Origin of the sequence: Novipirellula galeiformis (assembly GCF_007860095.1) — a bacterium.
Lineage (GTDB): Bacteria > Planctomycetota > Planctomycetia > Pirellulales > Pirellulaceae > Novipirellula > Novipirellula galeiformis.
In genome coordinates, this window is the sequence record NZ_SJPT01000005.1 from 403,701 (window position 1) to 461,371 (window position 57,671).

Annotated in this window: 49 protein-coding genes (2 of these 49 cut by a window edge); 18 read left to right on the forward strand and 31 right to left on the reverse strand. The window is 55.2% G+C overall.

The features are described from left to right. The 3 genes from Pla52o_RS15395 to Pla52o_RS15405 all read left to right on the forward strand — a co-directional run. Window positions 1–193 carry the end of a sialidase family protein gene (locus Pla52o_RS15395; RefSeq protein WP_231612382.1) on the forward strand. The gene continues 1,064 nt to the left of window position 1, outside the view, so 193 of the gene's 1,257 nt are visible here — the last part of the coding sequence; its start codon lies beyond the left edge, outside the window; its stop codon occupies window positions 191–193. A gap of 230 nt (window positions 194–423) precedes the next feature. Then, window positions 424–1,983 (forward strand): sulfatase family protein, encoded by a 1,560-nt coding sequence (locus Pla52o_RS15400; protein WP_146595484.1) that lies wholly within the window; start codon window positions 424–426, stop codon window positions 1,981–1,983. Window positions 1,984–2,093: 110 nt separating this feature from the next. Continuing rightward, window positions 2,094–3,323, forward strand: coding sequence for an AGE family epimerase/isomerase (locus Pla52o_RS15405; RefSeq protein WP_146595485.1), 1,230 nt, complete (start codon window positions 2,094–2,096; stop codon window positions 3,321–3,323). 87 nt (window positions 3,324–3,410) lie between these two features. On the opposite strand, the gene Pla52o_RS15410 is transcribed toward Pla52o_RS15405, so the two are convergent. From Pla52o_RS15410 to Pla52o_RS15520, 23 genes are all read right to left on the reverse strand, one after another. Continuing rightward, window positions 3,411–4,325, reverse strand: a complete 915-nt coding sequence (locus tag Pla52o_RS15410) for an energy-coupling factor ABC transporter permease (RefSeq protein WP_146595486.1) — start codon at window positions 4,323–4,325, stop codon at window positions 3,411–3,413. Between the two features lie 36 nt (window positions 4,326–4,361). Continuing rightward, on the reverse strand, window positions 4,362–5,060 hold the full coding sequence (gene hypB / locus Pla52o_RS15415; RefSeq protein ID WP_146595487.1) for a hydrogenase nickel incorporation protein HypB: 699 nt from the start codon (window positions 5,058–5,060) through the stop codon (window positions 4,362–4,364). A 59-nt stretch (window positions 5,061–5,119) separates the two neighbouring features. Further along, a complete protein-coding gene (locus Pla52o_RS15420; RefSeq protein WP_231612383.1) occupies window positions 5,120–5,458 on the reverse strand; it encodes a hydrogenase maturation nickel metallochaperone HypA/HybF in 339 nt (112 codons plus the stop codon). Beyond that, window positions 5,455–6,036 (reverse strand): hydrogenase maturation protease, encoded by a 582-nt coding sequence (locus Pla52o_RS15425; protein ID WP_146595489.1) that lies wholly within the window; start codon window positions 6,034–6,036, stop codon window positions 5,455–5,457. Before Pla52o_RS15425 ends, Pla52o_RS15420 begins: the two co-directional genes overlap by 4 nt. A gap of 56 nt (window positions 6,037–6,092) precedes the next feature. Continuing rightward, on the reverse strand, window positions 6,093–6,404 hold the full coding sequence (locus Pla52o_RS15430; RefSeq protein ID WP_146595490.1) for a hypothetical protein: 312 nt from the start codon (window positions 6,402–6,404) through the stop codon (window positions 6,093–6,095). A gap of 97 nt (window positions 6,405–6,501) precedes the next feature. Further along, complete coding sequence (locus tag Pla52o_RS15435; RefSeq protein ID WP_146595491.1) at window positions 6,502–7,524, reverse strand: hypothetical protein; 1,023 nt, start codon at window positions 7,522–7,524, stop codon at window positions 6,502–6,504. Continuing rightward, the gene (locus tag Pla52o_RS15440; RefSeq protein ID WP_146595492.1) at window positions 7,521–8,168 is read right to left on the reverse strand and encodes a DUF6084 family protein; all 648 of its coding nucleotides are present in this window, start codon (window positions 8,166–8,168) and stop codon (window positions 7,521–7,523) included. The genes Pla52o_RS15435 and Pla52o_RS15440 overlap by 4 nt, the downstream gene beginning before the upstream one ends. Continuing rightward, on the reverse strand, window positions 8,161–8,823 hold the full coding sequence (locus Pla52o_RS15445; protein ID WP_146595493.1) for a DUF5947 family protein: 663 nt from the start codon (window positions 8,821–8,823) through the stop codon (window positions 8,161–8,163). Before Pla52o_RS15445 ends, Pla52o_RS15440 begins: the two co-directional genes overlap by 8 nt. Window positions 8,824–8,831: 8 nt before the next feature. Then, window positions 8,832–9,398 carry a NifU family protein gene (locus Pla52o_RS15450; RefSeq protein WP_146595494.1) on the reverse strand — a complete coding sequence of 189 codons (567 nt, stop codon included), beginning with the start codon at window positions 9,396–9,398 and terminating at the stop codon, window positions 8,832–8,834. Between the two features lie 187 nt (window positions 9,399–9,585). After that, complete coding sequence (locus tag Pla52o_RS15455; RefSeq protein ID WP_146595495.1) at window positions 9,586–11,385, reverse strand: nickel-dependent hydrogenase large subunit; 1,800 nt, start codon at window positions 11,383–11,385, stop codon at window positions 9,586–9,588. Between the two features lie 91 nt (window positions 11,386–11,476). Then, window positions 11,477–12,520 carry an NADH-quinone oxidoreductase subunit B family protein gene (locus Pla52o_RS15460; RefSeq protein WP_146595496.1) on the reverse strand — a complete coding sequence of 348 codons (1,044 nt, stop codon included), beginning with the start codon at window positions 12,518–12,520 and terminating at the stop codon, window positions 11,477–11,479. A gap of 34 nt (window positions 12,521–12,554) precedes the next feature. Then, complete coding sequence (locus Pla52o_RS15465) at window positions 12,555–13,421, reverse strand: formate/nitrite transporter family protein (RefSeq protein WP_146595497.1); 867 nt, start codon at window positions 13,419–13,421, stop codon at window positions 12,555–12,557. Between the two features lie 57 nt (window positions 13,422–13,478). Then, complete coding sequence (hypE, locus tag Pla52o_RS15470) at window positions 13,479–14,570, reverse strand: hydrogenase expression/formation protein HypE (protein WP_146595498.1); 1,092 nt, start codon at window positions 14,568–14,570, stop codon at window positions 13,479–13,481. 6 nt (window positions 14,571–14,576) lie between these two features. Continuing rightward, window positions 14,577–15,716: a hydrogenase formation protein HypD gene (hypD, locus tag Pla52o_RS15475; RefSeq protein ID WP_146595499.1), complete on the reverse strand. Its 1,140-nt coding sequence runs from the start codon at window positions 15,714–15,716 to the stop codon at window positions 14,577–14,579. Further along, window positions 15,713–15,988 carry a HypC/HybG/HupF family hydrogenase formation chaperone gene (locus Pla52o_RS15480; protein ID WP_146595500.1) on the reverse strand — a complete coding sequence of 92 codons (276 nt, stop codon included), beginning with the start codon at window positions 15,986–15,988 and terminating at the stop codon, window positions 15,713–15,715. The genes hypD and Pla52o_RS15480 overlap by 4 nt, the downstream gene beginning before the upstream one ends. Before the next feature lie 147 nt (window positions 15,989–16,135). Next, window positions 16,136–18,502, reverse strand: a complete 2,367-nt coding sequence (gene hypF / locus Pla52o_RS15485) for a carbamoyltransferase HypF (protein WP_146595501.1) — start codon at window positions 18,500–18,502, stop codon at window positions 16,136–16,138. A 324-nt stretch (window positions 18,503–18,826) separates the two neighbouring features. Then, window positions 18,827–19,339 carry a ferritin gene (locus Pla52o_RS15490; RefSeq protein ID WP_146595502.1) on the reverse strand — a complete coding sequence of 171 codons (513 nt, stop codon included), beginning with the start codon at window positions 19,337–19,339 and terminating at the stop codon, window positions 18,827–18,829. An 89-nt stretch (window positions 19,340–19,428) separates the two neighbouring features. Further along, the gene (locus Pla52o_RS15495) at window positions 19,429–19,638 is read right to left on the reverse strand and encodes a dodecin (RefSeq protein WP_146595503.1); all 210 of its coding nucleotides are present in this window, start codon (window positions 19,636–19,638) and stop codon (window positions 19,429–19,431) included. Between the two features lie 176 nt (window positions 19,639–19,814). Further along, window positions 19,815–20,165 carry a hypothetical protein gene (locus Pla52o_RS15500; RefSeq protein ID WP_146595504.1) on the reverse strand — a complete coding sequence of 117 codons (351 nt, stop codon included), beginning with the start codon at window positions 20,163–20,165 and terminating at the stop codon, window positions 19,815–19,817. 19 nt (window positions 20,166–20,184) lie between these two features. Continuing rightward, window positions 20,185–21,402 carry an AI-2E family transporter gene (locus Pla52o_RS15505; protein WP_146595505.1) on the reverse strand — a complete coding sequence of 406 codons (1,218 nt, stop codon included), beginning with the start codon at window positions 21,400–21,402 and terminating at the stop codon, window positions 20,185–20,187. Window positions 21,403–21,750: 348 nt separating this feature from the next. Beyond that, the gene (locus tag Pla52o_RS15510; RefSeq protein ID WP_146595506.1) at window positions 21,751–21,951 is read right to left on the reverse strand and encodes a CsbD family protein; all 201 of its coding nucleotides are present in this window, start codon (window positions 21,949–21,951) and stop codon (window positions 21,751–21,753) included. A 132-nt stretch (window positions 21,952–22,083) separates the two neighbouring features. Further along, window positions 22,084–22,266, reverse strand: a complete 183-nt coding sequence (locus tag Pla52o_RS15515; RefSeq protein ID WP_146595507.1) for a hypothetical protein — start codon at window positions 22,264–22,266, stop codon at window positions 22,084–22,086. 466 nt (window positions 22,267–22,732) lie between these two features. Further along, window positions 22,733–23,203 (reverse strand): PA2169 family four-helix-bundle protein, encoded by a 471-nt coding sequence (locus tag Pla52o_RS15520; RefSeq protein ID WP_146595508.1) that lies wholly within the window; start codon window positions 23,201–23,203, stop codon window positions 22,733–22,735. A 623-nt stretch (window positions 23,204–23,826) separates the two neighbouring features. Between Pla52o_RS15520 and Pla52o_RS15525 the strand changes: the two genes are divergently transcribed. The 9 genes from Pla52o_RS15525 (at window position 23,827) to Pla52o_RS15605 (ending at window position 40,821) form a co-directional block, all read left to right on the forward strand. Beyond that, the gene (locus Pla52o_RS15525) at window positions 23,827–24,612 is read left to right on the forward strand and encodes an N-formylglutamate amidohydrolase (protein WP_231612385.1); all 786 of its coding nucleotides are present in this window, start codon (window positions 23,827–23,829) and stop codon (window positions 24,610–24,612) included. Continuing rightward, window positions 24,609–26,603: a flavohemoglobin expression-modulating QEGLA motif protein gene (locus Pla52o_RS15530; protein ID WP_146595509.1), complete on the forward strand. Its 1,995-nt coding sequence runs from the start codon at window positions 24,609–24,611 to the stop codon at window positions 26,601–26,603. Before Pla52o_RS15525 ends, Pla52o_RS15530 begins: the two co-directional genes overlap by 4 nt. Continuing rightward, on the forward strand, window positions 26,600–27,646 hold the full coding sequence (locus Pla52o_RS15535; RefSeq protein ID WP_146595510.1) for a glutathione synthetase: 1,047 nt from the start codon (window positions 26,600–26,602) through the stop codon (window positions 27,644–27,646). The genes Pla52o_RS15530 and Pla52o_RS15535 overlap by 4 nt, the downstream gene beginning before the upstream one ends. Before the next feature lie 364 nt (window positions 27,647–28,010). Then, window positions 28,011–28,226 (forward strand): MerR family transcriptional regulator, encoded by a 216-nt coding sequence (locus tag Pla52o_RS15540; RefSeq protein WP_231612386.1) that lies wholly within the window; start codon window positions 28,011–28,013, stop codon window positions 28,224–28,226. Window positions 28,227–28,365: 139 nt separating this feature from the next. Then, window positions 28,366–36,951 (forward strand): PAS domain S-box protein, encoded by an 8,586-nt coding sequence (locus tag Pla52o_RS26945; protein ID WP_197169270.1) that lies wholly within the window; start codon window positions 28,366–28,368, stop codon window positions 36,949–36,951. Between the two features lie 75 nt (window positions 36,952–37,026). Further along, window positions 37,027–37,713: an MgtC/SapB family protein gene (locus Pla52o_RS15590; protein ID WP_231612387.1), complete on the forward strand. Its 687-nt coding sequence runs from the start codon at window positions 37,027–37,029 to the stop codon at window positions 37,711–37,713. Between the two features lie 361 nt (window positions 37,714–38,074). Continuing rightward, window positions 38,075–38,665: a PRC-barrel domain-containing protein gene (locus Pla52o_RS15595; protein WP_146595511.1), complete on the forward strand. Its 591-nt coding sequence runs from the start codon at window positions 38,075–38,077 to the stop codon at window positions 38,663–38,665. 291 nt (window positions 38,666–38,956) lie between these two features. After that, window positions 38,957–40,354 carry a cytochrome B6 gene (locus Pla52o_RS15600; protein ID WP_146595512.1) on the forward strand — a complete coding sequence of 466 codons (1,398 nt, stop codon included), beginning with the start codon at window positions 38,957–38,959 and terminating at the stop codon, window positions 40,352–40,354. Window positions 40,355–40,467: 113 nt separating this feature from the next. Beyond that, window positions 40,468–40,821 carry a hypothetical protein gene (locus Pla52o_RS15605; protein ID WP_146595513.1) on the forward strand — a complete coding sequence of 118 codons (354 nt, stop codon included), beginning with the start codon at window positions 40,468–40,470 and terminating at the stop codon, window positions 40,819–40,821. Between the two features lie 26 nt (window positions 40,822–40,847). Here Pla52o_RS15605 and Pla52o_RS15610 read toward each other — a convergent pair whose 3' ends face one another. The 7 genes from Pla52o_RS15610 to Pla52o_RS15640 form a co-directional block, all read right to left on the reverse strand. After that, window positions 40,848–42,059, reverse strand: coding sequence for a diadenylate cyclase (locus tag Pla52o_RS15610; protein ID WP_146595514.1), 1,212 nt, complete (start codon window positions 42,057–42,059; stop codon window positions 40,848–40,850). A gap of 155 nt (window positions 42,060–42,214) precedes the next feature. Next, entirely contained in the window at window positions 42,215–42,382 is a 168-nt protein-coding gene (locus Pla52o_RS15615) for a DUF1328 domain-containing protein (protein WP_146595751.1), read from the reverse strand. A 142-nt stretch (window positions 42,383–42,524) separates the two neighbouring features. Then, on the reverse strand, window positions 42,525–46,340 hold the full coding sequence (locus Pla52o_RS15620; protein ID WP_146595515.1) for a PAS domain S-box protein: 3,816 nt from the start codon (window positions 46,338–46,340) through the stop codon (window positions 42,525–42,527). Between the two features lie 9 nt (window positions 46,341–46,349). Next, complete coding sequence (locus tag Pla52o_RS15625; RefSeq protein ID WP_146595516.1) at window positions 46,350–46,889, reverse strand: methanogen output domain 1-containing protein; 540 nt, start codon at window positions 46,887–46,889, stop codon at window positions 46,350–46,352. Between the two features lie 385 nt (window positions 46,890–47,274). After that, window positions 47,275–47,667 (reverse strand): Hpt domain-containing protein, encoded by a 393-nt coding sequence (locus tag Pla52o_RS15630; protein ID WP_146595517.1) that lies wholly within the window; start codon window positions 47,665–47,667, stop codon window positions 47,275–47,277. Between the two features lie 7 nt (window positions 47,668–47,674). Next, the gene (locus Pla52o_RS15635) at window positions 47,675–47,881 is read right to left on the reverse strand and encodes a hypothetical protein (protein WP_146595518.1); all 207 of its coding nucleotides are present in this window, start codon (window positions 47,879–47,881) and stop codon (window positions 47,675–47,677) included. A gap of 417 nt (window positions 47,882–48,298) precedes the next feature. Continuing rightward, window positions 48,299–49,201, reverse strand: a complete 903-nt coding sequence (locus tag Pla52o_RS15640) for a diacylglycerol/lipid kinase family protein (protein ID WP_146595519.1) — start codon at window positions 49,199–49,201, stop codon at window positions 48,299–48,301. Window positions 49,202–49,404: 203 nt separating this feature from the next. Between Pla52o_RS15640 and tal the strand changes: the two genes are divergently transcribed. Continuing rightward, complete coding sequence (gene tal / locus Pla52o_RS15645; RefSeq protein WP_146595520.1) at window positions 49,405–50,391, forward strand: transaldolase; 987 nt, start codon at window positions 49,405–49,407, stop codon at window positions 50,389–50,391. Between the two features lie 267 nt (window positions 50,392–50,658). Here the strand turns inward: tal and Pla52o_RS15650 are convergent, their stop codons facing one another. After that, a complete protein-coding gene (locus tag Pla52o_RS15650; protein ID WP_146595521.1) occupies window positions 50,659–50,940 on the reverse strand; it encodes a hypothetical protein in 282 nt (93 codons plus the stop codon). Window positions 50,941–51,008: 68 nt separating this feature from the next. On the opposite strand from Pla52o_RS15650, the gene Pla52o_RS15655 reads away from it, so the two are divergent. From Pla52o_RS15655 to Pla52o_RS15675, 5 genes are all read left to right on the forward strand, one after another. Then, on the forward strand, window positions 51,009–51,491 hold the full coding sequence (locus tag Pla52o_RS15655) for a hypothetical protein (protein WP_146595522.1): 483 nt from the start codon (window positions 51,009–51,011) through the stop codon (window positions 51,489–51,491). Between the two features lie 236 nt (window positions 51,492–51,727). After that, on the forward strand, window positions 51,728–54,115 hold the full coding sequence (locus tag Pla52o_RS15660; protein ID WP_146595523.1) for a heavy metal translocating P-type ATPase: 2,388 nt from the start codon (window positions 51,728–51,730) through the stop codon (window positions 54,113–54,115). 197 nt (window positions 54,116–54,312) lie between these two features. Beyond that, window positions 54,313–55,815: a TolC family protein gene (locus Pla52o_RS15665; protein WP_231612388.1), complete on the forward strand. Its 1,503-nt coding sequence runs from the start codon at window positions 54,313–54,315 to the stop codon at window positions 55,813–55,815. 96 nt (window positions 55,816–55,911) lie between these two features. Continuing rightward, a complete protein-coding gene (locus Pla52o_RS15670; RefSeq protein WP_146595524.1) occupies window positions 55,912–57,426 on the forward strand; it encodes a copper oxidase in 1,515 nt (504 codons plus the stop codon). Between the two features lie 126 nt (window positions 57,427–57,552). Beyond that, on the forward strand, window positions 57,553–57,671 hold the beginning of the coding sequence (locus tag Pla52o_RS15675) for a metal-sensitive transcriptional regulator (protein WP_146595525.1). It continues 169 nt past the right edge of the window; the window shows 119 of its 288 coding nt (coding positions 1–119); its start codon is at window positions 57,553–57,555; its stop codon lies beyond the right edge, outside the window.

Here is a 57,671-nt window from a genome sequence, read left to right on the forward strand (position 1 = left end):
AGACGAAGGCCAAACGTGGCCCAAATCTCGCGTCATCTATCCCGCTGGATTTGCCTACTCCTGCCTGACCAAGCTCGCTGACGGGCGAATCGGAGTCCTGTTTGAACGCGATGGATACAAAGCCATTACCTTCACCGCCCTTTCGCTCGACTCACTTTTGCAGGAAGACAACGGAGCCGACGGTGACCTTTGACAAAACACTTGATCCCGCCCAGCCCCAGCTAAGGAACACGAACTCGATGAAGTGCAACCGTCTCGACGTTGCTATTCACTAAGCCGGTAGGCAGGAGTCTTTTCCGTAGATTAGCCGTTTTGGCGTTAGCCACGGTTCAAGCGGTTCAGCCGGGGCTAACGCCCAAGCGGCTAATGGGACTTCACCCAATCATTCCTGCCTCCCTGCTTACAAACAACGGAAGCCACACAATGAGAGCGATGCTATTTCTGATTTCCGTTTTACTATTGGGGGTTCTCGCATCAGCGGCCCAGCCGGAGGGTTCGCGCCCGAACATTTTGTTCGTGTTCTCGGATGACCATGCGTTAGAGGCCATCTCGGCTTATCGTGGTCGGTTCAAAGACATCGCGCCGACACCCCATCTCGACCGTATCGCTCGAGAGGGTGCGATTTTCAACAACTCCTTTTGTGCCAATTCGATCTGCGGTCCCTCTCGCGCCTGCATCCTGACCGGCAAGCATTCGCACATCAACGGATTCCGTACGAATCGTGACCACTTCAACGGAAACCAATGGTCGTTCCAAAAAGACCTTCGCCAAGCCGGCTACACAACGGCATTGATCGGAAAGTGGCATTTGCATGGTCAACCGCAAGGCTTCGATCACTGGGAAATTTTCCCTGGCCAAGGAAACTACTACAACCCCGACTTCATCACGATGGACGCAATGCGACATCGCGAGCAAGGGTATTGCACCGATCTGGTCACGGACAAAGCCGTCGCTTGGCTCGACGGGCGAGACAAAACCAAGCCTTTTTTGTTGATGTGTCAGCACAAAGCTCCGCATCGCACCTTCGCCCCCGCACTGCGACATTTGGGCGCCTTTGACGGCGTCGAGTTTCCGGAACCCAGCAACTTATTCGACGACTACGCCACGCGGTCCAAAACGCTGGTGACGAACCAGATGTCGATCGAAAACCATTTCCGCTGGACCTATGACCTCAAAGTGCGTCCCGAAGAACACGAGGGCATTGACTTGCCTGGTCCGGACAGCGGTTTCGCGATTGAATACAACCGCATGACGCCGGCGCAAAAGAAAGCGTGGGACGCGCACTATGGACCGCTAAACCAACAATTCATTGCCGACTACCAAGCCGGAAACAAGGACGACCCCAAAACGCTCACCCGTTGGAAGTACGCGCGTTACCTTCAAAACTATCTCGCCACGATAAAATCCGTCGACGAGTCGGTGGGCCGGTTACTTGACTACTTGGACAAGCATGATCTGGCCAACAACACCCTGGTGATCTATTCCTCCGATCAAGGTTTCTACCTGGGCGAACACGGTTGGTACGACAAACGATGGATGTTCGAAGAGTCATTCAAAATGCCGTTCCTGATCCGCTGGCCCGGCGTCGTCACCCCGAACACGCGTCCCGAAGCCATGATCCAAAACATCGATTATGCACCGACGTTTCTCGAGGCCGCCGGCCTTTCCATTCCCACAGCCGTACAGGGACGGTCGTTGTTGCCGGTGCTGCGCGACACGACCACGATGCCCGCAGATTGGCGTGAATCGCTCTACTATCACTACTACGAGGCGGGGGGAGAACACAATGTACCGATCCACTACGGCGTCCGTACGCAGCGGTACAAACTGATCCATTTCCCCGCGACCGACCAATGGAACCTGTTCGACCTCGAAGCAGATCCGCATGAAATGTTGAACATTTATGAACGCAGCGAAAATCGAGGACGGCGAGACGAATTGAAGCGGGAACTCGACCGTCTTCGCAAGCAGTACCAACTCTGAGCTTGCAGACGCATCACCGCTGAATTTTGAGGAGCGCATCGTCGCCGTCACTTACGGGTCGCCACTTACGGCGCGCGACGAAACACGATCTGACACAGGAATCTCATAAAATGAATCCCGCCCAACTCGATCATCTCCTCGCCACCTATCGAGATGGCTTGCTCGGCGACACGTTGCCGTTTTGGACGAAGCATTGCGTGGACCGAGAACAGGGTGGCTTCATGATGTCACTTGATCGCGCTGGCAACGTCATCGATACCGATAAAGGGGTTTGGCAACAGTGTCGATTTACGTGGTTGCTCGGCGAGCTTTACAATCATGTCGAACCACGCCAAGAGTGGCTTGAACTAGCAAAACATGGTGCGAACTTTATCGACACCCACTGCTTCGATCCCGCCGATTCTCGCATGTGGTTCCACCTCACTCGCGATGGAACACCGATTCGTAAACGTCGCTATGCGTTTTCGGAAAGCTTTGCTGCGATCGCCTACGGTGAACTCGCCAAGGCGACCGGCGAATCACACTATGCCGAAAAAGCCCAACGTACGTTTGAGCGTTTCATCGATCACAATCTCAATCCGCAGGGCGTTGAACCAAAATTCACCCACACGCGTCCGACCCGCAGCATCGGGTTTCCGATGATCGCGATCGCCACGGCACAAGAGCTTCGCGAGTCCATCGGGTTGGCCAGCGCGAACGAGTGGATCGATCGCGGCATTGACGACATCCGGCGGTATCATCTCAAGCCACAGATCGAGTGCGTGATGGAAACCGTGGGCATCCATGGCGAACCGCTGGATCACTTCGATGGCCGCCTACTCAATCCCGGACATGCGATCGAAGCCGCCTGGTTTCTGATGCGGGAAGGCCAATGGCGAGGGGACCAAGAACTGATTCATACCGGCTGCAGAATGCTCGATTGGATGTGGCACCGCGGTTGGGATGAAACCCACGGCGGCATCCTCTATTTCGTCGATGTCGACGGACATTCGGTTCAAGAATATTGGCATGACATGAAGTTCTGGTGGCCTCAAAACGAGACCATCATCGCCACGCTGATGGCCTACACGCTGACCGGCAATCCTCGATATTTGCAGTGGCATCAACAGATTCACGATTGGGCTTACTCTCATTTCCCCGATCCTCAGCACGGAGAGTGGTTTGGCTACCTTCACCGCGATGGCAGCGTCAGCTCTCAACTCAAAGGCGGGCTTTGGAAAGGCCCCTTCCACCTGCCACGGATGCAACTAGTGTGCTGGAAACGATTGGCCCAATGGAAAATCGAATCCAGCCAATCGGCCAATGCCGAACGAGGCCACGATCCTCAATCGCTGCTGTAGCACGCGCTGTCGTAGCACGCACGTAGTGACACGTGCCAAGGGAGCAAGCGGGCACGTAGCGTGTGCTGCGTCTGATTCGTACGAGGCTCACCGGCGGGCGGGTACCACCATCGCGGATGCGAACACCGCTGCGACTCCCACCAGCCCCGGCACGATATTGAGCAGGGCAATCGAAGCCATCCCGGGCCATTGGTAATCGGGCATGGGTGCAGCGAGAATGGCGGGGCTTTCGTGATGCCCAAGCGCCGTCAACGTCGCTTCAAGTCCATCGGGCCACGGCGACGCAAACGGCGTGGCAACGACCACCAGGATTGCCGCCAACCCCAGTCCCGCGACCGCGTGGCTGACACGGATCGCTGGCGCTGGCGACTGGTGGTTGCCCAGCAATGCAGCCGACCGCCAGCTCCACAACGCGGACATCGCCGCCACCGTGATCGCCGCTTCGCCAATACCGATCACGCTATGGGCGAGCACCATCGCCGTTACCGTCGGAACCAGTGGAAAGTCACCGCTGGTAGACAACTGCAAACTGCACACTCCGGCGCCGATCGTTACCGCGACCCAAGATGCGACGGCCGCGGCGAAGAGTGAACCCGCTTTCCCATCGAACCGTTTGCGCAAACGATCATAGATCGCGTAGCCGACAAGCGAACCGACCATGCCCATGTTCACGACATTGGCCCCCAGCGCAGTGATCCCACCATCTTGGAACAATAAACACTGGACAACCAGGACCGCAGTGATCGCCAACATCCCGGCCCAGGGGCCAAGAATCACCGCCGCCAATACGGCTCCGACCCAATGCCCCGAAACCTCAATCCCGACCGGAAAATTGAACATCTGAGCAGCAAAGACGCAGGCCGCGACGACACTCAGCGAGGGAACTTTTTGTCGTGGAAATTCATGGTAAACGCGATACGCCGCGTAGCCAACGCCGGCCACCGCAATCGCGGTCATGGCGATACCGGTACTGGGGTCCATCACGTGGTCTGGAACGTGCATGATTATCTCTCCCAAAACGAACTGACGGTGCGAGTGTTAGGTAGGGTCGGTCATTGACGCATTTCGTTGCGTTTCCAAGCGATGGAACCAACGCTCCATCTGAGTTCCTGACTTGGCCGATACTTCCAAAATATCCATCCCTGGACGCACGGCATGAATATGTTTGTGGGCGGTCACCGCGTCGAACTCGACCACTTCGGCCAAGTCCATCTTGGTGATCACCGCGATATCGGCCGTGTTAAATATCGTCGGATACTTGAGCGGTTTGTCTTCCCCTTCGGTCGTGGAAAACAACACCAACCGTAGACTTTCACCCAAGTCATAGGTTGCCGGGCAGACCAGATTGCCGACATTCTCAATAAACAAATAATCAAGTTCTTCGAGCGTCCAGCCGTCCAATGCGTTCTCCACCATCTCGGCTTCCAAATGGCACACCGTCCCCGTCGTGATTTGACGTACCGGCACCTCGGCGCGGGCCAGTCGAGCGGCGTCGTTTTCAGTCGCCAAATCACCCACCAGCGCTGCGACGCGATGTCCCCGTTGTCGCATGGATGCGAGCGTTTGTTCGAGAAACATCGTCTTGCCCGATCCGGGACTTGAAACCAAGCTGACCACAAATACATTGTGGTCGCGAAAGCGTTGTCTCAAGCGACGCGCCGCGACATCGTTCTGTTTGAGTATCTTGGTACGGACTTGAACCAGTCTTGTCGGATTGGCCGCTGAATGATTCGACATGCCTGGATTCGGGACGTTTGCATTTGAGACGGTTGCATTTGAGACGGTTGGAATCGGCACTAGACTACCTCCATCGGTTCTAATTCCATCGCGACCACTTCCAATTCGCAGCCCTGAGTGATCTCGGGCGACAGGGTTCCGCAGACGCTGCAACACAGACATTGAATGGAATCGGCTAATTGTTCACAACCGCATTGCGGGCAATGAACTCGCACGGGCATGTCCTCGATCTTCAATTCGGCAGCGGCCAACAAAGTGTCCTCACGGGCCAATTCAAACGCCGACAACAACGCTTCGCTGACCACGCCCGACATGCGACCGATTTTCAGATGGACCGCGATCACGCGGGCGTCGCCTCGTGTACGCGATTCTTCACAGGCGATGTCGATAATGCTCATTGCGATCGAAAGTTCGTGCATAATTTGTTACTTCCCTTGTGGATACGGCTTGATGCTTCAAGCCGCTGCGTGAGTAAGGTTTCCGATAACCGTTTGACTAACTTCACCGCCTCGCTAACCGCCGCCCCAACCGGTGCACTCAATCCCATCCGTCCCTCTTCGCCCCCCAAGTCCGCCGGCTGACAACCAACGATCATGACTCGTTTCAAATCGCCTCCCATCGCCTTGACCATTTGCAACACTCTCAAAGGGTGCAACGAGTGTGCATCAAGCAGGGCGGACGGGTTCGATTCAAGCTCCAAGCCTTCCAATTCGGGTTCGATCACCCGCAGTGTTCCAGGAGCTTCGTCCCCTGGGATCGCATCAATCAAAATCACCGCCTCGTGTCCATCGAGCAGTGCGTAGGCCAAATCGATGCCACGAATCCCATAATCCACCACACGCACGTCGTCGGGCCAATCCAATAAAAGTAGCTGACGCGCCACTTCGCTTCCGAAGCCATCGTCGCCGAGAAAGATGTTTCCGATCCCCGCGACTAGAATCGCATCGATTGAATGGGAGTTTGAGGATAGGTTCATGATCACGGACCTTTCGCAGTAGCGTTGGAGACGCCAACCTCGCTTTGACTAAATGCTCACGTCGCCTCGGCATCCATCGGTTCGACTTCTTCGAGTTGATAAAAGAAGCGGTGTCCCGGTTGCCGCAACATGCCAAGGTCACGACCGGGATCGTCTTCCATGACCAAGGCAAGATGGACGTGATCTTCATAATCTTGTTCAATCGCTTCGATGATGGCGACTTTCCCGCTCAACAGACAATCCATCGCGTCGCCTCCTTTTTGGGGACAAACGCGAACACGGTCGCCGACTCGCAAATCGCGTCCTCCACAGCAGACGCTCTCGAGTTGGGGCCGCGCCTCCAATCGATTCCAGTCGTCTTGTTGCATGTTTGCTTCCCTCCAATAAAACGCAGCAGAATTCGCTACGAGTGTTTGATTGCAGCCATGATGTTTGAAAATCTTTTCGACCTCGACGCTGGCCCCCTCACGTGACCTTGGATGATCCATGCAAATTCATCATCTGCGCCGAAGACATCGACTCGGTTCGATTCAATATCTGTCTCGCTCGTTCATCCACATTCCGCATTTCCATTTTTTCTTGATCGGTCATCGTCATCACTCGCAGCGCCAACATTTCGTCAATCTCGGTGCCGTCAAAAAAGTCACCACTACTTTGAGACGCGATTTGCGGATAGTCGTACAAAATGATAGGGGCAGCCAACATACAGCCACGATCCGGTTCAATGCCTGCGAGAACGGGCCACAGCCCTCTATTTTCACATGCCGCCACACGGTCGGCATATTCCGGCGGCGGATCGATTGCGGAAACAAACTCGCCCCCGTCGACACCGAGGATGATGTGCGTCGAGGCAAGCACTTGATCGAACGGATCCTCTTGGTAGGCGGATGAAGGCATCGCCATTTCGGAGATATTTTGTAGTTCGACGGTCAATTGGAAGACTCGATCCTCCAACGCGACGCAAGCCGTTTTGACACCCACGCCGATCATCGCCTGGCTACGACGCACGAGTCCCACACAATGTCCGTCGCGGGTCAACAACTGCAAACCGGAGTCGATCCCGAAGGAATACACGTCGTGGCTGTGACAGCCCCCAAGTTCGCAAAGCGGTTGGATCGGACCAACGATTTCGCGTTCGATCGCTTCCTGCCATGTCTGATAAAGCGTGCCGTCAACGTCCATCGACGCGACCCGATGCGCATGCAACTCCCAATCCTCGGGCAATCTTTCAACCGGTATCTCAAGCTCGAAGACGTCCCGATTCAGCAGATGCAAAAAACGAACGGTGACATTGACGGTCGGGGTCTCGCCAATCACCAAGCACTCGGTCCGCATCGTGGAGGGTTCGCCAGCACGATTCCCCGCCGGGTAGAGTGTCCCAAAGTGGTAGCGTTTTTGATTTTTGATCGCCGAGGCCCGGTAGGGATAGAGGATATAGCCCTCGTACAAAACCGCGTCCGCGATTTGCTTGACTCGCTCAATATTCATTGCGTCGTCCCCTCTGCTGCGGTTTCAAGCAATCGCTCTAGCGCTTGCTCGAATGTCGGGATTCCATGGTCTCGCTTGTATTGCTGTAGTGAATCGAACGCATCACGTTGCAAACACAACCAAGCCGAGTTGGGGTAGTAATGCTCCATCATCTGCTTCCAAACGGCGATGGGCATCCGATAGCGAGCCTCTTTGTCCCAAGAGATTTGAGTGGTCTGAAGCCCCCGCTCGCCACGATAGAAGATCGTCCCGCTGAACTGAAATAACAACGGGATCTCGCCATCATCGATGGCCGCAAAATACTTGGTGGCTGCGACATTGAAATCGAATGTGCAAGTCACCGGCAAAGTCACCTCCACCCTCGAGGTGAACGGCGGCACATTGACCGTGGCGTGCGTCCACAACATCGTCTTTAACGTTTGACTCCAGCGATGCGGTGGACCGAACAAATCGAGCAACCCCGGCTTTTCATCGTCCTTGTAGAGACGTTGGAGCGTTTCGATTTGAAGTTGGCATTGAAGTGAAATGTTTTGCACCGCGGGTTCCCCGTCATGATGGGTCACCCGGAGTCCAAATCCGATCATGGGTGCCGCGGCAAACGTAATCGGTTGAGCTGTCAAAATCTCGAAGTTCAAATCAAGCACGACTGGACTCCTTTGCAAATGGAGCCGAAGCGATGCGCAGCCTTGAAAAGAACGCGTTGATTTCCCGCCACACTTCGGTACCGCCGGACAACCCATGCCAATGGGTGCGCATCATGCCGACGAGTTCATAACAGCGATCGATCGGGACGAGGTAGTACTGGAAATCACCGTCGCGATCGAGCCGGTTCACTAACAAAGCTTCGACGTCTGGCTGCATGTCCTCGACGATTGGGTTGTCCGTGGCAATCGAATCCCAAGCTTGTAATGTCAAGCTGGACTCCGTGGCACCCGCTGGACTGGGATAAACCGCCACGACTTTTTGCTGCGGCGTGCTATCGTAGAAAAACACCACATTGATCGGGACACGCAAATCGTCCCATTGGGCATCGCTCAATTGAAAATTGGTCAACTCGGCAAACCGTCTCGGTACGCGGCGGTAGCTGACATCGCTATCGCTGCCGACGTGCCCCGTAAACAAGATCGCACACGCTTCGCAACAACAGAGAATATTCCGGCGGTGAATCTCCACGAGATGATCGTGATTTTTGGCAAGTTTGAGATTACATAACTCGCAACGCTCACTCGGCTGGCGACGTGATTGCACAAGTTGCCTGAGTCGGGTGAAACCGGATGGCAGCGGCTTTGCGGAGTTCATTTGAGTGGTCATCGTGTCGCCGGGGATCCCAATTGCACGAGAACTTTGGGGGCCTGTGTCGAATCAACCTGGGTCGAATCAGCCACGCCCTCGACCAACACCCAGCGGATCTCCGGAGCGGATTCGAAGATCGCCTTTTCAATCGTATGCTTAGCGGTTAATGCCGAGGAAGGACAACCATCACAACTGCCTTGCATTCGCAATCGCACCGTATCGGCCGTGATCGAGATTAGTTCGACGTTGCCACCATGCGATTCCAAGTACGGTCGGACGCTCTCCAACGCGTCGCGGACGCGTTGCTCGGATGCCTGCGGATGCAAATCATAGAGCACTAACAAACTTGCGACCAACGGATCCTCGGCCCACCGCACCAAGGCATCGCGGTTACCGACACCGTCGCTGACGGTGATGGCGGTGACCATTCGCGTCAGCGCCTCACCGTGGTAGTCTAGGATCGCGGCGAGCACGTCCAGCATCTGCTCGCGAATCAGCGGGTCAGCGATGGCGTCGATACTCTCGAGCAAGCTCTCGATTTGGCCGATTCGTTGTTCGAATTCCGCAGCGTCGTGGGTCATAACAAATTCTCTGGGGGGATGGCTTCGATACGTTTCGGAAAGGGACAAAGGGTCGTCGAGGTCCCTCGCTGACGCGTCGGGTTATGATTTGCTAGGTAAAACTGCAATAGCGCAACTTCAAAACTGACGCGTCGGGTTATGATTTGCTGCAACAGCGCAGAAGGCTTCGGGTTGTGAATCATCCAAGCTAGCCGTGTGCGGCACCGAACATCGGCGAGTGGTGCGTTTCGATGGTTTTGCCGTTGCCCACGTACATGTGGACGCCACAGGGCAAACAGGGATCAAAGCTGCGAACGGCCCTCATGATGTCGATCCCTTTAAAATTCTCTGGCCCGTTTTCTTCAAAGATCGGCGTGCCTTGAACGGCGTCTTCGTAGGGTCCCGGCGTGCCGTCACTATCGCGTGGGTTCGCATTCCAAGGTGTCGGCGGGTAGGGATGGTAATTAGCAATTTTGCCATCGCGAATCACCATATGATGCGAAAGCACGCCTCGAACGGCCTCATGGAATCCGCAACCGATTGCTTCGTCGGGGACCTTGAAATCGGTCCACGTTTTTGTGTTGCCTGCGTGCAACTCTGCAAGCGCCCGCTCGACGAAGTGCATCGCACACGCTGCCGCATAGGCTTGAAAATAGGTTCTCGCTCGGTTGCGTTCGATCGCGTTACTCCATTTTGGGATTTCCCACTCAAACTCGACTTCGCCCATCGTGGCGGTTTTGGGCATCAACATTTTGACACTGTGCCCGGTCGCTTTGACGTAACCAATGTCGACTTTGCCGGCCAATGCGGTGGCCCAAAAGCGAGCGATCGGTCCGCCACCGGTATCCAGCGCCAAATGGTCACCGGTGCGTTTATCCAACCATCGCGGACACATGACCCACGTGTACTTGTCGTCGAAATTTCGCTTTTGAGGCTTGGGAATCGTGGTTTGGTTCCACGGATGCCGCATGTCAACGGGATTGCCCAACGGGTCTTTCTCAACAAATTTCTCACTGTTTTGCCAATCGTCATAGAACGAACTGCCAAGCAAAATGCGGATGCCGAGGTTAATGTCCACCAAGTTAGTCGTCACCAATTCACCATCGATGACAATGCCTGGGGTCACGAACATCTCGTTGCCCCAGGCGTCCATCCGTTGGTAGGTGTAATCGCAGTGGTCGGGATTGTTAAACGATCCCCAACACCCCAGCAAGATTCGACGTCGACCGACTTCTTCGTAGCCTGGCAACGCTTCGTACCAGAATTGGAACAAGTCATCGTGCAACGGCACACACTTCTTCATGAACTCGATGTACCGCATCAGCCGGACGATGTAATCGGTAAACAGTTGCACCGAGGGTACCGTGCCCACGCCGCCGGGATACAGGGTGGACGGATGCACGTGGCGTCCTTCCATCAAACAAAACATTTCGCGGGTATAACGACTGACTTGCAGCGTTTCTCGATAGAACTCGCCGGTGAACGGGTTCAACGCCGTCATGATCTCAGCGATCGTTTTGTAACCATGCAAATGGGCGTGGGGCGCTTCGCTGTGCAGCGCTTTCTCCCAGACGCCTGGGTTGGTTTCCCGGACCATTGTTTCGCAATAATCGACGCCCACCAAGTTGTCTTGGTAGAGATTGTGGTCGAACATGTACTCGGCAGCTTCACCAAGATTCATAATCCACTCCGCGATCGCTGGCGGCTTGATCCCGAAGGCCATATTTTGAGCGTAGGTGGCGCACGTGGCGTGGTTATCACCGCAGATGCCACAGATCCGGCTGGTGATGAAATGAGCATCCCGCGGGTCTTTGTTCTTCATAAAGATGCTGTAACCGCGAAAGATCGATGAGGTGCTGTGGCACTCGGCAACGACTTTGTTATCGAAGTCGATTTTGGTGTAGATGCCCAAACTGCCGACGATACGGGTGATCGGATCCCAACTCATCTCGACCAAATTCCCGCTGCCGGATTTGGATACACGACTCGGGTTGGTGGCGGTACTCATCACAGGGTTCCTAGCGGGGTGAATGGAAACAAATGGGGCCCACGGCGATCGCAATTACGGTCATCGTTACTTCGCAAAGCGACGCGTGGGCTTAATGCTTAGGCTTGTAGCCTGTGGTCAGTTCCTTTCGGTTGTGTCTCCAATGGGGTTCTTTATTGAGTTTTCGCTGAGTGATATTTCGCAGCGCTTTGATGATGCCACCGTAGACCATCGATCCGGCCGACGAGACGTAACTGCCGGGCGGTGGATTCATGAACGGCATGAATTTGTCGGGGAACCCAGGCATTGTGCAACCAATACAAATTCCACCGACGTTGGGACAGCCGCCGATGCCGGCCATCCAACCGCGTTTGGGCACGTTGCAATTAACGACCGGTCCCCAGCAGCCGAGTTTGACCAAACATTCGGGTTGACCGTACTCGCTAGCGAAACGGCCCTGTTCATAGTGACCACCGCGATCACAACCTTCGTGCACGGTCGAGCCGAACAGCCATTTCGGTCGCAGTTTGTCGTCCAGCGGAATCATGGGTGCCAAGCCGGCAACTTGGTAGAGCAGGTACAAGAGTGTTTCCATAAAATTGTCGGGCTGAACCGGACAACCGGGAACATTGACGATCGGCAGCCCCGCTTTGGATTTCCAATCCCAGCCGAGATAGTCGGCCAATCCCATACACCCGGTCGGATTACCTTGCATGGCGTGGATGCCACCATAGGTCGCACACGTGCCCGCGCCCACGATCGCCAACGCTTTGGGAGCGAGACGATCGATCCACTCGTTCGTCGTGATCGGTTGACCGGTCTCTTCATTGGTCCCCATCGCGGCCCAATACCCCTCACCGCTCAGATTCTCGTTGGGAATCGAGCCTTCGACGACCAACACAAACGGGTCGAGCTCGCCGCGCTCGGCCATGTACCACCACTTCATAAAATCGTCACCGACTTCATAGGCCAAAACGGGATTGTGCAAATGGACTTTCGGCAAGCCGGGGATCGCGCCGAGCACCACATCTTCGATACTCGGTTGCATCGCTGCGGTGATCGAAACGGAATCTCCATCACAACCCAGCCCGGTGGTCATCCACACGATATGGATCTCTTTCACGTCGGGTTCCCGGTGCGCTTGGATCGTCTTCATCGCAGATCTCCTATGCAGGACGCTTGAGAAACGGTTAACGGTGAACGCGTGCGGAAGTCATCTCGGTAGGATCGTCGGGTCGCGCGTGAGTGTGTTTCAATAACGCTAGAAAAACAGGGCCACCGATGGCATTGCCCAAGGTGGTCCAGAAGAGGAAATAACCGAAGTCGGCAACCGTCGTCTCGCGGGAGGTAAAGACTCCGGCAAGCACTTCGACGGTGCCGACAATGCTGTGGTGCAAATGACCGAGCCCGATCGTCGCGGTGACCAACCACACGATCACGATTTGGCTGATCGTGTCGCGACCGGCAGCCACCAACCACGACAATAATCCCATCAACCAGCCCGCCAAAATCCCGCTGACCAAGATTACCGGCGGTGCATGATGAACGACGCTGTGAGCAATCTCGGTAAAGACGACTGGATCGATCACCCCGAGCGCAGGCCCCAAATAAGCAACCATTCCAGCGAAGGCAACCGCCCCGAGAATATTGGCGACGTAGACGATCGCCCAAAGTCGCAACAACCCGCTCAGCGACGCTTGGCCGCTGAGCACCGGCAACACCGCCAAACTGGTTTGTTCGGTGAACAATTCGGAGCGGCCTAAAATGACCAACAGGAAGCCGAACGCATACATGTTCGCGACCAGCAAATCGACCACGGACTTGGGCAAATCGTCTTGCAGCAACGTCTGCATCACCGCCATCAAAAACAGACTGAATCCAATTTCGAGTCCCGCCGACAAACCGGAAAAGAACAGCCGAACGGAGGAGCGTTGGAAGGCCGCCAACGCCTCCTTCAATTCGTGACGCATGATCTGCTGAGACGGCTTCTTCGGCTCCGTTTCGTGCTCCGACGCATCCTCGGAGTTCAAGTCCGTTTCGGATCGTTCTTTGCCCATGGTTGCCACTCCTTTCGCGGCAATGGTTGCGCAACGTTGGTAGGCGAGATGGATTCATCAACAAATCCTCGGCAATTGCTCACCCGCCAACATCGTCACCACACGTTGGCCTCCGATCAAACTGCGCATCACGACCATGCCGGGGTGATCGGCAACGACATGCCCAATCACCGCAGCGTCACGCCCCAAAGGATGTTGTTTCATCACCTGCAACAGAGATTGGCAATCAGGTTCGGGGACCACCACAATCAATTTTCCTTCATTAGCGACGTACATCGGATCCAAACCGAGCATCTCGCATGCCGAATGCACCTCCGGGCGCAGCGGAATCGCAGACTCGTCTAACGCCACCCCGACTTCGGATGCCGCCGCCAATTCATTCAACGTGCTCGAGACGCCACCACGTGTTGGATCACGCATCACGCGAATCGATGGACAAGCCTCGAGCATCGCTCGCGTCAAACCATTTAGCGCCGCGGTGTCACTCTGCAATGCCGTCTCAAATTCGATCCCCTCGCGAGTCGACATGATCGTCATCCCGTGATCGCCGATCGTACCTGAAACGATGATGCGATCTCCAGGACGGGCATGATGGATCGACAAATGGTGATTGACCTCATGCACTCCGATCCCGGTCGTCGTGATGAATACCTCATCCCCTTTGCCCCGATCGACCACCTTTGTGTCGCCGGTCACCAAGGTCACCCCAGCTTCGACGCATGCCTCACGCATCGACACCACGATTCGCCGCAGCGACTCGATCGAGAACCCTTCTTCCAAAATGAATGCAGCGGAAAGGAACCGCGGCGTCGCGCCCGAGACGGCTAAATCGTTGACCGTCCCGTGCACGGCCAATTTGCCGATGTCCCCGCCAGGAAAGAACAGCGGTTTGACGACAAAGGAGTCGGTGGTGAAGGCGATTCGAGGCCCGCCGCGGTGCTGGCCAGACGCCGCGTCGGGCGACCCAAGATCGAGGGTCGCGGAATCCTCTAGCGCCAAAAGCACATCGTTACCCAACTCGGCCAAGAAGACACGCTGGATCAAATCCGCGCTCAATTTACCGCCGCTACCATGTCCCAGCAGCACACGCTCGTATTGGTTTCGAGGTGTCGGGCATGTCATGCGGTCAAAGTCGGCGACGTGCGTCATGTCGGCTCAATCGGCGGGTATAGGAATGTTGTGAAGTTGGCTTGACTCGTCTTGAGCGTGAAGAAAACGGCCGTAGTTGTAGTACGCCGCACAGGCGCCTTCGGACGAAACCATCGTCGCCCCCAAGGGATGCTCGGGCGTGCACTCTTTTCCAAACGCCGGACACTGGTGCGGTTTATGAATGCCTTGCAAAATCATGCCACTGATACATTGGCTGGATTCCTGGACCTCCATGTCGCTAACCTCGAATCGCTGCTCCGCGTCGAAGCCCTGGTACTCATCACGCAAGCGATAGCCGCTCTTGGGAATCGTGCCGATGCCGCGCCACTTGCGATCGGTAATGTCAAATACCTCTTCAATCAGCCCCTGCGCCGACCGACTTCCTTCGCGTTGGACCGCACGGGCGTATTGATTGTCGACTCCGACTTCCCCTTGTTCCAACATTCGCACACAGCGATAGATCCCTTCCAACAAATCGACCGGCTCGAACCCCGTCACCACGATTGGAATTTGAAAGCGATCGGCCAACGGTTCGTACTCTTCGTACCCCATCACCGAACAGACATGTCCCGCGCCCAAAAATCCTTGCACGCGATTGGTCGGTGATGACAGAATCGCTTCGATCGCTGGCGGCACCAAGACGTGGGAAACGAGCACGGCAAAGTTTTCAATGTTTCGCTTCTTGGCTTGCCAGACCGCCATCGCGTTGGCGGGCGCCGTCGTCTCAAACCCGACAGCGAAGAAAACCACCGTTTGACCGCGGTTTTGTTCAGCGATTTGCAAGCAATCCAATGGCGAGTAAACAATCCGCACATCGCCGCCACAGGCTTTGACGTCAAATAAATCGCGGTGACTGCCGGGAACACGCAACATATCGCCAAATGAACAAAAGATCACATCGTCACGCGATGCAATCTCAAGCGCCTTGTCGATCAATTCCAACGGAGTCACACAAACGGGACACCCCGGCCCATGGACCAGTTCCACGTTCTTGGGCAACAGTTCGTCGATCCCATAACGCACAATCGTGTGCGTTTGGCCGCCACAAACCTCCATGATCGTCCAGTCCCGCGTCGCCACATCCGCGATCGCTTGTTGCAACTTCTTGGCCGCCCCCGCGTCTCGGTACTCCTCTTGAAACTTCACAGCGTTGACTCCAATTTCGAGTCCGATTGATCTGTGTCTAGCTCTTCAAGATCGTCCATATTCCGCAGAAACTCGAAAACCTTCTCCGCTTCTGCTTCGTCGATTACTTGCAACGCAAACCCGACATGCACGATCACGTACTGGCCGACTTCGACCTCGGGAGTCAGGTTCAAACAGACCTGCTTCGAAACTCCACCGAAGTCGACTTTCCCCATCAACACCTCGTGCTGGAGGAACGTTTCAGTCACCCTTCCGGGGATACCAAGACACATCGACTCACTCGCTTTTTGAAGAACATGGAGGATGCAGCATCCACCTAACGTATCACGCTAACGCAACCACTGGATACTGTTAAATTTCGATTTCTCCGATTTTCAAGGCTTTGTCACCGAGTGCGAAAACGTCGATGAAAGGGACCGTCAACGGCGCGCGTCGGTCTGCAAAAGGCGTGCCGCAATGGCAAGTTGGCCGAGACTCAAACCCCCATCGTTCGCAGGAACTTGGTGGTGGACAAAGTGCCGAAGCCCTTGCTTTTCGAGCTGTTGTGTTACCAAACTGCGGAACAAGCTGTTGCCAAACACACCGCCACTGAGCACAACCCGATCGAGCCCAACGACAGCGGCAATTTGGCCGCAAACTTGCCCGACCATGGTTGCCAATGTGTTGTGGAAACGACGGGCAATCGTGGCGACTTCGACGTTGTTTTGCTGGTCGCGATGAACACCGCGGATCAAGGGACGCGTATCCACGCCCCATCGCGAACCTGCTTCACCATCGCGCACGAAGCATGGTGCGACGCAGTAGCATTCGTCTGAGTCTCGCTGGGTTGCAAGCGACTCAAGATCGATCGCCGCTTGGCCTTCAAAGCTGACCCGTTGGCGAACTCCCGCGATTGCGGCAACGGCATCAAAGAGTCGTCCGGCGCTGGATGTCCATGGCGAACGGACGCCCCGATCGATCATTTGCCGCACGACACGAATCGCCGCGGGAGAAACCGGCGTCGCGAAACCTCGACCTCGTTGTGTTTCAGGATTCGAGTCTTGAAAAAACTCAGCGACGCCCGCACTCCATTGCTCCACGTCACATCCCGCATCACTCAAATAACTTAGCGCCATCCGCCACGGTTCTTTCGTCGCTTGGTCACCACCGGGAAGTCGCACCGGACGCAAATGGGCCACGCGCTGAAATGATTCGTAACCGCCAACCAAAAACTCTCCTCCCCAAATCGTTCCGTCCGTGCCATAGCCGCTGCCATCAAAAATGACTCCAATCACCTCACCTTGGAGTTGATGTTCGGCCATACAACTCGCCAAATGGGCGTGATGATGCTGAACCGCCAACGTCGGTATCGTCTCTCGCTCCGCACGCGCGAGTGCATAGGTCGTTGATGCGTAATCAGGGTGCAGATCATGAACCATACAGCGAGGATGAATCCCGAACATCGACTCGTACAGTTCAATGTCTCGCTGGAATGACTCCAAGGCCGCCAAGTGATCGAGGTCTCCCATGTGATGACTCAAAAAGGCATTGCGTCCGCTCGCTAATGCAAAGACATTTTTCAATTGACCGCCGACCGCAAGACACGGCAGGGAGCATGCCATCGGCAGTTTGATCGGCATCGGTGCATCGCCTCGCGAACGACGCACCGGCGATTCTCGTCCTGCGATCACACGGGTCACCGAATCATCGCAACGCACGCGAATCGGGCGATTGTGCACCAGAAAAACATCCGCGATCCCGCTCAATCGCTCGGCCGCGTCGCGGTCATCATACGCGATCGGTTCATCGCTGCGATTACCGCTGGTCATCACCAAGGGCTTGTCGCCGACCCCATCCAACAATAACTCATGCAGCGGTGTGTAGGGCAACATCACCCCAAGGAATGGATTGCCAGGCGCGATTGTATCCTTGGTTGATGCCTCACCCGCTCGCTTGCGCAATAAAACGATGGGCCGCCTCGGCGAGCAGAGAAGTTCCCGTTCGGCATCGTCGAGCACACACCGCTGCGCCGCTGCATCGACATCACGAACCATCACGGCAAACGGTTTTTCATCGCGATGTTTACGTTGACGCAGTGCGATCACTGCAGCGTCATTGGTTGCATCGCAAACCAGATGATAGCCTCCGATCCCTTTCATCACTCCAATCTTGCCACGCCCGATCGCTACAACAAACGCAGCCAATGGATCGGCGGATTCCATCGGCACTCCCTGTCCATCGAGCAACTGCAATCGAGGTCCACAGTCCGGACACGCGATCGGTTGAGCGTGAAAACGCCGATCCCTTGGATCGTCATACTCGGCGCGACAGGCCGAGCACATTGCAAACGTGGCCATCGTTGTATTGACGCGATCATACGGCGCACGATGAATGATCGTCAGCCGCGGACCACAATGAGTGCAGTTCAAAAATGGATAGCGATAGCGGCGGTCCGAGGGATCAAACAATTCGCGTCGGCAATCCACACAGGTCGCCACGTCCGGTGAGACAAAAACCTGGGTCGACGAAGCGTCCTCACTCGCAATGATCCGAAAGCGAGAATCATGCTGTGCCGGAATCGAACGCCAAGAAAGGGTATCGATCCGCGACAACGTCGGGGCCTGTGAACGCAAACATGCCGTGAACCGGTCGAGGTCCGCGTCGCGGCCCTCCACCTCGATCCACACCTCGCCGGATCGATTTTGCACCAACCCAGCCAACTGCAATTGCGAAGCGAGCGTATAGACAAACGGCCGGAAGCCAACTCCCTGGACGATCCCCGCTACCGTGAACGCTCGCCGCTGCATTGAATTCACTCCCCCTTGGCTCGCCACCGCTCCGATGGCTGCATTGAGACGAATTCAATGTACTCGATGCGTACGCGCTTTGAGGTTGCGCGTTTGTATTTCCGGGCAAAGCTGCGGAAGTTTAGCTGACCAAACCCCACGGGCTAGGCAAATTGCTAGACCTTCAGCCCACAACCTATCGCAGCCCGCACCCTATCGAATAACGCAACTTCAAAACCCTCGCTTCGGGTTAGATTTTGATTTCCTGCATCCCTCCACAAACCGTACCGCTTTGTCAAATAAGCGGTGGAGTCATTTCGGGTTGTTGCGATGCCAATGGCCGAACTAGTGGGCGGTGACGTTGAGCGGCAGACTGCGTTCGGCGAGCGTATTGTCAAAATCGAGGATCGCCGCAGGGTCCTCGGCCACCATCTTGATACGGGTCAAATTCGCTCGCGCCGATTGCTCCTCTTCCACCTGCTCGGTAATGAACCACTGCAACTCGACCAACGAGGCAAAGGCTTTCTGGTCCATCGCGAGTTGAAACAGGGCATCGATCCGTTGCGTGTTCTCTTTCTCTTGCTGCAACGCCCAATCAAAGATTTCGACGATCGAGGCAAAGTTTTCACGCGGGGGATCGACTTGTGTGAGCGTCACTCCAACATTACGAGCGAGCAAGAAATCATAGATTTTCATCGCATGGGTGTATTCCTCTTGGGCTTGTGCGCGGAGCCAACCGGCACAACCGCTGAGTTGTTCGCGCGAGCACCAAGCACTCATCGCGAGGTACGAATACCAAGAAGACAATTCGCAGCAAAGTTGCTCGTTTAAAGCGTCGGTTACTTGTTGGTGTGACATTGAAATTCGCTTTCGTTTTCGTAAAAAAGTAGTGGTGCGCTACAGCACATTTCCCATTTCGAGCTTCACGCACGCAGTCGCGATCGTTGTCAATCGTTGAGCGTGAACCCAACCTTGATCGTGACTTGCCAATGGGCGACCTTGCCGTCGACAATATCGCCGCGTGTCTCGACGATCTCGAACCAGCGGAGATCCTTCAAGGTCTTCGCGGCTCGCTCGATCGCGTTTTTCACAGCGTCTTCAATGGACGATGGTGAAGTACCGGTCAGCTCGATCTTTTTGTAAATGTGGCTAGACATCGCGATTGCTCCGAGGGGGATTACAGAACCGTCACCTACGTGCGTGACTGTTCATAGTATAACGCTGCCCGCGCTAGCAATATTGGATTGAAATTGCCCGCAGATCCGGGAAACGACCATTCCAAACGCACGACGTGCGGCGTCCGATGAAACCGCAATCGCAGCAATCGTTTGATCTAGGCGTCGGTCGCGGAGCTGATGTTGGCGGCTTTCGATGGTGACGTGTCGCTAGGATTTTTGGACTCCCAACGTGCCAGGTCGGCAAACTGTTTTGCTAGTTTTTCCGACATCGACGACAACGCACCCCCACGATGCATCGCACAATCACGGCACTTCGCCTTCACTCGAGTCTCTAAGTCGACTTGAAACGAGGCTTTCTTCTTCCCCACATAGCCACTCATCAGCAACGTCTTTAACAAACGTTCGCTGCGATCGACTGCGGGATCCGCCGTACCACTTAACGATTCGCAACACAGCGTCGCAAGGGCGTCCAAACTGGCTTCAATTTCAGGATTGGTTTCGTTCATGTTTTTATCTCGCAATAGTTTAGGTCGTGGATGGACCGTTAAAAGAAACGACTTCAGTCGACACTTCGACAACACACTTTTCGGTTTGAGTCTCAGCAGCTTTGTTGGTTTGCGGTTCATGGTCCGTACTCTCAGCCCCTAAGATCGTCGCCAACGGCGTCAATCCCTCGAAGCCTTCACAAGCCATACGCATCGCAATCAGGATCGGAATCGACAAAAACACCCCCATCAATCCCCACATCCATCCCCAGATCACGATCGACAAAAACACGAGCACAGGACTCATGCTCATCGACCTTCCTAAGATCGCAGGTGTAAGGAATTGCCCTTCGATCGAAGTCAACGTCAAGAAGGTGCCAGTAACGACAAACGCATAATACGTTGCTTCAAAGTTGACCAGCGCGGTGACAAAGATAATGCACGCTCCAGCAACGGCCCCGATCATCGGAATGAAATTGAATGCGAACGCCATCACGCCCCAAACGATCGGCGAGGGCATCCCCAGCAACCCCATCGCGGTGCCGACCGCAACCCCCAACCCCGCGTTGATTACCGAAACTTGAGCAAGGTAGCTGCCTAAGCCTTCCTGTACATTTTGAATCACCTCGATCAAACGACGGCGCGCAGTGAAACTAGGCAGCGTCCGCATAATGCTGCGCAACAAGTCATCACCGGTTGCCAACAAAAAATAGAGCAGCGCGCCACAGATCGTTAGAAACGAGACGATATTGCCCGTGCCACTGAGGTACGACAGATTGCTCGCCCAATTGGCTTGCTTGATTTCAACCGGCACGGGCGTCTCTTCCTCAGCGACACCGACTTCCTCGGCCTCTGCTGTTTCAGCCAACTCTTCGGTCGCCGCGTCCACCGCTCTCAATCTCTCGGTGATGAACGACAATTTTTCCTTCACTACCACTAAATGACGCGGCGTGTCGGCGATGATCTCCTGAGCGGGCTGAATCACAAGGTAGGTGCCCAGACCGAGCAACACGAGTATCCCCAGCATCGTACCGATGGCCCCGATCGAAGGCGGGATACCGATCCGGCTGCCGTGCCGGACGATCGGCCGCAGCACCAAGTACACAACCATGGCGGTGACAATCGGGACCGCCAAACTGCGGGCAAAATAGAGGGCGTAAAGCACCAACATGAACGCGCACACGCGGATCGAAATCAATCCGCCCCTGCGGGCGACTGGCCCGGCATCAACCGTGTTGTCTACCTCTGCGCTCATCATGGTTGCCTCGGTGTTAATCCGCCCACGATTGGTTGAACGCCAACTCGGCCGAATTTCGTCCGCAGTGAGATTCACCCCACCACTCCTTTGTCTTTCATTGCATCCTCTGCTTTGCCATCCGTGTTCCAGTCTTTTCGACCGCGCCGGCGGGGAAAGCGCAACGCCCACTTTTTGAATCTGAAGCTGCACACCGTTCATCGATCGCCGTTCATCGATCGCCGTTCTCATCACCCGCCGTGACGCGAGGGAAAATCGCGTTTGACTCGATCCCTCACTGACACGCCGGGTCAGCACTTATCAAGGACAACGGCAATAGCGCCACTGCAATACGTCCGCCTTAGAGCCTGATCAACGGCACGACGATTCAAAGTCATGGACTTGTCGCTCCGCCTCGTCCTTGGCGATCCCATAACGCTCTTGAACTTTCCCTACAAGTTCTTCGCGTTTGCCATCGATGACATCGAGATCGTCCTCGGTCAAGTCACCCCATTTCTGTTGTGCTTGTCCCTTGACTTGTTTCCACTTGCCTTGAATTTGGTCCCAATTCATTGTTCTGTTCCTCTGTGTTAGGTAAGCCAAAATGAATCGCCCCACGGGGCGAACCGCTTTAAAAATGAGAAGCACTTTCTGGGCCAATCGAATTCAATCGATTGCAAATCAGGCCCCCGATCGTAGAAAGCGTTATTCCCTGTCGACGTCGACGGTGATCTCGCCCGTGTCGGTCGAGCGTTCGACCTCAACACCACCATTGGGTGCATCGACATCGAGCAATGTCTCCTTGTGGTCGCAACCAGCAACGAAGAATCCCACAACGAGTGTGACGGCTAGCAGAAAAAGACGGAGGGCATCATCAACGGCGTTCATGAGAATCCTTTGTTCGCAAACGAGAAAACGAGTCAGAGAAACGGAAAATGGAGAGATTCAAGAATGGGGCTCAACGATCCAACAGGAACCACAATCAGCCCACTCAACAACAGCACACCCCCAATGACGATGACGATGACGATGACGATGACGATGACGAAACCGAAGGGCCCCAATCAAAGATTGCTTGCTAGGGCCGGTGCACACTGGGTCCCGTGTCGCAATGACGGCGGCGTGACCACGTGAAGATGATTACCACCATCGTGGACATGCTATCGCCATGTTGCAAAGCGACGTCTTTGCGCTCGCGCGAATGAGCCATCACAGTGCCTAATTCCGTGCTTCATTACGGCTATCGCTCCACAGTCCAAAGGCCGCAAAGCAACAACCTCACTACGCCGTCGCGAGGCCCCAGTGACGTGCTATCGCCCCCGCCTTCCCTTGGGCGTCAACGACATCGGCGGGACTATTGATTCTTGTACGAATCTCGCAAATCACGCACCTTGTCGTGCCCTGCTTTCACCACCGCGTACTGCGAGATCAAGACGTCGTTCATCGCACTACCGGCCGTCTCCTTCAACACGTCCTCATAGGCCGCTTTGATGTGATCTTCGCCTCGCTCGGCTTCAATCAGAATGACATACGGATCACCTCCGTTGAGCTTGCTACGGACGTTGATCCAAGCGCGGTGGACACCGGCAGTGGCCGAACCGTCGTCTTCGGCTTCAGCGCCGTTCCACTCGACGTAGTTTTGCAACTCGGTGGCCAGTGCAGACCTTTCGTTGGCGATCTCACGAAACAGGGTAGAGAGCGCGGCGTCATCAACCTCTTCGGCCGACTCGCGAAATCCATCGTAAGCGTCAATGTTCGCGCGGATTAGCTTCTGCAGTTTGGTCAGCGTGGTTTCGCTAAGCTTGTGCTTTGTTTCAAGACTCATGACTAACTCCAATCGATCATAGGGTGGTTTAAAATGTCGTGTTAGGATGAGCACGACACTCTCGCCGCGCTCACAAAAACGAAAAAGCAAACCGTGTGCCGCTCGGTATTTGGGGCGACAAAGGACGCCAGCTCCCCCTGAACTTGACCGCAAATCGCTCAAACTGCTCGAACGACAAGCGTCCGCTCGCGGGGGGACGCTCTGCGGGATCCGAGCGGTAAGAGGGCACCGAATCGGAGCACTTGAGCGGCGACGTCTCGCCTCCTGCTTCTCGCGTGCTTTCACTGTGGAACGCGCCCTCACAGCCGCACGTGTTCACCACGCTCCGCCAACTAACCTCTCGCCTTCTCGCGTTTTCGCCTTCTCGCTGCATCGTGCATTTCGCCACCGGAGCAACGTTCATCCAAAGGTGCTTCCGCCGGTGTGCCACACGATCGCCCGTGCGGTACCTGATCACCGGTGTGGTACCTGATCGCCCGTGCGGTACACGATTTGCCAATGCATCTCACTAGGCTCTCACGAGGCTCTCACTAGGCAACGTGGTGGCATCGGCTCCCACTCGATCTCTCACCACCGCTGCATCGTGTCTTCTTCAACCGCTTCGTTTTTAGGAATTTGAAATCGTGGCAATCACACCTCACTGCATCTTTCAACGGGGCGCGGGGCCGATCATTGCGGCGGCGATTCATAATGGGCACGACACGCGTCGCAGCATCGAGCGACGTTTGGCGATCGACGAAGACGAGCAACGTCGAGAGGAAGATCCGATCACGGGCGAATGGACTCAGATTGCCAAAACTCAGATCGTCGGTTTGCGTTCTCGCTTCGAAGTCGACCTGAACCGACCGCGTGACAAAGCGGTCTACCAGAGACCGGCTGATGCTTGGGGCATGAAAGTCTGGGACACCCCGCCCGATCCCAAGATGATGGAAGCATCGCTTCGTGAGTACGACCAATTCTATGCCGATGTGGAAGCGTTGTTGCGAGAGAAGGTCGCTCAACACGGGCGTGTCGTCGTCTACGACTTGCACACCTACAACCATCGTCGCGACGGCGTGGATGCCCCGCCGGCCGATCCCCACGCCAACCCTGAGGTCAACATTGGCACCGGGACAATGGATCGCGAATTCTGGGCTCCCGTGGTCGATGGTTTTATCGCTGCCCTGCGCGGCTACGACTTCCACGGTCGCCGTTTGGACGTTCGCGAGAACGTGAAGTTTCGGGGTGGATACTTCGGGGAGTGGATTCACACCACGTTTCCCAAGCAAGTCGGTTCGATCGCGATCGAATTCAAAAAGTTCTTTATGGACGAATGGCAAGGTGATCCTGACCCGTACGAAGTGGAGTGCATTTACGAGGCGTTGGAGTCCACCGTACCGGCAGTCGAAGCTGCACTGGAACGATTGTGAACACTCCCAACGGGCAAACCGCCAGCGAGAGCCCATCGGCGGAAACTAAATTTGCGAAGATCGCCGCTGCGGCATGCGCTCGGTTGGCAAAGAACGAACGCGTTCGCCGAACGTTGCCAGGCGAGGGTCGGTTGAAGTTCGATCGCCAGCTTCCGTTTCTGTGCGTTTATCGCTCGCCCATCGACCGCGATGACAAGGGTACACGCGAGTTGGTGACCACCGAAGCCGCTTACCTATTTGCGTCGGCCGCGCCCCAATACCATCCGGGTTTGTCAAAGTTGTTTGCCGCGATCTATACCGCGATGCAAGAACACTTTGGTACGTTCCTGTTGATCGAGGTGTGGTCGATGGACGAGCGTGAAAGCGACCTGAACTCGCGCCCGGCGTTTGAAATCGTCACCCCGGAGCTCGACTCGTTGCCCTCAACACTCGAGGTACTGCAGCGTGCCTTGTCCGAGATCACCGTCTACGGTCATCCGTCTCTCGTCAGCTCACGGTACGCAGCGAGCGTTGCACCGTTTGGGACCGCCCCCATTGTCCCGACCGACTTGGAAAATGCGTCTGCGGGGTGCTGCACGATCGGATTGGCGGTCAACCCGATCTATCGCGACCGCAAATCGGGATCGGTTTACCCGATGGTTTTACAGATCTTGCGGCGGCAATTGGCTACTGCGTTTCGAAAAGCGATCGCCGAATTCACGGGTACCAAAAACAAAACCCGAAAGCTCCATTACGAAACCTTCGGCCCCTCTTCGTTGGTAAAAACATGCCGCTTGATCGACCAACAACTCTGTGAGGTTTCAGAGTCATTTGACTTTCTATTGCAAGTCACTCCCACGAACACCGATGAGCTGTGGGAACAGTTCCAAGCGAGCGGCTATCGCGAGTTGGCGCCGCTTCGATACCGCCCGCTACCCTATCACCCCAATCGACTCAAACGCCAATTATTTGAGATCGAGATTGAACGAGTCGAAGATGCCACATTGGCTTATCTCTTTTCGGAGAAACAAGACGAGATCGATCGACAATTAACAGCGTTGCGTGACCTGAGCATGCCAGCGCTCACCACAGCTCATGTTCAACCATCGAATTTCTTGACGACCAGTTTGCAATTGTATGGTCGCCCGGAAGACTCGCTCGTCGAACTGGCCGACACCATCCTCCACACGATCGCCACTCTCCCAGCGCGTTCCGAGAAGATCACATCAGCAGCCGAACAAACAGAAATTGGAGAAGAAGCCGACTGCATCTCGGCGACCGAACTTGTCGCTCAAGCTCGCGACGAAATCGACTATTACCACACCAAGATGAATGAGTTCAGTGCCACGGTCGAAGTATCCGACTCGATCGCCGCCGGGATCATGGTGTCTCAGGATCGCTTGCTGATCGATCGCAATCTCCGCATCTCGCCCCAGCGGGTCGAAGCGTTACTGCATCATGAAATCGGCACTCATTTGCTAACGTATTTCAACGGTCGCTGCCAACCGTTCCGACAACTCTACGCAGGCCTAGCTGGCTACGAGGAATTGCAGGAAGGTTTGGCGGTATTGGCGGAATACCTTTGTGGCGGTTTGACGCACGGTCGCCTCCGCACCCTCGCCGCTCGCGTGCTCGCCGTCGATTCGATGGCCCAAGGAAATTCGTTTGCGGCCACCTTTGATTTACTGCACCACACACACCGATTCCCTCCACCACGGGCATTCAAGACCGCGCTACGTGTTTACCGTGGCGGGGGTTTTAGCAAAGACCTGATCTACTTGCGTGGGCTGCGAGATCTACTGGACTATTTGGATTCGGGACACGAGATCGACCCTTTGTATGTCGGCAAAATCGGATTGCAACATGTGCCCTACATTCAAGAGATGCGGCGGCGAGAAATCATCACACCGCCTCGTATCCTGCCTCGTTTTTGGAACGACACACGGATTCGTAACCGCCTCAAATCCTGTCGCGGAAAATCGGTCCTTAACCTGTTGGAAATCGACGAATGAATATTGGATTTGTGGTCAATGATCTGATGACAGAACAAGCCGTTTACACCACCACTCGGTTAGCAATGACCGCCGTGAATATGGGGCACAAAGTCTACACCCTAGGGGTGGGAGATTTCGTCTATGCGCCGGACGGAGCGATTCATGCGTGCGCATGTTCGGTCAACGGCGATGGCTATGAATCGCAGGAAGATTTTTTGAATGAACTGAAGGACAAACAATCCAACGGTTTAAAGGTGTCGCTTGATGACTTGGACGTACTGCTGCTGCGGAACGACCCGTCGGAGGACGCCGCAGAACGCTCATGGGCTCAGACCAGCGGCATTCTGTTCGCCCAACTCGCCGCAGCCCGTGGCGTGATCGTGTTGAACGATCCGGAGAACTTAGCCAACGCCATCAACAAAACCTACTTCCAACACTTTCCGGAGCAAGTGCGACCTAAAACATGCATTAGCCGTGACACCAAGGAGATCAAGGCGTTTATCGAATCCCAAAAAGGGAAAGTCGTGATCAAACCGCTCCAAGGCTCTGGTGGCCAGAGCGTGTTTCTGATCGAAGAGGATGAAAAGGCAAACATGAACCAAATGATCGACGCGGTTTTGCGCGACGGTTATTGCATCGTCCAAGAATATTTGCCTGCGGCGGCCGAAGGCGATGTGCGATTGTTCGTGATGAATGGCCGACCGCTGTTCTATCAAGACCACTACGCAGCCTTTCGTCGCGTGAACAAGAGCGGCGACGCACGCAGCAACATGCATTCGGGTGGCCAGTGCGAAGCGGCCGAAGTGACCGACAAGATGCTCGAATTAGTCGAAATCGTACGCCCGAAACTCGTCCGAGATGGCATGTTTTTGGTTGGTTTGGATATCGTCGACGACAAACTGATGGAAATCAATGTGTTCAGCCCCGGCGGACTCGGCAGCAGCCAGCAACTCACCGGAGTCGACTTTACCGTCGCCATCATCCGTGATCTCCAACGCAAAGTCCGCTACAAGCAATATTACGGCACACGCATGCGCAACGTCGATCTCGCCACGCTCTAAGGGCAACACCGCGAAATCGCTCACGTTTGCGGCGCCAGGCCGTCCCGACGGCTTGCATCGTAAAACGCTGGGCAACTCGCGTCGCACCGCGATCCAATTCGAACTTCCATTTTGGCGCCTTGGAAGTGGGCGACGTCCGTTATGCAGGGGAAAAGGTTCAGCGGCGAGAATGCTTGCAGCGAATGCTCCGCGAGAACGCAATCGACCCCAACGCCCCCACCAATGGTGGGTCGAAACGAGGTCGCCGCAGCGTCTTGAATCCTTCGTTGCTCGACCTCAGACGCTTAGGGGGAATTGACGAAACCTCCGTCGCCCTCTTCAATTTGAGACCGTCTCAATGTTTGTAAGGTTTGGAAGGTGTGCGATGGGTGTCAAATCAATGGTGGGCAAGCTCGACGGCATGCTTCGCGTAGGCGAAGCGGCCGAGTACTTGAGCGTGACGACCGAAACGCTACGGAATTGGGATAAATCGGGCCGACTTGTTCCGACACGGCATCCGGTGACCGGGTATCGCTATTATCGGCAAGCGGACCTCGAGGCGTTTCTAAAAGCCATCGTCGCCAAACGCGAGCCGCAATGAACGACATAGGCGAACGCACCACCAAGCTATCTGTGACAGCGGAGTCGCAGATTGCGAACCGCATCCCCAAGGATGATCTTGGGCCACCCGAAGCGAACGCGGCAGTGGCACGAGGTGCCCGCCAGCGAGGAACAAACGCATGAATCATGGCAATCATTCGCAACACGATCGCGTCGTCGATTCCTCGCCGTTGATTGTCGGTGTAGGAGCTTCGGCAGGTGGACTCGAAGCGTTCCAAGAACTATTGACGGCGCTGGGAAACACCCCCGGGTTGGCAATCGTATTCGTTCAACATCTCGATCCGCATAGCCAATCGTTGTTGGTCGAACTGTTATCACAATCAACTTCGATGGACGTGATTGAGATCACCGACGGTATCGCGTTGACCACCAACACGGTTTACGTCTGCCCGGCGCAGAAGTTGCTTGAACTGCACCGCGGTTCGGTACGCATTCTGAATCCAGACGAAAAAATTCGCCGCATTTCGACGATCGACCATTTCTTGCATTCGATCGCTGAAGACCAACGGGACCGAGGGCTCGGCATCATTTTGTCGGGCACCGGCAGCGATGGAACGCTGGGACTTAAAGCGATCAGCGACCGCGGAGGCTTGACGTTTGCTCAAGACCAAGCCTCGGCCAAATACGATGCGATGCCTCAGAGTGCTGCAACAGCGGGCGTCGCGGATCATGTGATGCCACCCCGCGAGATTGCCGCAGAACTACTGCGTTATGCCAGACATCTGAGGGACCAAGTCGAATCCGCCTCTCCGGTTCGCTTGCAAGAACAGATTGAAGCCGCGATTCCGGTGATCGCGGAAATGTTGATGAAGGCAACTTCGCATAATTTCCAGCATTACAAATCCAGTACGCTGCAGCGCCGCATTCAGCGGCGAATGCAAATGCTGAAAACCGCTTCGGTAGAGGCCTATCTTGCCCATCTTCAACAAAACGAGAACGAGCTCCAGGCTCTATTTCGAGACTTGTTGATTGGGGTCACCGCATTCTTTCGAGACCCCGAAGTCTTTGCGGTTCTCCGCAACCAGGTATTGCCAAGCATATTCGAAAATCGGGACTCCAATGACCCGGTGCGCATTTGGGTTGCGGGTTGCGCCAACGGGTCAGAAGCTTACACGATGGCGATCTTGTGCCGCGAAGTCATGGACAACATCCCCACGCCGCCCGAGGTCCAAGTATTTGCCACCGACATTGATGAACGTTCCCTCGCGATTGCCCGCAATGGCAAGTACCCATTGGGGATCCAAGATCACATCAGCCCCGAGCGATTGCAGCGTTTTTTTGTCAAACAGGGCCAGCAATACCACGTTACGAAGGAGCTTCGTGAGCTGGTTCTATTTTCACAACACAATTTGATCAGCGACCCTCCGTTCTCGCGTCTCGACCTGATTTCATGTCGCAATCTGTTGATTTATCTCGGACCACATCTGCAAAAAAAACTAATCCCGCTGTTTCATTATGCCTTGCGTCCTGCGGGTTATCTGCTTCTTGGTCCTAGCGAAAGCATCGTCTCGCATGGTGAATTATTTCGCCCCATCGATGTCAAGTCGCGCATTTCGCAACGCAAAGGGACCGCGATTGGATCGGCAACTCCGACGGGATTCCAACCGCGAGCCGCGACGTCATCACAAGCCATCCCTATCCCCGGCACCCCCGTCGATTTGACGGAGATGATGCAGCGGATCGCGCTCGACGAATTCACACCGAAAACGGCGGTCATCAATGAATCCGGCCAAGTGCTAACGTCGTCGCCGAATATCAAAAAGTACCTGAATCTGACCACCGGTCCATTTGAAAACAACATCGTCAAAATGGCGGCAAGTGGATTGCAAATTGGCTTGCGTGCGGCGATTTCAGAAGCCAAACGGACCAGCCGTCGAGTCCAACACGATCATTTATCGCTGCATGACGGCGACCAAGTGCAACGAGTGATGTTGACCGTCCAACCGATGCCTCGCTTGGGTGAAGACGAGCCCTTGTTCTTGGTCGTTTTTCACGATGTCGGCTTACCCATCCAACGTGATGGGCACGAAGCACTCACGCCGCATGCTCACCCCGACACCGATTCGTTGATCCTGCAGATGGAAAATGAATTGGCGACCACTCGCAGCGATCTTGAGCGCATGATGCAGGACACCGAAGCCACCAATGAGGAGTTAAAGTCGTCCAACGAAGAATTGTTGTCGATGAACGAAGAGCTGCATTCGACCAACGAAGAATTAGAAACTTCGCGTGAAGAGATCCGCGCCAGCCGCGACGCCATTGCCAATATCAATAGCGACCTCGAGAACTTGTTCCGCAGCACGCAAATTGCCACGATTTGTCTGGACAACAACCAAAATACCCTGTGGTACTCTCCCGCTGCAGCTCAAATCTATCGGTTGATTGCAACCGACATTGGTCGACCGCTGAGTGACATCTCGCATGTCGCATTAAAGATGCCCGCGATCCCCGACGCCGAGGATCTTTCGGGCGACCACGTGCGAATCGAAGATGAGATCGAAACGAACGACGGACGCTGGTTCCTGCGGCGCGTGCTGCCGTACATGCGAGGTGACAAAGCCGATGGAATGATCTTGACCTTCATCGACATCACGCTGCAAAAACAGTCAACGATTCGCATGGCGACGGAACACCAAGTCATCCGACTGCTCGCCGAAGCAAAATCGTTTGACACCGTGGTCCCCAAAGTGCTCAATGCGATTCGCGAAACGCTGGGGGCCGACATCTGTGCCATTTGGCTTCCCGACGCTCAGCACCAAACGTTGCGATGCACGGACGCCTCGGTTTGGCCAAACGACGCCAAGATGGAGCAAGTCGCCGTCCAAAACCAAGAATTTGAGTTTACGAAAGGCCAGGGGCTACCCGGCCGTGTCTGGCAATCGTTAACCGCGCAATCGATTGAAAAACTGGCCGAGGACACCGATTTTTCTCGCACTCACGCTATTGCTGCGGGACTGACCCAAGCGATGGCGATGCCCATCGTGGTCGGAACGGATTTCTTTGGCGTGATTGAAATTTTCTCGCGACACCCAGGGAGATACGAGCAACCATTCCTGGCGATGTTACAATCGATGGGAATTGAATTAGGACAGTTCATTCGGCACACCCAAGCCGATGCGAATTTACGTGACGAAGAGGCTCGCAAGTCTGCGATCCTAGCCTCGGCACTCGACTCGATCATCACGATGGACGTCGATGGCCGGATCGTCGATTTCAATCCCGCAGCCGAGAGCACCTTTGGTTACAAACAACACGAGGTGAAAGGGCGATTACTAGCCGAAGCCATCATTCCCGAGGAACTGCGTGAGGCGCACACCCGCGGACTCAACCGCTACCTAGCATCGGGCGAATCGACGATCATCGGCCGTCGGGTTGAAGTGACAGCGCAGCGATCCAACGGCGAAATCTTCCCTGTCGAACTGGCAATCAACGCGACAAAATCGCGTGATGGTTCACCTTTTTTTACCGCCTACCTTCGTGACATCACCGAGCACAAACAATTTGTGCAAACCATCTTTGATCGCGATGAGCGGATTGTTGCCCTCCTAAACTCCACCGCCGAAGGCATCTACGGCATCACCCCTGAAGGCGTTTGTACGTTCGCCAATGCATCGTGTGGCAAACTTCTAGGCTATGCGGATCCGGATGAACTCGTAGGCAAACACATGCATTCGTTGATCCACCACACACGACGTGATGGCACGACGTGCGAGCACGATGAATGCCATATCTACGATGCCTTTCGAGTCGGCGCCCAAGTCCATATCGACGATGACATTTTCTGGCGCTCCGATGGAACACCGTTTGATGTTGAGTATTGGTCGTACCCGATGATCCGGGATGGCCAGACGATCGGTTGCGTGGTGACGTTTCTCGATGTAACGCACCGTAAGGAAGCCGAACAGATCGTGGTCAATCAACGCGAGGATCTCGAACTGGCGTTTCGCGCGGGCCGTTTGGGTTCGTGGAAATGGAACATTTCCGAAGATCGTGTCACATGGTCCGATCACTTGTACGCGTTGTTGGGTTATTCGAAGGATCAATTCACAGCCACGTGCGCAGGATTTCTGCAGATCATCCACCCCGACGATCGCGACTATGTTCAAAGTCGGATTGACGCTATGTTCAGCGGCAGCTGCGAAGAATTCGAAATGGATTTCCGCGTCTACCGTGGGGACAATCGGCAAGTCATCTGGACCTACGGTCGCGGAGTAATCGATCGCGATGCACACGGTAAACCGCTAAGCATCACGGCGGTGGCCAGTGACGTTAGCGAGCGAAAAAAATCGGAGTTAGACTTGATCCAACGAGAGCGAACGCTCTCATTGGCGCTGGACGCGGGGCGCATGGGCAGTTGGGTTTGGGACATTCCTAAAAACCAAATCACATGGTCCGATCGCTTGCACGTGATGTATGGCTATGACAAAGACGCATTCAAGGGGACCCCCGCGGGCTTTGTGGAAATTGTCCATCCCGAGGATCACGGGATTGTCGAGCAAGTCATTGATTCCGTGCTTCATTCGAAATCCGAACGCGAAGAATTCGAGGTCCGCTGTATTCGCGGAACCGATGGGCGCGTCATCTGGACTCAGATTCATGGAGTGGTCGATCGCGACAAACACGGCAACGCATTGCGAATCACCGGGTTTGCCGTCGACATCACGGAACGAAAGCAACGTGAATTGAACTTGGCGTTTTTAGCCAATTTACAATCGTTCTTCGTCAACTCGTTGTCCGCGGACGAGATCATTCGAGAAGCGTGCTCACGCATCGTCAATTACCTGCAACTGTCGCGTTGTTTGCTGGCCGAGATTGACGAACAAAACGAAACCGCCAACGTGTTCTATGAACATCCCGCCGACAACGATCTTCCCAGCATGATGGGGCGTCATCCGCTTGCGGATTTCCATCATGATCAAGAGAGAATCGAACTGCTGAGCGGTCACCCCATCGCCATCGACGACTGCCAAAGTCAAACGCGGCCCGCCGAATCGGTGAAACATTTCGCTGCATGCAACATCGGTGCCTTGTTTGCGGCCACCTATATCAGCGGTAGACGCTTGAAGTTTGTTTTGGCGGCAATCCAAAGTGAACCTCATCATTGGCAAGAAGACGAACAAGAATTCCTGCAAGATTTTGCATCGCGTGTTTATGTTCGGCTCGAGCGTGCCCGAGCCGAAGATGCATTGCGAGATAGCGAAGAATTCAATCGAACGATCATTGAGAGCAGTCCAGACTGTATCAACGTCCTCGATTTAGAGGGCCGCATTTTAACGATGAATACCGCAGGAATCGCGTCGTTTGAAATCTCGGAGTTTGAAACATGGCGTGACAAACCCTGGGAATCGTTGTGGCCTACTGAGAGCCATCCCAGCGTACGCCAAGCATTGACCGACACGCTTGCGGGAGGGACGGGGAACTTCCAAGCGTTCTGTCCCACTGCAAACGGAACGCCCAAGTGGTGGGACGTGATCGTGACCTCGGTCCGTGGGGTCTCGGATCAAATCAAGTTTCTCGTCGCCGTTTCCCGCGACATCACTGAGCAAAAGCGATGGGAACTGGAATTGGCGGATCGCGAAGCTCATTTGCGCCGCGTCATCAACAATCAATTGGGACTTGTCGGCGTCATCGGACCCGATGGAAAACTGTTGGAAGTCGACGATCGTTCGATGAGTATCGCGGGGCTTTCACGTGACGATGTGATCGGTAAACATTTCGCCGAGTGTGCGTGGTGGACTTACGATGACTCGGTGGCGAATCAAATGCGTGACGCCATGGAGCGTGGGTTTGCGGGCGAGACGGTGCGTTTCGACGTTGGGTTGTTCTCGAAACAGGGGGCGCCCTTAATGATCGATTTCATGATGGCACCGGCTTATGATGCGCACGGTAATATCGAATACCTGATTCCCTCGGGCGTTGATATCAGTGATCGCTACGCAGCGCAGATGCGTCTCATTGACAGCGAGCGACGGATGTCGATGGCACTCAAGGCCGGCAACATGGCCGCCTGGGAATGGACCCCAGAGAAGAGCATTTGGGAAAACTCGCTCTTTGAATTGCTGGGGATACCTCGCCAGGAAAACCCCTCGTCGGATTTATTCTTTCGCAGCGTCCACCCTGATGACGCTCCCGCGCTCCGATCGATCTGGTCGGCTGCCACCGAAAAGGGCGAAAACTATGAAACCGAATTCCGGATCATTCGCCCCAACGGCGACGTGATCTGGTTGGCCGCGGTCGGTACCATCATCTGCAACGAACAAGGCGACATCACCCGGATGCATGGTCTCAATTGGGACACGACTGACAAAAAGGAATCCGAGCGACGAATTCTCGCCAGCGAAGAACGATTGCGATTAGCACTCAGCGCTGCGGAGCTAAAACTATGGCAATGGCACGTCCACGCGGATGAGTTCTATCGGGCCGGTGAGCTAAGTGAATACTCGGGATTGGAGTCGGCTAAACCAATCGGCGGCCTTGACGCATTCCTTGATCTGGTTCATCCCGATGATCAACACCATGTCGAACAAGCATTGCGAGACAGCCTGGAAAAAGGCACACCCTACCGATGCGAGTACCGCATTCGTCGTTCTTCCAAAGCCTATCGATGGGTGATGTCGCTAGCACACCTTTCGCTCAAAGACAGCCAATCACCGCTGCAAATGATTGGCATCGAGTTGGACATCACGACGCGACGTGAATCGGAAGAAGCAATCAAATCGGCACTCGAAAATTACGAAAGCAGCAATACGAAACTACAGGGCATCTTCGATGTAACCCTGATCTTTGTCGGAGTCATTGACCTGGATGGTAACGTGAGCGAGGTCAACGAAGCGGCCACCACGGGATGTGGTTACACTCGCGATCAAGTCATTGGCAAGAAATTCTGGGAGGGTCCCTGGTGGCGTCGATCCGCGAAGGTACGGAACTCGATTCGCGAATCGTTCCAGCGTGCTGTCGCTGGCGAAACCCTCGAAATGGAACTGGATTACTCGGTCGCCGACAACTCGAAACGGACCGTTCAATTCCGCATCGCACCGGCACGCAATGAAAAAGGCGAGGTCATGTTCGTGGTGCCCAGCGGCGTGGATATCACCGAACGAAAACACAACGAACGCGAAATCCGGCTCAGTGCTCAACGTTTAAGTGTTGCGGCGAAGTCCGCCGGGTTTGGCATGTTGCACGTCGATTTACGCACTCAGAAAGTGTTATTCTCTCCCGAATTCAAGCGAATCGTCGGCTACCCCGCGGATCACGCATTCAAACTCGAACCGAGTCAGACGCCCTCGTTTGTTTATCCCGAAGACGTCTCCGCCTATCAAAACCATTTCCAACAAGCCACCCAAACTCGCCGTCAACCGCTGACACCGCTTGATCTACGCATCATTCGCCGGGACGGGAAACTCCGCTGGGTACGTCTGCAAACCAAGACGTTATGGATTAAAGACAATGAGGGAAACAAACGCCCGTCGCAAATCATCGGCACGTTGTTAGACATTACCAATCAACATGAGTTTGAACAGTCGCTCAAGGAGGCTCGGCTCCAAGCCGTCGCCGCCAACGAATCCAAGAGTGCCTTTTTGGCGAACATGAGTCACGAAATTCGCACGCCGATGACGGCGATCTTAGGCTATGCCGATTTGATCGCCGAAAAGGTCAACGACGACGAAACGCTCGCACACGTGCGCACCATCCGACGCAACGGCGGATTCCTGCTCGATATCATTAACGACATTCTCGATTTGTCAAAAATCGAAGCTGGCAAGTTTGAAATCAGCCAACAACGATTCGCCCCCAACCACTTGGTCGAAGATGTTCGCTCGATCATGGAAGTGCGTGCGGCGGAAAGCAATTTGGAACTTGAAGTCGAATATCGCGGCAAAATCCCCGCCGAAATCATCTCCGACCCCAAACGTCTGAAACAAATCCTGATCAATCTCGTCGGAAATGCGATCAAGTTCACCCCCGCAGGAACGGTAAAAATCATCGTGCATTACGTCGATGAACCAACAGACGCGGGCTGGTTGCGAATCGAAATTGTTGACTCGGGCATCGGCATCAGCCAGCAACAACAACAGCGATTGTTCCAACCGTTCTCACAGGGCGACGGCAACGTCAATCGCGAGTTCGGAGGCACCGGACTCGGGCTGGCGATCAGCAAACGTTTGACCGAGATGTTAGGGGGTGAAATTTCCGTCAAGAGCGAACTGGGCAAAGGCAGCACGTTCACCGTAACGATCGCGACCGGCGACATTGCCGGGGTGCAAAAGATCCATCCGCAATTGACGACCCAGCCGCCTCCCAATGCGACGCCTGCGGAATCGGTGGCCTTGGATTGCCACGTTTTGGTAGTCGATGATCGTCGTGACATCCGCTTCCTCAGTAAGTCGCTGCTTAAAAAAGCAGGGGCTAAAGTCGATGAAGCCGAAGACGGTGAAGTCGCGATCCGGATGGTGGAAACGATGATCAGCCAAGGCCGATCTTACGATCTGATTCTGCTCGATATGCAAATGCCAAGACTCGATGGATATCAAACCGCCGAGCAGCTTCGCAAACTTGGATTCAGTGGCCCCATCATCGCCTTGACCGCGGACGCGATGCAAGGCGACATGACTCGCTGTATCGATAGCGGTTGCAACGACTACCTGAGTAAACCCATCAACGTTGAAAGGTTGACTCAAATGGTTTACCAATTCACCCACAAATAAATCGCAGGCGTGCAGGTCATGGCACAGCAGTTGCGTACTAGTTGCGTCCTTTAGAGGGTTGTTGAATGCCGAGCGTTGCATCGTACACGCATGGTCACGTCCAAGCATGGTCACGGTGCCTCCCTGGGGATCCCCCCCTTCTGTTTCCAACGTCAGCAGCCTGAGTCGAGCGAATTCACCTTGGAACCGGCGCGCGATCGCCGACACGCCATGCAAGATCAACTTCAGCAAATCGGAATCGTCGCGATCGCCGGTGCGCTCGGTGCGATCGTTGGCTTTGAACGTGAATTCGCCGATAAGCCTGCCGGATTGCGGACCCATATCTTCGTTGGCGCCGCGTCGGCCATGTTGATGCTATTGGGCGATGGCGTCCTCGATCAATTTCAACAGGAAGATCGCGGTGGTTTGAGCGCTGACCCGATCCGGATCATCCAAGCGATCGTCGTGGGCATCAGCTTCCTCGGTGCGGGCACGATCATCCACCACCAGGACAAACGTGTCGAAGGGCTGACCACCGCCGCTTCGATTCTATTAACAGCCGGCATCGGCATTGCCGTCGCCGTTGGACAGCTGATCTTTGCGGTCAGCATCTCCATCTTGGCTGTTCTTGTTCTCACCTTGGTCGGTGGAATCGAACGACGCATTGCGAGACATGTCCGTAAACGAACCGCGACCCGGCAATCCGAATTCAACAAACCGGCGGAGGGCGAAGAACAATTAGAACGCGACTCGCAATCGAAGCCTCCTCGACCTTTGCAGTAACGCTCCGCTCACGATACCGTCCGCTCAACGCAATTCCCGCTGCGATTGCGTGTCGTCCGTTTCCATTCGGTGTCTATTCCAATCGGGTTTCATTGGAATCAGAGTCGCCGCCAAGCAGATTCGAGACCTCTTTACTCGGACAGCCCCCACTCAGCCCGCAAGGGCGACTCGATGGGGCAACGCTAACTCGCGTTCGCCACCGCACGACGCGGTACCAAACCGGGAATCGATGAGTCGCGTTGGATCACAAAATGAATTGCAATTGGCATACGAAATGCAAATCAAAGAAGGCTTAAGGGCTCGTCAGACTGCAGAACGATTGCGGCGACCGAGTCCGATCCACACATCAAGGAACATTCTCATGAAACGCAACTCTTTGACAGCGGTAACGATGGCCTTTGCAATCGGCATGATGACCGTGAATGCCACCGCCCAGGACACGACAAACCCCGTTCGGGACAAGACGCGTGGTCCAAACGCGGGCAAGTTGGACGAAAAAACATCAGGCGCAAACATTCGTGTTAGTCAATTGATTGGCATGAACATCCAAAACGACCAAGGCGAAAGCGTGGGCGAAATCAATGACCTCGTCATTGATAGCTCCAGTGGCAAAGTACGCTACGCGGCCGTCACCTACGGCGGCATCATCGGTATCGGTAACAAGCTGTTCGCGGTCCCCTTCGAAGCTTTTCAAGTGCAGCCCGATCCCGATGATCCTGACGACTTGGATGACTACGTGTTGGTCCTCAATGTCACCCAGAAACAACTCGAAGGAGCCCAAGGCTTCGACGAAGACCATTGGCCCAACATGGCCGACAAGAACTTCGTTCGCGAACTGAATCAACGGTATGGCGTCGAGCGGAATCGGAAAAACCGCAATCGTTTACGAGGCGTTGATGTGGACGTCAATCGCAATGGAGTAGACATCGACGTGGAACGGGAGAAAAAGTAGACAACGCGCCCATTTCACCCAACGGTCGTTGACGCCATACAGCGTCGCACACGGTGCTGTATGGCGACTTTTTTTCATTCGCGAGGTTCTTCACTGGCGAGTTTTTTCACTGGCGAGGCTCTTTACGGGTGCTGTTCGGCAAGCCTTTGTCTCGGCCGACCCCCACCGGCAATCTTGCAATGCTTGCCGCAATGTCCACGACCGACCCCGCGATCGATTATTCCCCACTGGCACGCCGTGCGGGTTTTCGAAGCGGAGATTCCACCAAGCAACCCCACAAGGGAACCGATAATGAAAACGGCAACGACAGGTGTCTGCGGAACGCTAATCTTTCTAGTCATCACGATGGCAATCCCAGGCGTCGCCCAAGAAACGGAGGCGCCTCAACCGGAAACGTACATGCCCGTGGTCGTGGCCGATTTCGAAGTCATCCTTGCCAAAGACAAAGCGGAGAAATCCGCGGTAATGGCAAAACATCAATCGTTGCTCGAGCAGCGATACGACCTCGCCGATTCGCCTTCGGATGTGATGATGTCTGGAGGCCGGAAAGCGGTACAACAGGGCGTTCGCGTTAAGTTGCCCGAGGGGGTGTCCTGGTCTCAACTCAGCGTAGCCACAGCGGAGAGGGTTCGCGAAAAAGGAATTTTCCCTGCGGGATTCCGCCCTCTGCCGCATGCCAAGCATGCCATCGGCGGCATGGTATTTCCGCAGCGACAAATCGCGGCGATTGACCAAGCCGAACATCGAGACCTAAGCCGGTTCGATGTCGATTTTGATCTCCCCGATCACCTCACTCCCGAATACCCGCCTCCCATGTTCCTCAGCAATCGCCCCGATCTGGGGGATGTGTCCGGTGGCGAAGTGATCACGATCAAGAACTACTTTGGTTTGCTCAAAGGCAAGGTCACGCCGGTTCAAATGGAAGGCATGCGATTGCTGTTGACCCCATTTCCGCAACAACAATTCAATCAAACCGACGATCGCAAGGTCGCCGAACCGTCGTTGGGAGTGGCTTGTTTTGATTGTCACGTCAACGGGCACAGCAACGCGACCTTTCATCTGAACCCCGACACTCGCCCCCAGCAGAACCGATTTCGAATCGACACCGTCAGTCTACGAGGAATGTTCAACCAACAAATCCATGGATCCAAACGCTCCCTACGCAGCGTCGAAGACTTTACGGAGTTTGAACAGCGAACTGCGTATTTCGACGGCGATCATGTCACGGCAGCCAAGAAGGGCGTGCATCTCCCGAACCGCTCGGATCAAGTGGCGATGATGGCTCAGATGCAAAATATGTTGGACTTTCCTCCCGCACCCAAACTTGACATTTACGGAAAACTCATCCCGGCCAAAGCGACCGAACAAGAGCTGAGGGGACAGGATTTGTTCTTTGGAAAAGCCCGCTGTGCCGAGTGCCACCCCGCTCCGTTCTATCTCGACGACAAGATGCACGATCTCCGTGTCGACCAGTTCTACGAACCTGAAACCATCAACGGCCATCACGATGTCGCCGTCGGCGCGATCAAGACATTCACGCTACGAGGCATCAAAGATTCACCTCCCTATTTACATGACGGTCGATTGCTAACCCTCGACGATACCGTCGCCTTCTTCAACATCGTTTTGAGCTTAAAACTCAACCAGCAAGAAAGTGACGCATTGGTGGCGTTCCTGAGATGCCTCTAGCAACGATTCAAGCCGCTTAAGCCGGGAACCGAAAATTTCTCCTGTAACAATCGCCGCCATGGCTGATCATCGCCACCCCTCGTTTCCTACGTTACTTATTCGTGGAGATCACCATGCTGACGATCGAACAAACGCAGCGTTTCCAAGAAGCGATTAAACGAATCGGAGGCGACCGCAATCTGCTGGTCACCTTGGCGTCGCTGGTCAGCGACGATGCGGCTCGGCTTCAAATCGAGCTGGATCGCCAATTGCTTGAAAACCGGTTTCTCGAGGCCGTCGCCACCGGACATGCCTTGCAAGGGATGCTAAGCACCTTTGAAGTAGGCTCCCCGGTCATCGAGCTGCGAAACGTCATCAGCGTATTGCGTTCGGGCGATGGCGATCGGGCGAAGGTGCTTTGGAGCGACTGCAAACTCGCGATCGATTCCTTCATCCACGAGGTCAATGCGTTAGCAAATTCCGCGTGACGAACACCCGCTATCGTTCAACCTCGCTATCGTTCCACCTCGCGGCCGCTCTCGATTTCCAACGGCGTCGTCGCTTGCTTCTTGCGGACGACCACGTAGACGCTGTGCGGCTCAACTCGATTCACCGTCAATTCACTCGGCACGTGCTGCAAACTTTTCTCGGTTGGCAATCGCATCGGAACGCCTTCGCGAACCTCCTTCAATTCAAGTGACACCGTCATCGCCGAGAGATCGAGATGCTGGAAGGCTTTGTCCGAGCCTACGAGGGTCACTTCGGCATGGGTCATTTTGGGTTCATCGACGACCCAGTTTTCCGACAAATTCCGATACTCGATCGGCACCATCACGGTGCGTTGGACCGTTGCGGTTTGATAGGCGAAAAGAAACCACAGCAACACGGCGAGCGTCAACGAAGCCGACTTGATCGTCAGCCGATCTAAGGCCGTTCCTGGATGGGCTTCGCGCGAGACGGTTTGATTTGCCAAGAACGTCTTCAATCGATTCCCGAGTGTCTCCGGATCAACTTCCTCCAACACTCCATTGTGAGCCATCGTGATCGTTCCCCGCTCCTCCGACACCACCACGACGAGTGCATCACAACACTCGGACAATCCCAACGCGGCAGCGTGACGCGTCCCTCCACCTTGAACTTTCATCAAATTGGATGATAGCGGCAGGTGCAAACTGAGTTGCCCAATCCGTTGTTGCTCGATCAATACGGCGCCGTCGTGACCGGGCGATTCGGGGTGAAAGATGCTCAGCAGAAGCGGTTCACTAATTTCCGCATCCACCCGCACCCCGCCGCGGACATGAGGCCCCAGTGGTTCGCGGCCGGGAAACACGATCAAGGCGCCGACCTCTTGGCTCGCCAACATCGCAACGGAGTTCACAATCGTATCGAGACTCGGCTGCGAAACGACCTCCGTGCTGGATTGCCGCAGCCATCGCGATGAAGAAACCCGTTCAATGCCGTGCCGAATATCTTGCTGAAAGATCACGATGCTGGCGAAGATGGCCCCGATGATTCCATACTGGAAAATCATCGTGGTCAAGTACATCTCCAACCAACCCGCCAGCAAGTAGATCGCGACGATGAGCAAAAAAACCAAGCCTACCGATTGGGTCGCACGGTTGCACAACCAAACCAACAAGACATACATCACCATCGTCACAATGCCGATGTCGAGGGCATCGGCGATGCGAAATTGGTCTACCAGCTCACGAAGCTCACCCGCCATGGAGTTTCACTTTGTATCAAGTCGCGGGGTATCAAGTCGCGGGGTATCAAGTCGCGGGGTATCAAGTCGCGGGGTATCAAGTCGCGGGGTATCGTCGCGGGGCTCAGGTTGCGCAACACCGCGTTATCGGTACGCACGTCGATGGGTACGTTGCGTTAGGCGATCGGGCCGCGTCGGCCCATGACCAAACTAACGAGAAACAATACCAAAAAGACGACGAACAAAACTTTTGCGATGCTCGCTGCAGTTCCCGCAACGACTCCAAAACCAAGTACCGCAGCAATCAACGCGATGACAAGAAAAGTTAACGCCCAGCCTAACATGGCAATCCCCTTGTGTTTCAATAGTCCAACGTGGCTGTGAACTTCACTTGCCACTGGAATCAATATGTATGCAAGTGGTGTGCCAGTGCTGGCAGAACTCTTCGTTTATGCGGACCACTCCTCACTCCTCACTCCTCACTCCTCACTCCTCACTCCGCTGTGTTTCTCCGCTGCCGCCGTTCGCGGTGCGATGAGGGAGCGGCCGCTCTGGATTTTCTGCGAATCGGGCCGTCAGCTTGGGATGCGAAAAAACACTTTTGATTTGGGCCACCGACGGCGGCTTGACCAAGTGCAAATCAAAGCCCGCGGCACGCGAGTTCCTGCGGTCTTCCTCTTGACCATAGCCCGTCAAGGCAACCAGCAACACATCGTCAAATTCGGCTTGCCGGCGGATCTCTCGGGCGACTTGATGGCCATCCATGCCTGGCAACCCAATATCGAGGAACACCACTTGCGGCTTGAAATCATGGATCTTCGCGAGCAACGTTGCCCCATCCGCCGCCGTCTCGACCTCATGTTCCCCCACTTTCATCAGCAATGCTTTGAGCAACCAGGCCGCTGATCGGTTGTCGTCCACAACGCAGATGCGATGCGGGGGAACTTGGGCGTCCTCCGGCAGTGCAGCGGAGGGTTGGTCAACCGCGTTGGCCAGCGGCAAACACACCACAAACGTGCTGCCGTGACCGAGCCCGTCACTATGTGCCGAGACCGTGCCGCCATGCATTTCGACCAACCGTTGCACTAGCGTCAATCCAATCCCCAGCCCACCTTGAGCTCGATCGAGCGATCGGGATGACTGGGTAAACAGATCGAACACCTGCGGTAAAAGCTCTTCCTCGATCCCCACCCCGGTATCCCGCACGGTGATCACCGCCATCTCGTTGCGACGTTCGACGGTCAGTTCAATCTTGCCTCCCGCGTCCATGTACTTCGAAGCATTTGTCAATAAGTTTTGGAGCACTTGAACGATTCGCACCGGATCGGCGTTTAGGTACATCGAGTCGCTCTCCAGATGGACCGTGAGCTGTTGTTGGCGGCTGTCCACGGTCGACTGTACCGCGTTCACCGAGCGTTTGACGAGATCCGCCAACGGGACGGATTCTTTGCGAAGCTCCACTTTGCCACGCATGATTCTCGAGACGTCCAACAGATCGTCGACCAATCGCACGACATGCTCCACTTGGTCCTGCATCAACTCGACGATCTCTCGGTGGCCGCCGGATTCCATCGCCAACAGATCGAGGCCACTGCGAATCGGCGCCAACGGATTTCGCAGCTCGTGTGCGAGCATGGCTAAAAACTCATCTTTACGACGGTCGGCCTCGCGTACCTGTTGGTATAGCAGCGCGTTCTGAATCGCAATTGCCGCACGTTGGGCAAGGTCGGTGGCCATGGCCAAGTCGGTTTCGTTATAGCGACGCCCCGACTCCGCCCCCACAAAGGTGAGGCCCCCTAGCACTTTGTCTTTCACTCGCAACGGCACGCACATGTACGAGGTCAATGAAAGCTGTCTCATCATTGCCAAGTGCTCTTCGTCCTGCGCCACCCTTTCCAACAGCGAATCAGGAATCTCCGTCGCCAACTCGGGTTCGCCCGTACGAAACACCTTCATGACTCCATGCGCGGCATTCGGGCTGGGCGGGTAACGTCGATACAGCTCATCGGCTAGACGGACCTTTTCTGGATCGACGTGCGCCACCGCTACTCGCTGTATCGTCCCATCGGGTTGGAGCATATCCACCGCACACCAGTCGGCAAAATGGGGCACCGAGAGGGCTGCGATTTTCTGTAACGTCGACCTGTAATCGACCAACGTCGACAATGACCGGCTCGACTCGGCCAAAAATCGCAACGTCTGCTCCAAATGCTTTTGCTCGGTGATGTCGGAACAAATGCCGATCATGCGGATCGGATGGCCATCCTCGTCGCGGAACAGTCGCCCTCGCGACTCAAGCCAATGAACGCTAGCGTCGGGCCACACAATCCGGTACTCAAGATGATGGATCTGCCCTTGCTGAACCGTCTCTTGGATGGACGCCAAAACCCGTTCCCGATCCTGCGGATGAATATCCCGTTGATAAGCCTCGAACGATCTTTCAAAACTGCCTTCGGCGAGCCCATGGATTTTTTCTAAGGTGGAGGACCAAATCACGTTCCCACTTGCAATATTCCATTCCCAGCTGCCCATGCGCCCGGCATCGAGCGCGAGCCGCAGCCGCTCTTCGCTTTCTCTCAACTCCTGCCGACTGAGGCGAAGTTTGTTCTCGGCGTGACATCGCTCGAGGAACTGGACTAATTGGGAAGCCACCGTCCCCATCATCTCGATCAAATCTTGATCACGCGGACGCACCTCGGAACTGTACAACTCGATCACACCAAAGGAGGCCTCCCCCATTCCAATCGGATAGGCGAACGCGGTGTGCCAGCCGTTCTGAGTTGTTGTCGGATCGCGTCCAAAACGCGGGTCCTCTACGACGTCGGGAATCCACTGCGGTTGTTGGCTTTGCCAAACGTGGCCGCAAAGCCCTTCGCCATGCTGGCATGTTACCGAAAGCGAATCAACCAACCGAGTCACCGAGTCCGATGGACGCGCATGCCACGCTTGCACGAGACGCAATTGATCTCGGTCCGACTCGACTTGCCAAAAAAAGACGGCATCCCAATTCAAAACCGAACCGAGCACCGCTAAGATTTCTTGGATCGCTTGCTCGGCATTCTTTTCCGAAGCGATCACTTGGGTCACCGCCAAAAGCGCATTGCGTCTCAAGTCGAATGTTTTTTGCTTCGAAATATCGCGGTCGATCGCCGAAGCTCCCACCACTCGCTTCGCGCTATCGAGAATGGGAGAAACCCGGATCGCGACCGGCACCAATTGGCCATTCTTTCGTAAACGAACGGTTTCAAACGGTTCAATTCGATCGCCAAGTTCAACGCGTCGGAGGGTCTCTAAAAACGACGTCTTCTCTTCCTCCGGCACAATGCTGGACAACATCGATTGGCCCACCGTTTCTTCGGCGGAGAATCCGAACAACTTTTCCGCTCCAGCGTTCCAGTCGGTAATGACTCCTTTGAATGTAAATCCAAGAATAGCATCATCCGACGAGTCGACCAGCGCCGCCAAACGCCCCTGCTCAATCTCAGCCGCTCGCCGCTGAGAAACATCACGAAAAACAAGCACGACTCCTAAAACATGCCCCTCGCGATCGTGGATCGGAGCGGCACTGTCATCGATCGGTCGCTCGGTTAAGTCTTTGCTAATCAAGACACTCCGATTGGCAAGCTCGACGATCGCACCTTCGCGGATCGCTCGGGAGCTGGGGTCCTCTTCGGGCTGGCGACTCGCTTCGTCCACAATTTGGAAAACATTCGTAACCGGCTGACCGACCGCTTCGGATTGACGCCAACCGGTCAACGTCTCTGCGACGGGGTTCATAAAGGTCACCAACCCGTTGGTGTCCGAAACGATCACCCCGTCACCAATGCTCGACAACGTGACTCTCAACGACTCACTTTGTGCCAACAAGTCGGACTGTAACTGTTTACGGCGACGCATCTCTTCGTTGAGATCTGCAATTTTCTGAGTCAGCACCGCGAACTGCGTGCTGGACCGATCGCGTGGCACCAACTTGATCATCAATTGCGATGCACGGCGATCTTCCTCGTGATGAAGAATGCTTCCATCGCATCGGAATACAATCTCTTCGCCCTGCAACGTCTTGAACGTGAGGGCGCCGACAACCGGATCGCGGTTGCGTGCACAGTCGCGAAGGTAGCTTCGGACGTCCCTTTCGGGCGTGGTCGCCAATGCCGATAGATGGCAACCCGGTAGCGGTGGAGAGGCAAGTTGAAAGTCGTGAAATGAACGGTTGGCGGCCAGCACGATCCCGTCGCCCGACACCAACAACGCAGCTTCGGAGAATCGATTGGCAAGCGAAACAAACCCGTCGGGTGACATCATTGCCTATCTCTAACCTTGTAGGTATTCACGACCGTCCGCCGCCAACGCAGTCTCGGTCGGCCGCAAATGAACCACGATCGTGCAACCACGATCGCCACGCGCGATGGCTTCTTCAATAACCACCTTAGCATACCCCAAGTTTTCGGCAGCGATCACTCCAAACACGTTGGACGTCATCATGCAAAGCGACGGGCGGCCAATCACCTTTTCCCCGAACGGACAGGCACGGTTCTTCAGCACGATTTTTTCGTCGTCCTGTTCGACCACGTAGAAGTCGCCTTGGATTCTGCGTTTCAGATCGACTAACACGTCCGCAACCTGCTGACGATCGAGCTGGTTGACTTGCAATGCGCTGCGATAATCGTCATTGATTTGGTCACCCACTCTTTGACCGACGATGCTGATGAACCCCGCAGCTTCATCAAGCCCCACGACATCTTGCAGGGTTCCAGACAACTCGCGAATCAAGGAACGAAGAAACACATCTCGTTCCAGTGGAATCGGCAAACTCTCGATCACAGGCAACGAATGACGCAATGAATCGGACATCGTGAGTCCCTTGGCGATGCTAAGTTTGATGCGAAGCGAATGGGATCAAAGCCGCGAATAAGCTCATCGCGTCCTGTTCCCGAGATAAGAAAATAACGTGCACAATCAACGCCGGATGTGCGGCTGAGTCGATCCGCAACATGCATTTGCAATCGACGACGCCAACCATCAACCCGACAAATTTGAATCGATTTAAAACATTCCAACAATCCTGTTTTTGTTCCCTCGCCAACGTGAATCGTTGAATTCACAAGCTTGCCGGCGACCCAAAACCTTCAACCACTCAAGCAATAAAACTGCATGCGGGGGGAGAGGACAAATGCGGTCGGATCGACGCGCAGCCACGCAACCCCGCCCTCGCGGGCCGTGAAACGAATCGAGTCACTCAAAGCTTCCGAAGCCGATCGACCGAAGGCGATTCCGTTGATTCGGTAAGCCGTCGCACCTGACCGACAAGGCTTTGTAATGACGGCCTTAAATCTCCGAACACCGCATGAGCGGCCTCACCCTGACTCGATCTCGCCGCGTCGATCAACGGTTGCAATTCCTCAACCGGTGGCCCCGTCTCAAATGCACTGAGCAACCCCTTCAACGCATGCGCCGTCTGCGCGACCGCGCCCCACTGCTCGGCTTGTACTTGGCCTTGCAACTGATCCAACATCGGAGGTGCATCCTCAGCGGCCATCTCGGCGAGCGCTATTAAAATCTCCTCATCGCCACCGACGCGGGTCAGGGCGTCGGAAAACTGGGCTCGCTGTGACTGATTCAATAAACTCATCGTTTCCTCATGCGTGGATCGCCATATTACTTTCTAGAACGATGCGGAACGCCCGGATTAGATCTTGCCGCTTCCGGCGAGTCATCCGCAGCACCCCAGCAGCTTGGATCTCGTTGTCGTTGGTCGCTTTCAACACTTCGGTGGTCACGTCATTTTCCCCATTGCCTATCGCCTCGCGGTGCACATCGATCGCGGGTATGAGGGTATGGGACACCCCGCGGTGGATCGCCACCCGCAATTGCCGAACACTACTTGGCAAACCGTACGCCGTCAACAATTCCAGCGTCTTGACGCGTCAATTCTTTTCCATCCCGCGGATGGAATCCAAGGTTCGCTTGGCTGAGAAAGAACTGAAGCATTAGGGGCACTTTTCCAAATCAATCGCACGGCGGCGGTAACTCGGCCACCGCCGCATCGACTCGATACAGCGGTGATCCGTGATCATCACCAATCACGCAAAAAAAGGATACTGCCAGACGCCGCCTTGATCGAAAAGAAACCAATGCGGTGTCTTAGCGAGCAACGCGTGCCAATGTCCAGCAGTCGAGTTGACATGCTCATTAGCGACACCTGTGCCCACAATGGGGACGCAAACCACCCTCCATTCAACGGAGTGAGACGCTTGCCCGCCTCACTCGCGTGCGAAGTCCTGACCCACGAACATTCGGATCGCCCCCGGCACCGCTTCGAAAGCGACTGGTTCCTCGTCGATGACTTCGCCGTCGAGTGTAAATCGCATCGGGGGATCCGATTGGATTCGCAGTCGTTTTGCTTTACGAAAAACGACTTGTTCACATTCGAGAAAGTTTCCCAACAGGTTACCGGTCACCACTTCGACCATGTCCATCAGATCGCCATCGCGAATCAACACAACGTCGATCAAGCCATCGACGGGAGAGGCCTGTGGTGCCACCTGAATCCGTCCCGCATTCGTTTTCCCATTGGCAACGAGCACGGCCCAACTGTCAAAACCATCAAGCCGTTCTCCATCGATCTCGGCGGTGATGCGATAGCTGTTCATATCGGCCAAGACCCCCACCGCTCCTCGTACATAGCTAAACGCGCCCCAGCGTGTTTTCAATTCATCCGTCAACTCTTCGGAAACGCGGACGCAGTTTCCTCCTGCGGCGACGTTGGCGTAATAACGTTCAACCCCACTCCCATGGATGCGCACCACATCGACCGCGATCGGTTGGCTTTCGCGAAATACCTCCACCGCTTGATTCAGATCGTCGGGGATGGCCAAGGTGCCGGCAAAATCGTTCGCCGTCCCCAATGGAAAGACGGCCAAATTGGGACGACGCACCTCGTCGATCTTCATCATCGCGTTGACGATGGCATTGATGGTTCCGTCGCCGCCGGCAGCAATCACGTTTTGGCATCCGCGCTGTAACCCAGTCTGAATCATTTGCGCCATATCGATGTCGCGACTCATTTCGATCCAAGTGTCCGAGTTCGCCGACAACGCTTGCTGAAGCATTTCAACCTGCTCCGCTTTCCCCGATCCACGGTTCCAAAAAATAAGGTTGTGCATGGTTTAACCGCAATCTCCCCAAAGGACAAACTCAGACGCGACGTTGCAATCCACTCGGACATCGTCCCTACCTTCACCAAGCATGGAAGCAATGAAGCATTTATTGGGCCGAAGCATTTGTTCGGGCGATGCGAGTCCATTCCGCTTCTCCGCAGCGCGTCCAATCTGGTAAGATACAAGATCACACTCAGCCCGCCCCTTTTATGAAAGGTCGAACCATTAGCTCCTTAGATCAACTCAAGCAGCATACCGTCGTTGTTGCAGACACAGGTGACATTGATGCTATTGCCAAGCACAAGCCACAGGACGCGACGACGAATCCGTCGCTGCTCTATAAAGCCGCCCAAATGCCTCAGTACCAATCACTGGTGGATGAAGCGATTGCGTATGGACAATCCAAGGCGCACAGCGAGGAAGGGTTGCTCGATGCGATCATCGACAAACTTTCCGTCGCCTTTGGCTGCCGAATCCTGGAGCTGATTCCCGGTCGCGTTTCGACCGAGGTTGACGCCCGCTTGAGCTTCGATACCGAGGGGACGGTCACCAAAGCACGCGAGTTGATCGAACTCTACAAAGAATCCGGCGTCTCGTCGGATCGGATCTTGATCAAAATGGCAAGCACGTGGGAAGGAATTCGCGCCGCAGAGCAATTGGAGAAAGACGGAATCCATTGCAACTTGACGCTGTTGTTTGGCTTCGGCCAAGCGGTCGCCTGTGCCGATGCCGGAGTTACCTTGATCAGCCCCTTTGTGGGCCGTATCTACGATTGGTACAAAGCAAAGCAGGGTGTGGATTCGATTCCGGTAGAGGAAGATCCAGGGGTGGAATCGGTCACGACCATTTTCAACTATTACAAAAAACACGGTTACAAGACCGAAGTGATGGGGGCGAGTTTCCGCACCAAGGAACAAGTGATGGCGTTATGCGGCAGTGACCTGCTAACGATCTCACCCGACTTGCTCGGCCAACTTGCCGAGGTCGACGGCGAAGTTCCCAAGGCACTCGACGCCGATGCAGCGGCCCAAATGGACATCCCACGCATCAAGATGGACGAAGGCGTCTTCCGCTGGATGTTGAACGAAGATGCGATGGCCACCGAAAAATTGGCCGAAGGGATCCGCGGTTTCGCAGCCGACCTCGATAAACTACGCAGCTACCTTGCTCAGCGAATGGAAAAAGCAACGGTTTAACCGCCCCGCTTCAATGTCGCCCGACGTCTCCGACGTCGGTTTTCAGGAGTCAAGACGCCGGCATTCCTGCATCGGCGTCTCCCCCCACTTACCACCGGCTCACTTACCGCCGGCCCGCTTATCGTCGGCCCACTTGCCGCCGGCCCAACTCGTCGCGGCAAGAATAAAACTCGCCGACTTGCAAAGCGCCTTCCTGGCGATTGCCTTGAAGAAACAAGCTCGGGGTGACGTAGCAGCCATTGGCCGCAGCACTCATCTAAGCAAGTTTCACGAGCTCGATTGAATTGCTGATAAAACGCGGTTCGCTGTTGAGTACTCAGTCGCTTCACGGCGGAGCGCCAATCCGCGTGGCGAGCGCACGCCGAGTTGCATCGGCCAACCGAGGCGTTGCCGATCCCACAGGCACAGCGTTTTTTTGGGGATCGAATCACAGGCCTGCATACGGATAAGAATGTCGCCCCCAAAAAACATGGGTCGCTGAAAATTCGGCAAACGCGTTCGCGATGGGTACGCCAATTGCAACAATACGGTTTCACAAAATTCAGTCATCGCTCTGTGACATTCGTTAGGGGCGAGAGCATGCCGTTTAACGGAAACAGAAATCGAGGAACTTTACGATGAATCTCGAATTGTTAACGACCTACCTCAATGATCATCGTGCCGGAGCGACTGCGGCGACCGACATGCTCGAGCGACTGATCAACGAAAATCAAGGGGAACCGCTGGGCGACTTCGCCACGACCCTGTTGAACGAAATCGAACAGGACGAAGCGGAGCTTGAAGGTCTGATCAAGCGATACGACGCCATGCCTGGGGTGGTCAAGCAAGCGGTCGCATGGGCCGGCGCCAAGATGACAACTCCAAAGATCGGCCGAACCATGGCGGGCGATTTCGGAAACTTTCAAACTCTCGAAATTCTATCGATAGGCATTCTCGGCAAACGTGCGTTATGGCGGATGCTGCAATCTCTGAGCGATCCGGAATTGCTTAGTCTCGACTATGGACGGTTGATCGAGCGAGCGGATTCGCAATTCCAGCAAGTCGAACAGTGGCGTCTCCGCATCGGCACCATGGCGATGAACAGTACCGCGGCGGTATGAGTCAGTGCGATTCGGATTCACGTCCTAAGCAGGAAGCAGATAGGCAACACTCCCAAACTCGATCACATCGGGCACACACCGTTGCCGTTTCCCGTAGGTAAAACGCACGTGTGATCGTAGCGGACCTCGCGAAGCGAAAATAAAGGAAATGCGAAGCGGATGCATCCGGCATGCAACTTGCATACGGGTATGGGGTATACGCCCATTTGCCGAACTGGCACACCGAAAGATCGATCATGTCCACCACTGAAATCACCGCCGTGGATCCTGTCTGCGGGATGACGGTCAATCCAAACGAATCGCTACATAGCGAGCACAACGGAAAACTGTATTACTTTTGCAGCCAGGGCTGTCAGAAAAGATTCGAGGCCAATCCGGTCGGAGTGCTAACCGAACGCACTGAAAAGGATTTAGCTAAAACGCACGCAACGGCAAACGAATCGTCCTCCTGCTGTCACGGTTCCGGTCCTGGAAAAGGCTCCGCAAGTAAGACGCCGGCCGACACGGACGCGATCTACACTTGCCCGATGCATCCGGAGATCGAGCAACAGGGGCCGGGCGATTGTCCGATCTGCGGTATGGACTTAGAGCCCAAGTTCATCGACATGGCCGACCATGGCGATGACGCTCAGTACGCTGACATGAAACGTCGGTTCTGGGTCGGCGTTGTCTTGTCAGCGCCGCTACTGGTGCTCGCGATGGGGCCGATGATTGGGCTGCAGATCGCCGATTGGATGTCCAATACGGTATTCGCTTGGTTGCAATTAGCATTGGCCACGCCGGTGGTGTTTTGGTGTGGATGGCCGCTATTGGTGCGTGGCGTCAAGTCATTCCACAGCATGAATTTAAACATGTTTTCGTTGATCGCGGTGGGAACTCTGGCGGCCTATTTGTTCAGCCTGGTCGTTGTCCTGCTGCCTGGCGTGATTCCCGAAGCCTTTTTCGAAAACGGAGTGCCGCCGCTGTACTTCGAGGCCGCCGCGGTGATCATCACGCTGGTGTTACTAGGACAAGTATTGGAGCTTCGCGCACGACAGCAAACCGGGGGTGCGATCCGTGAACTGATGCAGTTAGCCCCCGAGACGGCACATCGCTTGACCGACGATGGTGAAGAAGAGGTCTCGCTTGATTCGGTTCATAAAGGAGACCGTTTGCGAATTCGACCGGGCGAAAAAGTTCCCGTCGATGGCCGTGTCGTTAGCGGCAGCAGCAGCGTGGACGAATCGATGTTGACGGGCGAACCGATCCCCCTGCAAAAATCCGAAGGGGACGAAGTCACCGGAGGAACGCTGAACCAAACCGGGGCACTCGTGATGGAAGCGGTCGGTGTCGGTGGCGATACGGTGCTGAGCCGGATTGTGCAAATGGTCGCCGATGCCCAGCGGAGTCGTGCCCCGATTCAAAAATTGGTCGACGTCGTGGCTCGTTACTTTGTGCCTGCTGTGATTGCGTGTTCCGTTCTCGCGTTTATCGGTTGGGCGATATTTGGCCCCGAACCTCAATTGGCACATGCCTTTGTCGCCGCCGTTGCCGTGTTGATCATTGCTTGCCCCTGTGCGTTGGGATTGGCCACGCCGATGTCGGTGATGGTCGGTGTCGGGCGTGGTGCAAAGGAAGGGGTACTGATCAAGAACGCCGAAGTCTTAGAGGTGATGGAAAAGGTCGACACGATTGTGGTCGACAAAACGGGCACGTTAACGCAAGGACGTCCCGAGGTGACCGCGATCGAAACGTTCGCTGGAGCAAACGAGCCAGAGATTTTGGCGTTGGCTGCCGCAGTGGAGACACAGAGTGAACATCCGCTTGCCCAAGCGATTGTGCGACGTGCGAAAGAGAACGCCAGAGAACAACTCGAAGCGACGGACTTCAACAGCATCACCGGCGGTGGCGTGCGAGCCAAGGTCGATGGACGCGACGTGGTCATCGGAAAAGCTGACTTGCTAATCGAGCAAAACGTCGATGGCGTCGCAGCGGGGCGTGATCAGGCGGCAAAGCATCAAAACGAAGGAGCGACGGTGATCTTTGTCGCCGTCGATGGCACGTTGGCCGCCCTGATGGCGATCACCGATCCGATCAAACCCAGTACGCCGGCGGCGCTCAAAACGCTGCATGAACTCGGTTTAAAAGTCGTGATGCTAACGGGCGATGCCGAACGGACGGCCAAAGCGGTGGCCACGAAGCTAGGGATCGACGAGTTTCATGCAGGCGTTTCACCCGAAGAGAAACACGCCTTTGTACGTAAGCTGAAAAGCGAAGGCAAAACCGTTGCGATGGCTGGTGATGGGATCAATGACGCACCGGCGCTTGCCGAAGCGAATGTGGGCATCGCAATGGGAACGGGGACGGGCGTCGCGATCGAATCCGCCGGCGTGACCTTGGTTGGAGGTGACCTGCGCGGTGTCGCGGCGGCGAGCAATCTGAGCCGGAAAACGATGAGCAACATTCGCCAAAACTTGTTCTTTGCGTTCATTTACAACGCGCTTGGAATCCCCGTTGCCGCGGGACTGCTGTATCCGTTCTTCGGGATTCTACTGAGCCCGATGATCGCCGCTGCCGCGATGAGTTTCAGCAGCGTGTCGGTAATCGCCAACGCCCTGAGACTGCGGGCCGCGAAATTGACGTGAATCGAGCCGTGTTGGCACAAGGTTCGCAAACCGTCGCACGAGGGTGCCGCTCGCAATTTACCCATTCCGCATAACCGGAATTTTCTTGCGTTAACGCTCTGCATTGGATAAGACCACATGTACCTAGGGTGGGTATCGCTCCGATACCGTTCTGTGGGCAACGAGGCCCCCCCGAACTGTCGAAGGAGCGTGACAAAGTGAAACGACGTTTTTCAAAATCTCGCATGTTATTGGCACTCGCACTGACGGGAACCGCATCGCTGGCCTCGGCCCAGAGACCGGATCCAGGGAAAACGTTCGTCCCTCCGCCGCCTGTCCCTGAAGCTCCGTACGGGTTGAGCGACCTGGACGCATCCGGTCCGCTGTTCCCCGACGCGCAGCTAGGGGATGACGCCTACTCGATGGCTCCGCCTCCGGTTATCGTTGATGGACAAGTTGTTGACGGCCCAATGTCTCAAGACTTCAATGTCGTCAGTCATTCGCTGAGTGACTTCTTGGCACTGGCCGCACAAAACAATCCGACCCTCCGCCAAGCACGGTTGCAAATTTCCGGCGAAACAGCCAAAGCACTGCAAGCCGGTCTGTATCCAAACCCAACGCTGAGTTACAGCGGCGAGCAAATCGGCTTGGACGTGCCCGGGGACAAAGATTCACCCGGTGAGTTCCAAGGATTGTTGGTCGAGCAACGTTTCGTAACCGCGGGAAAACTTCGTCTGAGTCGCGAGAAGTACATGCGCCGTGCGCACGTCTCCGAACACCTTGCCATCGCTCAGCAGTTCCGCGTTTGTAACGATGTGCGAGTCCATTTCTATCGAAGCCTCGCGTCACAACAAATACTCGAGTTGCGTCATGAACTGCTGAAGACCGCCGAAGACGGTGCGGTCACCGCTCGCGAATTATACAATCAAGGCCAAGCAACACGCCCCGAGGTTCGGCGATCGAACATCACTCTGCAGCGAGCTCGATTGGACGTATTGACCGCCGAAAATCATTATCGCGACCAGTTTCGTCAACTGGTTTCGCTCGTCGGTGTCGACGTCGCCATCGCGCCCGTTACTGGATCACTGATGCCTGAAACGGAGCCGATCTCGTACCAGCAAGCCGTATCGACCCTGCTGGCCGAAAGTCCCGAGTTGATGGCGGCTCGTGCGAAACTTGCTGGCGACCGAGTCACACTGCAACGCGAGCGAGTCGAGTGGGTGCCCGATATCGTGGCCCGTGGTGGATCAGGATACAACTTCGATGCCAAAGAAACCGTCGCGGTCGCAGGGGTCTCGATTGAACTGCCAGTGTTTGACCGCAATCAAGGCACGATTCGCCAGGCGCAAGCGGATTTGATGCGTCAGCAAGAAGAGATCCGCCGCACCGAACTCAATCTGCAACGTCGCTTAGCAAGCACGTATCAACAGTATTTAACGTCGCTTCAGATCGCCACCGAATACGATCGCGTGATTATCCCCGAAGCTGAAATGGCGTACGAAGAACTGCTGGAAAGCTACAAGGACAACCGCGTTGATTGGCCCGATGTGCTGTCGGCTCAACATGACTTGTTCGATGCACGGCTGACACAGATCCAACAACTTGAGATGGTCCGGCGAAACGAGGTACTCGTCCGTGGATTCATGCTGCATGGTGGCTTGGATGCGGCACAGGGATCGACACCTCCGGGCCATATCGATGCAAATCCGAAGCCGCGGTAGGGGGTGAAGCCAGTGAGGGGTGAGGAGTGAGGGAGAAGGGAGACCGAATGCGAAAGGAGTCGACATCATTACTTTTGCAACAAGAGAGATTGAACGATGCCGAACAACGAAGCTCGTCGCCAATTCTTGAAAGCCGGTTCGCTGGCAGCCGCCAGTGGTCTGTTGGCGGGCGCTGCCAGTGCCCAACAGCCAATGGACATGAAAGAGATGCCGATGCCCCACGGGCATGCTGGTCATTCCGATAATCCACAGCCGAAAGTGCCCTCGGACTCGGATGTCCAAGCCGAGATGGATGGTTTCTCGCGTTTCAAACCGAGTCGCGGCAACGACCCCGATTCAGACTACTACCTGGGCAAATTGATGCCAGGATTTCGTAGTGCCGCTGCGGGACCGGCTCCCTTTGAAGCTCCCGACCTGACCAAATTGCCCTGGAAAATGGTACGCGGAGCCAAGGAGTTTCACTTGGTCCCGATGGCGGTCGAGCGAGAGTTTTTGCCGGGCTACAAGATGAATGTCTACGGCTACAACGGCAGCATGCCAGGACCTACGATCGAAGTGAATCAGGGCGATCGGGTGCGGATTGTTGTGACCAATGAATTGCCCGAAGCGACGACGACGCATTGGCACGGTTTTGAAATGCCGGTCCAGTACGATGGCAGCGAAACGTTGACTCAGAACCCGATCGAACCGGGCAAGTCGTTCGTTTACGAATTTGATGTGCACGAAGAAGGAACGTTCTTTTATCACGCCCACGTGCCGATGCAAGAAGCATTTGGCAGCGTCGGTTGGTTCATCGTCCATCCTCGCAAAGTTTTTGATCCGCCAGTGGACCGTGACTTTGGTTTGATTTTTCAAAACTTCTTTATTGAGCCGACTCAAACCATTGCCGACAGTTGGCGGATGGATTGGAATTGGCATACGATCAATGGCCGCAGCGGTCCCTACACGACACCGTTGGTGGTCAAGCATGGCGAACGAGTCCGCATTCGTTTGCTCGATTTTTCTCCGATGCAACATCATCCCATTCATTTGCACGGACATACATTTTGGGTGACGGGACACGAGGGGGCACGGATTCCAAAATCGGCTTGGATTCCTCGTAACACCGAGTTGGTGGGGATCGCTCAGGCTTCGAATTTTGAGTTCATCGCCAATAACCCAGGCGATTGGATGTTCCACTGTCATATGGTTCACCACATGATGAATCACATGACACGGCAAGTCGGTCCGCGGATTCGCAAGAACGAGTCGATCGATCAGTACTTGGCTAATACCCAAAGCCGCCCGCCCGTCGATGCAACTCGTGATGACCCGGGGTTTGCCACGCCGGGGTACCCACAGGAAATGAAGGGCATGAACATGTCCGATGCAATGATTGACACGATCTGGGATCGTCGCGAGGTCCAAGGGATGCGGGCGATGTGGCCGATGTCGATCATGGGCTTGATGACCGCCCTGCGAGTGTTACCCGAGGATCTGTATCACAAGGTGATGGAGACGGATGAGGCGGTCCCCAAAGGGAGTGTCTTTGAAGAAATTGTGCGTCGTTTCGGCGACCCGGCGACCTACGAAGCGGGCCCCAAGAAGATGATGCATGACATGAAAATGTAGATTGCAAGCGTGTTCACTGCCGAAATGGGCGTCCACTGCCGAAATCAATTTGGCGGGGTACAATGGGTCTTTTCCCCAGGGCGAATAAGCCACTCATTTCGCCTCGTGCGTTAAACCCCCATTGCCATGCTTGATGACGAAGAAAAGAAGAAATTAGCCAACCGTCTGCGGCGTGTCGTGGGTCAGGTTGAAGCGGTGGCTCGCATGATCGATGAAGATAAATACTGCGTGGATGTGCTAATGCA

Bases quoted from the DNA above. Each gene is read 5' to 3' on its own strand.
- Pla52o_RS15400 (WP_146595484.1), top strand. From the start codon at position 424: ATGAGAGCGATGCTATTTCTGATTTCCGTTTTACTATTGGGGGTTCTC.
- Pla52o_RS15405 (WP_146595485.1), top strand. From the start codon at position 2,094: ATGAATCCCGCCCAACTCGATCATCTCCTCGCCACCTATCGAGATGGC.
- Pla52o_RS15410 (WP_146595486.1), bottom strand. From the start codon at position 4,325: ATGCACGTTCCAGACCACGTGATGGACCCCAGTACCGGTATCGCCATG.
- hypB (WP_146595487.1), bottom strand. From the start codon at position 5,060: ATGTCGAATCATTCAGCGGCCAATCCGACAAGACTGGTTCAAGTCCGT.
- Pla52o_RS15420 (WP_231612383.1), bottom strand. From the start codon at position 5,458: ATGAGCATTATCGACATCGCCTGTGAAGAATCGCGTACACGAGGCGAC.
- Pla52o_RS15425 (WP_146595489.1), bottom strand. From the start codon at position 6,036: ATGAACCTATCCTCAAACTCCCATTCAATCGATGCGATTCTAGTCGCG.
- Pla52o_RS15430 (WP_146595490.1), bottom strand. From the start codon at position 6,404: ATGCAACAAGACGACTGGAATCGATTGGAGGCGCGGCCCCAACTCGAG.
- Pla52o_RS15435 (WP_146595491.1), bottom strand. From the start codon at position 7,524: ATGAATATTGAGCGAGTCAAGCAAATCGCGGACGCGGTTTTGTACGAG.
- Pla52o_RS15445 (WP_146595493.1), bottom strand. From the start codon at position 8,823: ATGAACTCCGCAAAGCCGCTGCCATCCGGTTTCACCCGACTCAGGCAA.
- Pla52o_RS15450 (WP_146595494.1), bottom strand. From the start codon at position 9,398: ATGACCCACGACGCTGCGGAATTCGAACAACGAATCGGCCAAATCGAG.
- Pla52o_RS15455 (WP_146595495.1), bottom strand. From the start codon at position 11,385: ATGAGTACCGCCACCAACCCGAGTCGTGTATCCAAATCCGGCAGCGGG.
- Pla52o_RS15460 (WP_146595496.1), bottom strand. From the start codon at position 12,520: ATGAAGACGATCCAAGCGCACCGGGAACCCGACGTGAAAGAGATCCAT.
- Pla52o_RS15465 (WP_146595497.1), bottom strand. From the start codon at position 13,421: ATGGGCAAAGAACGATCCGAAACGGACTTGAACTCCGAGGATGCGTCG.
- hypE (WP_146595498.1), bottom strand. From the start codon at position 14,570: ATGACGCACGTCGCCGACTTTGACCGCATGACATGCCCGACACCTCGA.
- Pla52o_RS15480 (WP_146595500.1), bottom strand. From the start codon at position 15,988: ATGTGTCTTGGTATCCCCGGAAGGGTGACTGAAACGTTCCTCCAGCAC.
- hypF (WP_146595501.1), bottom strand. From the start codon at position 18,502: ATGCAGCGGCGAGCGTTCACGGTAGCGGGGATCGTCCAGGGAGTTGGC.
- Pla52o_RS15490 (WP_146595502.1), bottom strand. From the start codon at position 19,339: ATGTCACACCAACAAGTAACCGACGCTTTAAACGAGCAACTTTGCTGC.
- Pla52o_RS15495 (WP_146595503.1), bottom strand. From the start codon at position 19,638: ATGTCTAGCCACATTTACAAAAAGATCGAGCTGACCGGTACTTCACCA.
- Pla52o_RS15500 (WP_146595504.1), bottom strand. From the start codon at position 20,165: ATGAACGAAACCAATCCTGAAATTGAAGCCAGTTTGGACGCCCTTGCG.
- Pla52o_RS15505 (WP_146595505.1), bottom strand. From the start codon at position 21,402: ATGATGAGCGCAGAGGTAGACAACACGGTTGATGCCGGGCCAGTCGCC.
- Pla52o_RS15510 (WP_146595506.1), bottom strand. From the start codon at position 21,951: ATGAATTGGGACCAAATTCAAGGCAAGTGGAAACAAGTCAAGGGACAA.
- Pla52o_RS15515 (WP_146595507.1), bottom strand. From the start codon at position 22,266: ATGAACGCCGTTGATGATGCCCTCCGTCTTTTTCTGCTAGCCGTCACA.
- Pla52o_RS15520 (WP_146595508.1), bottom strand. From the start codon at position 23,203: ATGAGTCTTGAAACAAAGCACAAGCTTAGCGAAACCACGCTGACCAAA.
- Pla52o_RS15535 (WP_146595510.1), top strand. From the start codon at position 26,600: ATGAATATTGGATTTGTGGTCAATGATCTGATGACAGAACAAGCCGTT.
- Pla52o_RS15540 (WP_231612386.1), top strand. From the start codon at position 28,011: ATGGGTGTCAAATCAATGGTGGGCAAGCTCGACGGCATGCTTCGCGTA.
- Pla52o_RS26945 (WP_197169270.1), top strand. From the start codon at position 28,366: ATGAATCATGGCAATCATTCGCAACACGATCGCGTCGTCGATTCCTCG.
- Pla52o_RS15595 (WP_146595511.1), top strand. From the start codon at position 38,075: ATGAAACGCAACTCTTTGACAGCGGTAACGATGGCCTTTGCAATCGGC.
- Pla52o_RS15600 (WP_146595512.1), top strand. From the start codon at position 38,957: ATGAAAACGGCAACGACAGGTGTCTGCGGAACGCTAATCTTTCTAGTC.
- Pla52o_RS15605 (WP_146595513.1), top strand. From the start codon at position 40,468: ATGCTGACGATCGAACAAACGCAGCGTTTCCAAGAAGCGATTAAACGA.
- Pla52o_RS15610 (WP_146595514.1), bottom strand. From the start codon at position 42,059: ATGGCGGGTGAGCTTCGTGAGCTGGTAGACCAATTTCGCATCGCCGAT.
- Pla52o_RS15615 (WP_146595751.1), bottom strand. From the start codon at position 42,382: ATGTTAGGCTGGGCGTTAACTTTTCTTGTCATCGCGTTGATTGCTGCG.
- Pla52o_RS15620 (WP_146595515.1), bottom strand. From the start codon at position 46,340: ATGATGTCACCCGACGGGTTTGTTTCGCTTGCCAATCGATTCTCCGAA.
- Pla52o_RS15625 (WP_146595516.1), bottom strand. From the start codon at position 46,889: ATGTCCGATTCATTGCGTCATTCGTTGCCTGTGATCGAGAGTTTGCCG.
- Pla52o_RS15630 (WP_146595517.1), bottom strand. From the start codon at position 47,667: ATGAGTTTATTGAATCAGTCACAGCGAGCCCAGTTTTCCGACGCCCTG.
- Pla52o_RS15640 (WP_146595519.1), bottom strand. From the start codon at position 49,201: ATGCACAACCTTATTTTTTGGAACCGTGGATCGGGGAAAGCGGAGCAG.
- tal (WP_146595520.1), top strand. From the start codon at position 49,405: ATGAAAGGTCGAACCATTAGCTCCTTAGATCAACTCAAGCAGCATACC.
- Pla52o_RS15650 (WP_146595521.1), bottom strand. From the start codon at position 50,940: ATGACTGAATTTTGTGAAACCGTATTGTTGCAATTGGCGTACCCATCG.
- Pla52o_RS15655 (WP_146595522.1), top strand. From the start codon at position 51,009: ATGAATCTCGAATTGTTAACGACCTACCTCAATGATCATCGTGCCGGA.
- Pla52o_RS15660 (WP_146595523.1), top strand. From the start codon at position 51,728: ATGTCCACCACTGAAATCACCGCCGTGGATCCTGTCTGCGGGATGACG.
- Pla52o_RS15670 (WP_146595524.1), top strand. From the start codon at position 55,912: ATGCCGAACAACGAAGCTCGTCGCCAATTCTTGAAAGCCGGTTCGCTG.